A 54,896-nucleotide genomic window follows, 5' to 3' on the forward strand; every position below is an offset into this window, starting at 1 on the left:
CCGACCGGTTACCGACCAAGGCTGTACACGTGGTGGCCGCCATAATTTTTGTGGTTCTGGGGGGCTTTGCACTCAGAACGGCGCTGTATCCCGAGGCACATCCGCTGTTCTAAGCGGCCGGAGCGCATGTCCTGACGAGGACTGCACATTCGCTGTTGAGTGACCGCTTCCGAAGGACATTTTGTCGTTCGAGCGGCACATCATTGGATAGGATGGATGTCCGAATCTGGCCGCAGGACTAAACCGCTCGCGCGGTAGGGGCTCCGGTCCGACGCTGGAGGGCAGGGAGAGGCCGGTTACGCGGTTTTATGTTGGCGAATGAGGCAATCCGCCTCGTTCCTCAACAGGAGCCGAATCATGACCTCCTTACCGGCAAACGCCAGTCCATTGCGCCAGCGCATGATCGACGACATGCGCATGCGCCAGCTTGCCCCCAAGACGCAGGCCATCTATCTGCACATCGTGCGTGAGTTCACCCGGTTTCTCGGCCGCTCACCTGACACGGCCACCGTCGAGGACCTGCGCCGCTACCAGCTCTATCTGGTCGACCACGGCACATCGGCCGTCTCGCTGAACCACGCGATCACCGGCCTGAAGTTCTTCTTCACCGTCACGCTCGACCGGCCCGAACTGATGGTCAGGATGCAACCGGTACGCGTGCCCCGCATACTGCCCGTCGTGCTCAGTCCCGATGAAGTGCGGCGCCTCATCGAGGCGGCCGGCAACCTGAAGCACCAGACGGCGCTGTCGGTCGCGTACGGCGCGGGGCTACGCGCCAGCGAAGTGGTCGCGCTGAAGGTCACCGACGTCGACAGCGAACGCATGACACTGCGCATTGAACAGGGCAAGGGCCGCCGTGACCGCTATGCGATGCTCTCGCCGGTGCTGCTTGAGCGTCTGCGTGCGTGGTGGCGCGTGGCGCGTGCGCAGGGCAAGATGCTCGATGGCGGGTGGCTGTTTCCCGGGCTCGATCCGCTCGATCAGTTGAGCACGCGACAGCTGAACCGCGCCATCCATGCCGCCGCCGAGGCCGCGCACATCGACAAGCGCGTGTCCATGCACACGCTGCGGCATAGCTTCGCGACACACCTCCTTGAACAGAAGGTGGACATCCGCGTGATCCAGGTGCTGCTTGGCCATGCGAAGCCCGAGAACACCGCGCTCTATGTCCAGGTCGCCACCGACCTGCTGCACGAGGTCACCAGTCCGCTGGACCGCCTGCCCTCCGAGTAGGCCTGCACGCTGTAGCGCCTCATGCTGGAGGTTGCGGACATCTTCCGCAGCCACGGGCCAGCGTGGCGGGCCACAACGCACCTGAGCCTGGGGCAGCTGAAGGTCATGTCAGCCATCGAACGGTGCCGCACGGCGGCGCTGGGCGGGCATGTGCTGCGCTGTTCAGGCTGCGCAAGGACAGAGGTGTCCTTCAACTCTTGCCGGGACCGGCATTGCCCGAAGTGCCAGGCCAGCGCCGCACACCGCTGGCTGGAGGCACGCCAGGCCGATCTGCTACCCGTCGAATACTTCCACGTCGTCTTCACGCTCCCCGCGCCCGTCAGTGCGATCGCCTGGTACAACAAACGGATCGTCTACGGCCTGCTGCTCGACATCGCCGCTGACACGCTGCGCACGATCGCCGCCGATCCCAGGCATCTCGGCGCGCAGATCGGGGCCACGCTCGTACTGCACACGTGGGGCTCGGCGCTCACGCATCATCCACACGTGCACGGCATCGTACCCGGCGGCGGACTCTCGCCCGATGGCGAGCGCTGGATCGCGTGCCGGCCCGGCTTCTTCCTGCCGGTGCGCGTCCTGTCGCGTCTGTTCCGACGTCGCTTCCTCGACGCGCTCGAAGTGGCCCACCGGCATGGCCAGCTGCAGTTCTTCGGCGAGTACACCGGGCTCGCGGATCCCGCCGCCTTTGCCCGGTGGCTGGTGCCGCTGCGTGCCTGCGAATGGGTGGTCTACGCCAAGCGCCCGTTCGCCGGGCCGAAGGCGGTGCTCGAGTACCTCTCACGCTACACGCACCGCGTTGCCATCTCCAACCAGCGCCTCGTCGCCTTCGATGAGCGCGGTGTGACATTCCGCTGGAAGGACTACCGCGCAAAGGGACGCACCCGCTACAAGACCATGACACTGGAGGCCGGCGAATTCATGCGCCGCTTCCTGCTCCATGTGCTGCCCAGTGGTTTCCATCGCATCCGTCACTACGGACTGCTCGCCAACCCGGTGCGCCGAGCCAGGCTCGCGAGGGTGCGCGATCTGCTAGGAGTTGTGCCTGAGGCCGGCGCCCGGCCCGACGATCCCGCGGCGGCTGTCCCTGCGGTCTTCTTCTGCCGGCACTGCGGTGCCCCGATGCTCGTCATCGGGATCCTGGAGCGCACTGCACCCATTCGGGCACCACCCCTGCGGCGAGCTCGGACATGAGCACAACGCTTCCTGGACGTTCAACCCGACCGTCGGCTTTGCGGCAACGCGGCCCACGAGCGGACGTTTGCGCCTTGCGCTTCCCGCAACCACTGGCACGTCCGCTTCCGCTTCACGACTGCGCAACCGCGCCGCCTCATCAGTGCTCCCGGCCCCATCCACAATCCCTTCCGAGCGCGCATCCTCCCGCACTGCCGAGCATCGCCGCCCACCAATCGCCATAGCCGTGAAACCTCCAGACGCATTGGAGCACTCCGCGGTTTCCTCCATCGGGCTTATTCGACGCCTGCCGACATGTGCACAGGCATGCACGTTCCTGCGGCCCATGGCAGGCATCGAATAAACCTAAACGAACTCTGTCGGATGCGGGGCCGCAGTCGACCCACAGCAGCCGGTCGTGCAGTCGCGGCCCAAGGGCAGCTTGCGGAGCGGTCCGGTCATCCAGACCACCGTTTAGAGACAGCAGTTCTGCCGGGCCTTCCGACGCTCGCCGCCGTATGTTGACGGCTATTCAACGTTCTGGACCGGCTGCCCACCAGGCGATCGAGCTGAGCGGCAGTTACCAGTTTGATCAATGAAGCGCTTTCGACGCCGAGGCCCGATCACTGCGCGCGAGGCGATGCTGCAAAAGATCCTAGCGTCTGCTCGCACAGTTTCGAACACTCGCCTCCGGCACGAACGAAGGCGCCGCAATCCAACGCACAATTGGCTCCTAGCCCTCAACTCATGTCAGTTGCCATGGCCTCGACGCCCTTTGGCATTTAAGGATTCCGATAACCCGTCAGGCGCGCCCAGGCAGGAGAACTAGGTCGGTCGCTTCCTCAGCATCTTTGAGGAGCATCTTGCGCGGCGCGCCCATCTGCGCACGCATGGTTAGCCCACGCGCTAAATCCGTGACTTGGGTTGCGCGCGCGGCGACGGGAAAGTCAGGTGGGATTTCTCCGGCACTGATCCCGTCCCGAAAACGACGTTCCACCAGCGCCGCGCCGCCCGCGACCGCACTCTGCAGGAATTGCTGAACCTCAGCGTCGTTTACGAGCGGGGCGACGCATATCATAAGGCAGCCTCGGGCAGACCCTTTCTCGGTCGCACTTTCGACGGCGTACCTCAGAAAGCCCAAGATCGATTCGCGAAGACCCTGTGGTGAGAGGAGTGCCTTGGCGGCCGATGCGCCCTTCCGTTCTGCGTACGCCTTGAGGACGCGCAAGAATATCGCCCGCTTGTCCCCAAAGACGGCATACAGGCTCGGCCGTCCCACACCCATCCCGGTGACGAGATCGTCAATCGTCACTCCGTCGTAGCCTTTCGACCAGAACACCTGAATCGCCTTTTCCAGCGCCCCCGTTTCGTCGAAGCTGCGCGGTCGACCTACTGGCCTAGCGGTATTTTGAATCATTTAGTTCAAAACTCCTTGACAGTTCCCTTCACGCCAATTTATAACCGAATAGTTCTAAATTATCAAACTGATGTTGGCGTTGCTGGGCCTTATGACTCGACCATCACCCTTTAACACGGAGACGCCCGTGGAACATTCAATCGCGCTCGTCACCGGCACCACCTCAGGGGTCGGTTATGAGGCAGCCCGCTTGCTCGCCACCAACGGCTACCGCCAAGTCTTCATCACCGGGCGCAGCTTGGCCCGGGTTCAAGAAACCGCCGCTCAGCTCGCGGCTCAGACCAAGAAACAGGTATTTTCGCCGCTGGAGCTGGAGCTGGACGAGCCGACCAGCGTTCAATCCGCCCTCGCCGAGCTCGAAAAGCGAGGTCAGCCGATTGATTTTCTGCTGCTCAATGCCGGAATGGTCCCAGGTAAGCAGCGGGTGATCACTGCGGCGGGCGTCGAGGCTTCTCAGGCTCCGCTCATCGGCCATCACCAATTAACTGTCGGGTTGCTCCGCGCCAATCTGCTGAGCCCCGACGCGCGGATCGTTATCGCCGGCGCGGAACCCGCGCGAGGGGGCGTACCCATGTTCAAGTACACCGACGTGGACGCACTCGCTGCCAAATACCACGGAGGCGACCTGACCGCTGCTATGGAAGCCCTGCTGCACAACGGGCCTAACGTGAAGTATGTGCCCAACAATGCGTATGCCGACGCGAAGCTCATCGTTGCCTGGTGGGCTGCTGCGCTCGCGCGTCGGCTGCCCTCCGGCATGGCCGTGTTCGCTGTCTCGCCCGGTGCGGCGACCGCCACCAATGTGGGGCGAAACGCTGGCTGGGCGGTGAAATATCTGATGATCCCAATCGTGAACCTCATTCCCGGCATGAATCAGACGCCGGAGACTGCGGCCCGTCGGTACCTTCAGACGTCGGAGTTTGGAACCGACGTCTCAGGGCAATTCTTCGCGTCGGCTAAAGGGAAATTCACAGGCCCAATCGAGGCGCAGCGCCAGCCGCACCTCCTCGATGGCGCTAATCAAGAAGCCGCGTGGCAGGCGGTTGCCAATGTCTCTGGCGTCAACTGGTCGTACGCGGAATCCTTACGCGCGGTGTCCTGAAGGCGCGCCGGTCGCGGCGAAATGTCGTCATCGACCACGTTGTATACGCCGGCTTCGGCCGTCAGTGACGCTACTGTTGCCGCCACTGCATCGTCGAGGTGGACGAACGACCAGACCGCGTTGCCCTCGCCGATGATCGCCATCCCGCCTTTTCGCGCCTGCTCCGCAATGGCGCCGTCGAGCCTGTACCAGGTACCGGGACCGTAGAAGAAGCCGTAGCGCAGGACCACGCCTTCCAGCGCGATCGAGCCCGTGACGCGATTTTCGTAGGCACCAATGACCCGCGCACTATCACCAATCTCGCCGGGCGCGTCGTAGCGGAGCGCGGCTGTCTCGTCGGCCAGCGAGCCCTGCGGGGCTTCGAGGTAGAAGCCACGTGATTGCAAGACATAGCGTTTGACGCCCAGCGCCTTGGCAGCGGACAGTAGATTGGCGCCGCCTTCGCGATGGCATCCTTCACGGACTCCGCATGAAAGGCGTCCGCCAGGGTCACGCGGGCGCCAAGCTCGCGAAGCCTGTCGGCACCCGCGCCGGCGCGAGTCATCCCCGTTACCTCATGACCCTGCGCGCAGAGCACGCGCACCAGCGGCTGTCCAACGGCGCCGGTGGCGCCTGCAACGAAAATCTTCACGATTCCTCCTAAGACTGCGTGGCGACGCAGTGCAGCGGTGACTTAACGATATGGCTCAGCGCAACGTGACGCCCCAGCCGGTGAACGGCATCGTGTCCGTTCACTGGTCGTTAAAAAAGTACGAAAAACCGGAAGAAATGGTGTGCCAGCTGGCCCACGACCTGCCGGCGCTTTCGCATCAGCTCAGCTTGCGGATCAGCTGATGCAAGCGATCGCAGGCCGCTGGAATCTGTTGTTCGATCGCCGGCGCAACGCCAAGCAGCAGCCCCGAGCGCTGCGTGGACTCGGAGCAGTACCAGATCGATAGCGGCGCGGGCGCGATCCCGTAGGCATAGGACTCCCGTGCGATCCGCTTGTCGTCGGCGCCATCGGCGAGCCGAACCACCACTGCCAGACCAGCCGGATAGGCGTCAAATCCCCTGGACTCGAGCGCGGTCATCAGTGCCTGGCCGCGGCCCGCGTAGATGCGTTTCATGCGACGCAAGTGCCGCATGTAATGCCCGTCACGCATGAACTCGGCCATTGCCATCTGTACTGCCGGCCCCGGTGCGGAAGACAGGCACGCTGCCGCTTCATCGAAGCGGGGTACCAGGGCGGGGGGCACCACCACAAATCCCAGTCGCAGCTTCGGGCTGATGGTCTTGCTGAACGTCCCGATGTGAATGACACGCCCCGCTCGATCCTGCGACGCCAGCGCTGGCGCCGCGCGGCGTTTCAGCTGCAGCTCGCCCAGATAGTCGTCTTCGATAATCCATGCCTGCGCCCGGGCCGCCCACTCCAGTAGTTGCCGCCGGCGCGCGAGCGACAAGGTCGGACCCAACGGCGCCTGTTGCCCCGCGGTGACCAGCGCCAACGCGGCATCCGGTGCATGCGTTTCGCCGAAGCCGACGTCAATGCCTTCTTCGTCGACGGGAATCGGAACCGTCGTGATCTGGCCAATTTCCAGGGCCTTGCGACTCAGCAAATATCCGGGATTCTCGACCCATGCCTTGCGGCCTTGGGCCTGAAGCACGAGTAGCGCGATACCGAGCCCCCCCGAGAATCCTGCCGTGATGTAGATCTGCGAGGGCTGGCACTCAATGCCGCGTGACAAGGCCAGATGCGCGGCGATTTCCCGGCGGAATTCATGTTCGCCGCGCGGGTCCGGGTAGGATGCGGGCGCTTCAACTTCATCGCGTGCCGCCCGGGCGCGCAGACGTGCAAACAACGTGTTTGGAAAACAGTCCGATGCCGGCACGCCCATCTGGAACACTGCAGGGCCGGGCAGGAAGTGCTGGTATAGCGCCGACTGCAAATCCGTCTCTATCGATCGCGCCCGCTCCGCGATGGGGCTCACGGTGGGTATGTGCTCGGAGACCCTGGTCCCGCCCGCGCGCGACGAGACAATCAACTGCGCATCGGTCAGCCGCTCATAGGCGGTCTTGACGGTGCCGCGCGCCACACCAAGCTGCGCGGCAAGATCCACCCACGACGGCAGCCTGGCGCCCGGGGCCAGTACACCACTCTCGATGACGCCAGTAATCGCCAGGCGTATCTGTTCCGCAAGTGCTGTCTTGGAACCGCGGTCGAGCTTCAGATTCAGAATATTTGTCATGGTGGGTGGTGCATCAAGTTTTCGCGTTCTTGGTTCTTTTTCGTGGACCATAGCCGATGCATGATTCTAGCCACCAAGGAGCTGATCACGATAATTTCACGAACCTTACTTTCTGTTGTTGCCGCTGGCAGCCTGGCCATGTCCGGGGTTGCCGCGGCGCACGGCGCCGCTGACCATGGCGCTGGCGATATCGTCAAGCCGAACTTCTCGCACGCAATTCCAAACATTCCGGGCAAATCGGTGATCGCCGTGGAAGTCACTTACCCGCCCGGGGGCGCTTCGTTGCCTCACACCCACGCGAAGTCGGCGTTCATCTATGCGTACGTGGTCTCAGGCAGCGTCGCCAGCAAGGTGAACGATGAGCCGGAACGCGTCTACAAGGCCGGGGAGGCGTTCTTCGAGGAGCCCGGCTCGCGCCATCCGGTCAGCCGCAATGCGAGCAAGACCACGCCGGCAAAACTGCTGGCCGTGTTTGTCGTCGATTCGAACGACACAGCACTGACAACCAACGACCAGTAAGGAGCTTGAAAATGAGATTGGACTACGCCAAGGCATCGCCGGGCGGCGTGAAGGCATTTGGGGGGGTATATGGCTATGTCAGGCAGTCGGGCCTGGAAGACGTCCTCGTCGAACTGGTCTATCTGCGCGTCAGCCAGATCAACGGGTGCGCCTTTTGCCTCGACATGCATACCCGCGACCTGATCAAGAAGGGCGTCACGCCCGCGAAGCTGGCGCTTGTGCAAGCCTGGCATGAAGCGGGTGCGTTGTTCAGCGATCGCGAGCGCGCCGCTCTGGCGTGGGCGGAGTCGGTCACCCGCGTGGCCGACACCCATGTACCCGACGAGGACTTCCAGCTTGCCGCGACAACGTTCAGCGAGAAGGAGCTAGCGGACCTTACGATGGCCATCAGCCTGATGAATGCCTACAACCGGCTTGCCATCAGCTTCCGCCGGCCCCCCGACTCCGCCGTGGCTGCGGAACGCTGAAGCGGTCGCCTCGTGGAATCGAGCGGAAGCGGTCAAAAGAACGCGCCTGTCCGGCGCGCTTTTCCTAAACTCGTTGCTGCGGCCGGCCTTAGCGTGCCATTAGCAGCAGCGCCGCATGGGTCAGCATGCCCACCGTCCCATCGTCGACGTCCCAGCTCTTCATCATTTCCGAGATTGACTTGGGTACTTGGTCGCGATCGCGGTGCATGGCCGTGCTGACGCGAATTGCCGACGACTCCCCATCTGAGCGAAAACCTCGTGAAGAAGCCGTACAACCGGGTCCTGAGGCTCCGGGATTGGTTAAGGTCTGGATTCGCGCTCGGCGAGCATATCGGTCGGTCTGTCGCCTCGTGCAAAACGATAGACCGTAGCAACTCAAGGTGTCCGCGGTTCGTGGGTAAGATCAGTTAGCCTGAAATACGTTCGAGAAGGGCCACCCACGGTGGCATGGCGACGGCGATCTTGCCGGAAAAGCGCCTCCCCGTTGCTAACAGTTAGCAGCCATATAGCTGCGCTTTTCGACGAAACTGCACTTATGCTAATCAGGCAACGCCGGGTGACCCATTTGGTCAGCAGTACCCTTCAATGATCTCGAACAATCGTTGGCACGATTTGGCAAGGTGTTGTTCGGGCGCGGTCGCAACCCCGAGCAAAAGGCCTGGCACCGTCCACGATGGATTTGCGAACCACGCGGACAAGGGTGATGGCGCGATGCCCGCAGTCATTGCCTCGCGAACGATTCGCACATCGGGGGCGCCCTCTGGGAGGCGAAGAAGCACGGCGAGGCCCGCATTTACCCATTGCGCGTCTCGGCTACACAACTCCGCTGTCAGAGCATCGCGCTGCGAGGAATAAAGACGCTTGAGCCGGCGCACACGTCGGATGTAGTGGCCCTCCCGCATAAACTCCGCAGTGGCGACTTGAATGACCGGTGACGGCGCGGGAGCGAGTGTCGCGGCCACCTCCGCGAATGCATTGACGAGGTCGGACGGGACAACAATGAAGCCAAGCCGCAGAGCAGGGCTAACAGTCTTGCTGAAGGAGCCGATGTGGATGACGTGCTTGCCTTCGCCAAGAGATGCCATGGCGGGCGCCGGCCTGCCTTCCAACTGTAGTTCTCCAAGGTAGTCATCTTCAATGACCCACGCATCGTTTGAAGCCGCCCAGTCAAGCAGTTGAAGGCGCCGTCTCAACGACAACGTCGAGCCTAGAGGCGCTTGCTGACCAGGAGTTAAGACCGCTAACGCGGCGTCCGGCGCTGTCTTGATGCCGTAGTCGACGTTGATACCGTCTGCGTCTACCGGGATCGGCACGATATTCAAGCGAGCCAGTTCCAGCCCCTTACGGGCGAGCATGAACCCGGGCTCCTCCATCCAGACCTTCTGGCCTTCCAAACCTAGCACCCGAAGTGTCAAGCCTAAGCCAGCGCTGTATCCGGACGTCACGAAAACCTGCTCCGGATGACAGTGGAAGTTTCGCGCGATGGAGAGATTGCCTGCGATCTCTCTGCGAAGGTCGAATTCGCCTCTCGGATCAGGATAGAGCAGCGACGACAGGCCCGCTGTTTTTAGCAGATTGGAGGAGCGAGCCCGCGAAAAAAGCTTTTCCGGCAGTCCTTCAAACGCGGGAATACCGAGTTGGAAAATCGCTGGCCCGGCCTTCATCTCCTCATATGATTTCATAAACGAACTGAGCCGCGCCGCCTTTCGTTGAGCAGTGGCGACGCGAAGCCGCGGAGCGACCCGCGTTCCCCCAGCTCCAAACGTTTCTATCATCTGTGAATCATTCAAAAGCTCATAGGCAGCCTTAACGGTCCCGCGCGCGACCCCGAGCTGCGACGCAAGGTCTTTCCATGATGGCAGCCGTGTACCGGATTCGAGCAGCCCAGACTCTATTGCTCTGCTGATGCTCTCAAAAATCTGCTCTGTGAGGGGCCGTTTTGCTGTCCGGTCGAGCTGTATCTGCAAGTCTGAAGCCATAGTCTTGGTACACACGAAAATCACAATCTTGGTACTGTTTTATGCACCGTGAATAGTACAGAATCTGCCCTACCAACAGTGCTACAAACGCGAAGTCAATACGGAATGTGGCTCTTGCAGCATGCACCCGATTTTCTCTCCGTATTCGGTCGAAGCTGCGAGCGAGCTGCAAATGCGGGGCATTTTCATGCCGTGCTGGAGCCGCAAGGGCGCAGAGTGTTGCACAGATGGAAACAGCCTGCACAAAGCCTTCGTTAACCAGGCATTTAAGACGCACTTCGATCTCGGTGCCCGATGTTTCACGCGCCCGATTTCGTCTGCTGGTCAAGCAACCGCGCGACCAAAGCTGCTGCAAAATCTGCTGGAGAAAATTGTATGAATATTCTGCACATCGACTGCAGCCCTAGACTGGGATCGCATAGCCGAAAACTCTCGGCGGGAATCGTCGAAAAGATTCAAACGCTCTTGCCGGGCGTGGAGGTTCGCCGCCGGGACCTTGGGCTGGAGCCGATACCTCATCTCGGAGCCGCCTACGCCGACATACTCTCGACGCCTGCGACGTTGGCTGCCGCAGGAAGGACCGCTGGCGCTGTACTTTTCGCGGAGGAACTCATTCAGGAGGTCGAGGATTCCGATGTGATCGTCATCGGTACTCCGATGAATAACCTGACGGTTCCGTCCGTCCTGAAAGCGTGGATCGATCAGCTTATCCGCGTCGGACGCACGATGCAGTCGACGCCCGCTGGCAAGGTTGGAATGCTTCGGGACCGTCCGGTATTCGTCGGCATTGCCTCCGGCGGCGTGTTTACTGGCGAACGCGCCAACCAGCCGGATTTCCTTACGCCTTATCTTTCTGCCGTACTGGCTTGCATTGGCTTCACCACCATCCACTATTTGCCGCTGCAGGCAACTGCATTTCTCGATGAGGATCAATCCGCGCAACTTCGGGCTTCTCTGATAGCCACGATTGAGCCGCTTTTGACCACTCTCGCGTGCAGCCACGTTTGAGCGTGCGGATATCTCATGCCAAATCTGCCGACGCCTTCGCAAGTCTCCGTTGTGGAGAAACTGTCGTCGACGACGATTAGTGTCCGCTGGAGTGATCCCTGCATGGGACGTTACGAGAGCCAGATCTGGACTATTGGATCGGCACCAGCGGAAGCGGTCTGTGCGCTGTCCGGTAAGGCCATACACCGTGGCGACCCGATATTTCGCCCTCGTGTGAGTCGAACGCATAAACCAGTCAACCGCCATACGGTGATTCTGGCTTCCGCAGTAGGTTGTTTTTCTGAAGAACCATCATGTTAGGGGGCACTGGATCATGAGCGCATTGCGAAAGGTCGTGGTGGTAACCGGAGCATCGCAGGGAATTGGCGCCGCCATCGTTCAGGCGTTCCGCAAGCTCGATTACGCGGTCGTCGCGACGTCCCGCTCGATACAACCCTCTGTCGACAAAGACGTTCTGACGATAGCTGGCGACATTGGTGATCCTGCTGTGGCGCAGCAAGTCATCGCCGAAGGGGTCGCGCGATTTGGACGGATCGACACGCTTGTGAACAACGCCGGCATATATATCGGCAAGCCTTTCACAGAACATAGCGCGGCGGACTACGCAGCGGTGATGAATGTGAACATGGCGGGATTCTTTCACATCACGCAACTGGCGATTGCGGAGATGCAGAAGCATTCTCGCGGCCACGTAGTGAGCGTCACTGCGAGCGTCGCCGACATCGCGTACAGCGGAGTTTCTTCGTCACTAGCGGCATTGACAAAGGGCGGTCTCAACGCCGCAACGAAGTCGCTCGCCATTGAGTATGCAAGCAAGGGAATTCGGGTGAACGCGGTGGCTCCGGGTTTGATCAGGTCGACTATGCACAAGCCAGAAGCCCATGACGATCTCGCCGCGTTGGTTCCACTCGGATTCATGGGCGAGGTGGGCGATATCGCGGACGCGATTGTCTTTCTTGATTCAGCGTCGTTCGTCACGGGCGAGGTACTGCATGTCGACGGCGGGATGAGCGCTGGCCGATAGATTCGGTCCTGCAGTTGGCGAGGAATGAGCATCCCTTCTCGTCGAGATTTTCGGGCGCTGAAATTGTGAGTTTTGCCGTCACCTGATTTCCCCATGCCGAGGCCTTACGGAATTCTATGTCTCACGTCGACTGGTTAAGTCACCTGCTGCAATTGATCACCGTCACTGGCCGGCCTGAAGTCCGCTGCGCCTATGGAGCACCGTGGCGGGTCGAGTGGGATCAAGCGGCAACCCACGAAATCCCGTACCACGTCGTGCTCAGGGGCAAGGCAGTCATCGAGGATCCCGAGACGGGGATGGCAAAGGAACTGGTCGCTGGAGATATTGTCTTGTTACCCCACGGCTCGGCGCACATCCTGCACGACGGGAGTGGAATTCAGCCCGGACCTACTCGCGAGCGTCAGGGTCTCGCTGGGTGGACCTTTAGCGAGAATGACGGCGTTGGCGAGCATCTCGATATGTTATGCGGTCGTTTTTTTATTGAACCGCCGCATGACCGACTGATTCGCAATTACCTTCCGACAAATCTGGTGGTGCGGACTACTAGTACCGACGATGAGTCGGGTGTCGAGTCCCTCTCGAACCCTCTCGCCAATTTTGTGAGGCTCATGCGTGATGAGTCTACGGGAGAAAAAGTGGGCGGCTACGCCGTCCTTAATTCGCTCAGTTCGGCGCTGTTCACCATCGTGCTGCGCGAGGCAAGTAAATCCGAGCAGGCCCCAACAGGCTTGTTGGCGCTGGCTGGCCACCCACGGTTGGCCCCCGCGATTTCGGCGATGTTCTCCGATCCCGCTCGCGGCTGGAACCTGCCCGAGCTGGCCGCCTTGTGCAATATGTCCCGCGCCACGTTCATGCGGCATTTCCAGGAAACGCTCGGATGCTCAGCGGTTGATTTGCTAACCGACATCCGCATGAGCCACGCTGCGAACGAGTTGAAGAAGCCGACGATGACCACAGAGGCCGTAGCCGAATCAGTTGGCTACCAATCTGTATCTTCGTTCCGGCGTTTGTTCACAGAGAGGATGGGCATGACACCTGGTGAATGGCGTCGTCTCGCACGTCAGGGGCGATAGACCCCGAAATTTGTCGCTCCCGGTTCTAACCAGCATCGGACACGATCCGGCGAGGTCGACGCGGAGCGGCCGCTCTTCGTCCGTACGTCCTTCGATGCAATCTGGACAAGGGACTTCAATCGCGACGGCGCGATGAACGCTGCGGCGTCGCAAGATCGAGCGAACCGATGAGCCCTTGTGGAGTTTGATCCTTTTGGACACTTTATTGAGCATTTTCGCTCTCGAAATAGCCCTCGTGGGGCCTTAAAGTTGAAACACCTCACCACTTGACGGCAAACACGCAGTAGAGACTGCGACGTCACGGTGAAAGCGGCGACGGTGATCCGCAATCTGCACACGAAAGTGATTTTTTGCCGCGCGATCTCGTAAGAGGCGCTTCTGTACCCAGCAGGTCCCTCCACCCAAAGGAATCATCATGAACAGCGAAACCACCCTGAACAGCGGGACGACCATGACCAACGCAGTCATCGACTGTATCGTCAGCCGTAGCGCCACGAAGTATTACGACCCGTCGGCGAAGTTGAGCGACGACCAGATCCGCGAGCTGGTGCGGATCTCCACCAGCGCACCGACGTCCTTTCATCTGCAGAACTGGCGCTTCATTGCGGTGCGCACGCCCGCAGCGAAGGCCAAGCTCTTTCCGCTTGCCTGGAGCCAGCCGGCTGTCGCTGACGCGGCAGTCACCTTCATCATCTGCGGACAGCTGGTCGACACCAGCGTGATTCCGGATCGCCTGGCTCCGCTGGTCGAAGCAGGCGTGATGCCGGCGACGATGGTGTCGGAGTGGGAGGCCCCGGCCCGCGAACTGTACATGGAATATCCGCAGCGTCGTCGCGACGAAGCCGTACGCACGGCAACATTCGGCGCGTCGGCAATGATCTACGCTGCCCGCTCGCTGGGTATGGGGTCCACGCCGATGATCGGGTTCGACGCTGAGGCGGTTCATCGCGAATTCGGCTTGGCCGATGACGAAGTGCCCGCGCTTCTGCTCGCTGTCGGTGCCGAGCGTCAAGGCAACTGGGCGCAAAAGCCGCGCCGTCCCGTGCACGAAGTTCTCGACCTCGTCTAAGCGGGTTGCTGGAGTATTCACTACGTACAAGGACCAGCCAGCCGCGAAAAGGGTAGTCGTAGGCAAGATGACGCTCAACTGAAGTCCTGAACGGCTTCGACCCGCGCCCGGGCACGAAGCAATCCGAGAGAAGGGTTCAAAAATGAACCGTTCTTAATAAGTAGTACGAATTAATCAGAGATCCTATCATGACCCGTACCACCATTCTTACGCCGGAACAAGTACCCGCCGAATCGAAGGCAACGCTCGATGGCTTCGCCAAGAACATCGGCTTCACGCCGAACATGATGGCTGCGTTCGCGCAAAGCCCGATCGCGTTCAACGCCTGGGCCTACCTGCTCGGCTCCCTGAGCAAGGCGCTCGATGTGAAGACGCGCGACAGCATCGGCCTGGCAGTCTCCGAAGTGAACGGTTGCAACTACTGCCTGACGGTCCACAGTTTCACCGCTGAGCATCTGGCGAAACTGCCGGCGGAAGAAATCATCCTCGCGCGCAAAGGCCACGCCGCCGATCCGAAGCGCGATGCGGCTGTCCAGTTCGCGCGCAAGGTCATCGAAACCCGTGGGAAGGTGGGCGACGCCGACCTGAACGCAGTTCGCGAAGCGGGCTACACGGATGCAAACGTGATGGAAATCGTCGCACTGGTGGCCATGTATTCCCTGACGAATTTCTTCAATAACGTGTTCGATCCGGACATGGATTTCCCCGCTGTCACGCCGGCCGGTTCGATCTGAGCTCGAGACTGCGACGCCCATGACGTTGGTAACCCCGAGAGCGAGTTCTTGGGGGCACCATTCGCGGGGACGGTCAGCCAGTTTCGTTAAATGGCTGGCCGTCCCCGATCAAGGAAAAAGATGACCCTTCAGCATCCAGTCTTCACGCGCTGGCCAGCGCAACACCCCGACCGGCTCCAGCTCTTTTCACTGCCGACTCCCAACGGCGTGAAGGTCAGCATCATGCTGGAGGAGACGGGCCTGGCGTATGAGGCCCATCGTATCGACATCCTGGCGAACGAAAACCAGGAACCTGCTTTCGTTTCTCTCAACCCGAACGGCAAGATTCCGGCGATCTTCGATCCAGACGGTCCCGGGAACCGCCCGATCGCATTGTTCGAATCAGGTGCGATCCTGCTCTATCTTGCCGACAAGACGGGGCAGCTCTTGTCCACGGACCCAGCGCTTCGCTTTGAGACGATCCAGTGGCTGATGTGGCAGATGGGTGGTGTCGGTCCCATGTTTGGACAGGTCGGCTTTTTCAACAAATTCGCCGGGAAAGCCTACGAAGACAAGCGCCCGCGCGACCGCTATGCGTCGGAAGCCGCGCGTTTGCTCGGCGTGCTCGACACTCGGCTTGCCGGACGCAACTGGGTGATGGGCGATGACTTCAGTATTGCCGACATTTCTCTGCTCGGGTGGGTTCGTAACTTGATTGGCTTTTACGAGGCGCGCGACCTTGTCGGCTTCGATCGCTTCACTCATGTCCAGCGTTGGTTCGATCGCGGTCTCGCACGCCCTGCTGTGCAGCGCGGCCTCGAGATGCCATCAGCCTGAATCAGGCCGGGCAGTTAGCCGCATAGCCTCGCTGACACGCAGAAGGAAAAGACCATGAAGATACGGAACATCATCATTGCCAGCTTCGTTGCGCTAGCTGCGATGGCCGCCGACTCCGCGGAAGCTCACGACGGTGACGGACAAACCGTCACGAAGAATTTCGACGCAGCGATTCCCAACGTCCCCGGCAAATCGCTGATTGTACTGGAAGTTACGTACGCGCCCGGCGCGGCATCTGTTCCTCACACCCACGCGAAATCCGCATTCATTTACGCGTACGTGATCGAGGGCGCTGTCGAGTCCAAGGTGAATGACGGCCCAACCCGCATCTATCGAGCGGGTGAGAGCTGGTCAGAACCGCCCGGCGCTATCCATTCGATCAGCCGAAACGCGAGCAAAACGCAGCCCGCGAAATTGCTTGCCGTGTTTGTCGTCGACACGGACGACAAAGCGCTGACCACGCCGCTCAGATAGCGGGAATTTTTCCGACAAACACGAATCCTGCGAGGCACTGGAGAGTTTTTCTTAATGCGCAGGAAGTCCTTTCAGACGAGTGAATCCATGATTGAAATCACCGCAGACGCCGAAGCGATCATAAAAGGGGCAATACTGTCGTTCGTCGCGACGGTCAATGAGGATGGGACGCCGAATCTTTCGCCAAAGGCCTCCTTAACGGTCAGGAATGGCAAGCTCTACTTCGCCGATATCGCGTCGCCCGGGACGTTGAGGAATTTGAATGCCAACGCCGCCGTCGAGATCAACGTAGTCGACGTGTTCCTGAGGCGTGGTTACCGGTTCAGAGGAAAGGCGTTCATTGTGCCGCCTGACGGTGACGAATACTCAATGATCGCGGACTGGGTTCGTATAAGCAACGGGCCTGAATATCCAGTCGAACACGTCATCAGGATTGATGTTACTTCGATGTCTTCATTGCTCTCCCCTGCGCACATCTTTGCCGAGCCTCCTCGCAGTCAAGATGAGATACAGAGTACGTACCGTCGGAAGTACGGTATGCGCTTAACCGGGGAATAGACTTTAAATGTCAACCTGCGGTTCGATCGAATCACGCCTTCGCGACCGGAGGAAAGAAATTGCCCGTGAGACTGAAGTTAATTGTGGTTGATCGCATTGCTTGATGCTGTGGTTTTGTCACAGTTGCGCTTCATCGCTTTACTGCCATAGGACTTCGGGAGAACTCTATGCAATCAGTTGAGATCAAAGCCATCGAAAATAGCGATTTCGATATGTGGCTGCCACTTTGGGAAGGCTATCAGCAGTTTTACAAGGTTGATATCCCGCATGCTGTGACGCGCAACACCTGGGAGCGCTTCCTCGACCCCAACGAACCGATGTACGCGGTGCTCGCCATGACATGCGGTCACCCTTGCGGCTTCGCGCACACGGTCTACCAAAGGTCGACCTGGACATCTGCCGACTACTGCTATCTGCAGGACCTGTTTGTTGGACCTGACGCACGTGGGCGTGGCATTGGTCGCGCACTGATCGAACATGTGTACGCGGCGGCGAAACGTCGAAAAGCTCCTCGGGTGCACTGGCTGACTCACGAAACGAACTACCCAGGCAGGCTCCTCTACGACGCCGTGGGAGAGCGCTCTGGCTTTATACAGTACCGGAAGGTGTTCAAGTGAAACTCACTTGTCCAACCTTTGCCTGCAGACTAGCGAGGCGTCGCGAGCTGGATGGAAATAAGGGGTGGCGTCGGGTCGGATCTCCATTGTGTCTAACGTTTCCTGGACTATTTCGGTCGAAGTTAGTCCCGGAGCCGCTATCGGAAAAGTAAAGCTGTGAATCGGTAAAAAACCCTTCAACATACTGAATCGGGAAATCAAAATGAGCATTCGTACAAGTCAGTTTCGCTTTCAAATCGCAGAACGGAGCGTTGGGTCTCGAACTGGTCTTTTGTTGCTGAGGTGGGCGCTTGTCGTAATCTTTCTGTGGTTCGGAGCAATGAAATTCACCCACTATGAAGCGACTGGAATATCGCCGTTTATCGTGAATAGTCCTATCATGGGCTGGTTGAATTCTGCGTTCGGTGTTCAAGGGGCAAGTGATGTGATTGGTTTGCTAGAGCTGTCGACCGCAGTCGCTCTAATTATCGGATCGATTCAGCCCTTTTTCTCTGCGTTGGGCGCTGCGATGTCGGCCGCTACCTATCTGATCACGCTTACCTTCATGTTGAGCACCCCTGGCGTCGCCGAAGCGACTGCAGGTGGCTTTCCTGCGATTTCGGCGTTGCCCGGCCAGTTCCTGCTTAAAGACCTCGTCCTGCTGGCTGCATCGTTGACGCTCTTGCTGGGGTCGCTCCGGACTTCGCACGGCGACGCACGGCGGTGAGTTGATGGAAAGTTAAATATCTGGATAAGCTGAGGAGATGAAGAATGGAAAGCAAAACCGCACGAAGCGCTGAGATAGGCGACAGAATTTCTGACAAATCCTCGCATCCGGATGAGCGTACTCTCCGCGACTGGTTGGGTCCGGAGGCGTTCGAACATTGGGGCGAGCTGCGAAGCTGGATCGACGAGTTTTACCCCAATGTTTTCACGCCGGATTGGATATATGGCGGCAAGAAGCGTGGTTGGGCACTGCGCTACAAGGAGAACAGGGCGTTTTGCAGTCTGTTTCCGGCATACAGGCTGTTGTCCGTATTGGTCGTCTTGGGCCGGGCCGAACGAGAGAAGTTTGAAGAAAGGCGTTACTTCTGGAGTCAGCCGCTGGTCAAACAGTACGACGAATCCCGGACTTATCATGACGGGAAATGGATGACAATTCCAATCCTGTCGGTGGATGACCGAGTTGAGGTGACAGATCTCATGAGGATGAAACGCCCCACGCTTACACCTTTTCGCGGGTGGTAGCCCGGTATCACATGGGCGGTGGCTGCATTGTTGCGCACCGCCTGTTTGCGCTTTCGCTCCGCACCTCATATAAATTTCGGCGGGCCATCCGTGGCTGACCGGCACGCAAAGGTCACGCGGATACCTGCGTAAAAATCACCAAGGTGCACGTAAATCTGGGCTCCGGCTGAGCTGGGCCAAACCGTCGCGAGCGTTTTCTCCCGTCGTCGATTATGAAAGGCGATACGCCAGAACTTGAGATACCTACAATGCCCCAGAAGCTTGTTTCCAACCCCGGAGCCAACAGCCAAACTCGCATATGCAGCTTCCCATGCGGAGAGGTTCTCGTCGATATTCGCTATGGGGATGGTGTCACCAGACTGAGTGACCTTGACGACATCCAGACGCGTGGTGAAATCAGAATCGTGGTTCTTGATTCCATTGAGCGCGTCGACGAGCGACTGCGCGCACAAATTGGAAAGCTCAATGATGGAGATGCACTTATCGTATTCGTGGCCAACGAAGAGATGAGTTCGGCAGCTGCCAATACGCTAAAAATCAGTGCTCGTGGGTCAGTGATGGGGCGCCTTAGGCTTTGATAGCCGGCTTGAGTTGCAAAGACTCGGATGTAGCGGCGCTGTGGAACGGGGTGTCAGCACTCTGATGTTTTCCACAGCGACTCCGTACCATGCGAGCGCTATTTGCCGCGAGCGGCGCGGGGGGCGCACGAAAATAAAGGCGCTGAGCCACTGCGGCAAGCGCAGGCCGGAGGAGGCGCAGCTGGTGTGCGCCTTTGGCCAGCAGGTGAGAATGTGAACAGGCGCTAGTGTCTCGCCGCCCGCATCCGCGTCGTCGTCGCGTCGACCGCGAGTATCGAATCACTCACGAGGGCCACGGAAACATCGACGGGACACGCGTGGGTAGATTCTCCTTCAGCGAGCGATGCCTTGGCGATCCGGTTCGCGTAGTACCGCAGGTCGCCGGGCAGCCCTAGTTCGGCGAGTGTCGTAGGAAGCGCGACCTGTTCGCAGAACCGGATCATCTCCTCGATTTCCTGGATCGGGCGATTTTCTAGCATGAGCAGGCATAGCGTCCCGAACGCGACGTTCTCGCCGTGCAGCATGCCGTGTGTTTCGCTTAGGGCAGTCAGTCCACCATGCATGCCGTGTGCTGCGGAGCATCCGCAGTTCTCGAAGCCGATACTGCTGAGCAGCGTATTAGCTTCGATGACGTTTTCGACTGCCGTGGTAAAGAGACGGCTTCGACCGCCTGCTTTGCCTTCAGACCGTCTCGCATCAGCACATCGTGGCAGGCTCGCGCAATGGCAATACCAGTAGCTGTCGGAGGGAACCCTCCCGCGACGTAGTTGTTCGTTCGCGACTCCAGGTTCGAACGTGCCTCGAACCAAGTCGATAGCGCATCGCCGATTCCTGCGACGAGAAAGCGTACTGGCGCACTCGCCACAATGCTGGTGTCCACTACGACCAGATCGCGATTAGAGGCAGCCGCGCGGACCCCTCGTATACGCCCTCAGACGTATAGCGGGCGGCGACAGCGCTACACGGTGCGTCCGTTGACGCAATCGTCGGAACGATGACTGTCCGCGCGTTGGCTTCGAATGCCGCAATCTTGACCGTGTCTGCTGTCTTTCCCCCGCCGCCGCCCACGAGAATGTGGCTCTCCTCGCCTCTGGCGATTGCGGCCACGTGCGCGATTTCAGCCAGCGTACATTCGCCGCCGAACTTCTCCAGATGTACCGACAGCTTGGCATCTTCGAGATCACGCTGTAGTGAACTGCTGAAGCGTTCGAACAGAAACGGATCGATCAGAACGAGCACGTTGCGGCCCAACGGTGCAACGTGCTGTGAAAGGCGCGAGATCTCACCCGCGCGCTGGATATATTTTCCGGCCCCGGCATAAGCGCTGGACATGCTGGGTGTCTCCTTTGTATTTGATATGGCAGCGTCAAAAAGAATCGGCTAACCTTGAACCGAATATCCACCGTCTACCGGAATGACCGCGCCAGTCATGAAGTCGCATTCGCTTGAACAGAGCGCCACTGCAATGCCGGCAAGGTCCTCGGGCTTGCCCCAGCGCCCCTGAGGCGTGCGGCTCAAGATGCCCGCTTCGAGGTCAGGGAAAAGCCGTTTCGCCTCGGCGGTCAGATCGCTTTCGATCCAGCCAGGCAGCAACGTGTTGACCTGAATGTTATGAGGTGCCCATTCAACAGCCCACGCTTTGCCGAGCTGCACGATTCCGCCCTTGCTGGCCGCATAGGCCGAACCGTAGGTCGTGCCGAACAGGGAGAGCATCGAGCCGATATTGATAATCTTGCCGCCACCTGCGCGCGTGAACGCACCATGAATAGCCTGGGCGCAGAAATGCGCGCCGCTCAGGTTCGTATCGACAATCTGGTGCCATTCCTCGGAGCCTAGCTCGTGCCCTTGCTTGCGGATATTCATGCCAGCGTTGTTTACAAGGATATTTAGACAACCGAAATGCTGCTCGGCCTGCTCGATTGCCTCAGTGCACTCACCTTGATTCGTGATGTCGGCTTGAATGAAATGGCCGTTTGCACTACCGCCTGACAGCGATTCAATTGCAGCACGGCCCTTCCATCGATCGCGACCAATCAGCACAACACGCGCACCAGCCGCAACCATGCCGCGAGCGATGCCGAGCCCAATGCCGCTCGCTCCACCCGTAATGACCGCCACCTTTCCTGAAAGATCGAACATTGTTGTCTCCTTTTTAAGTTTGAGATACGAACCGGGAATGAGGATAGCCGAGCAGGACTCGGTACGGTGCAGAGAGCTTGCACGACATTTTTCGTGGGCGAGCATTCATAAAACGCATGCTTGGCGACGTGCAAATTTGCGATTGAATCGCCTCGGGAGTTCCGGGGTGTTAACGGGCGCGCAGAATTGACCCACCGGGTCAAATTTAGGCGCTCGCCAACAGACACAACGATGCAACGACTGCTTACCGGGCGACAACGTCGCCTGAATCTCCGATTGTTGTTTTAGGCGAACGACGCTGCCTGGCCGACAAGCGTCCGCTCGCCGGCCAGTTTGCCTTCATACTTCAGTTTGCTCCGCCATCTCAAGGGCGTCGTCCACTTCAATGCCGAGGTAGCGGACCGTGCTCTCAAGCTTGGTGTGGCCGAGCAACAACTGCACCGCCCGAAGGTTCTTCGTCCGCCGGTAAATCAATGATGCCTTCGTGCGACGCATGGTGTGCGTGCCGTACGCCGTATCGTCGAGTCCGATCGAGCCGATCCAGCGGTGGACCAAGCGAGCATATTGCCGCGTCGAGATATGCGGCGACGCGTGCAGCCGACTTGGAAACAGATAGTCGGCGGGTTGCAGTCTCCGTGCCCTTATCCAGGCTTCGATGCTCTGGCGGGTCTGTTCCGTGATCTCGAACTGAACCGGTCGTTGCGTCTTCTGCTGCATGACCATGGCTCGTGATCCGACGTGGCTACCCTGGCAGATCTCTTGCACGAGCAGCCGCGTCAGGTCGCACGCCCGAAGCTTGCTATCAATCGCAAGATTGAACATTGCCAGTTCGCGGATGTTCGAAGACATCTGCAGTCTTGTGCGAATAGCCCAGATTTCCGGAAGCTTCAAAGGCGGTTTCTGTCCGGTAAGCTTGCCCTTGTTCCACGGCACTCTGATGCCAGCGGCGCGTTTCTCGGTCTCCATGGCGACCTCCTTCCAACGTTGAAGGGAGACCCAGTGTGCGCGCCGGCCGCTGGACGCTCAACGACCCTTCGGAGACGTTCACGGCACGTTCAGGTGCGACCGCTTCCGAACCGCCTGCGGACGATCAAACCATGCGGTTGACTTCCTGTCGATAGCGATGCACGTCCCGCGTGACGAAGCCGATTTCGCGGCTCGGGATATCGAACCACTCGGGGTGGCCGAACGAGCGGCGAATATCCTCGAGACCGCTCGCCCAATGCTCGCGCATCGTATCCTTGCTGAATTCATAGTCCTTGTAGTGCCCCTCGAACGATTTATTCTTGTAGATCAGGTGCACGACATTCACCGCACTGCCATCCGCCGTGTTCTGTGCCTCCCGCAACAAGGGGTGCGCAAGCCGCACCTTTTCGGGAATGTGTTCGAGCAGCGCCTTGATCATCTGGGCGTGCTTCTGGTTCTGCGACATGAACGCGGTGATCGCTCGCGTCCGGCTCGAATATTGAATGTCTTTGGTGCGCTCGCTGACGTCGAGGAAGTCACCTGGTAGCTTGCCTCGCGAGCTCCACAGATCGATCTGGAAAACGAGCGTGTCCTTATGCTGGCTTTCCCTGATGATCTCGGTGAGCGGTGTGTTGGAAACCAGTCCGCCGTCCCAGTAGAACTCTCCATCGATCTCGACGGCTGGAAAGCCCGGCGGCAGCGCGCCGGATGCGATGAAATGCTCCGGTGCCAGACGCATTGTCGAATTGTCGAAGTACACGAGATTACCCGTTCGCACATTGACCGCCCCAACGGATACGCGAATCTTCCCGTCATTGATCCGATCGAAGTTTGCGTATCGCAAAAGCGTTTCACGCAACGCGGACGTGTCGTAATAGCTGACCTTGTCAGGACGTTTCCGGCCGAGCCCTGCGAGAGGCGTAGGCGTGCGCGGGGAGAAGAACCCGGCCTGACCCTCCATCAGCGTGCGCGTCGCCGCCCATGCGCTCGACCACCGGCGCCCCATATCTTCAAGCCCCGGCCACGTTGGAATGCGCGCACCGACATGCGAGAAGAAATCCGCGGGCTGACTGATCGTGTTCCAGAAGCCGCGCAGCGCCTCCATCCGGTCCGCAGGCGCATTGCCGGCGATGATCGCCGTATTCAGCGCGCCGATGGATACCCCGGATATTCGCGTTGGTTCCACGCCGACTTCGGCCATACCTTCATATACGCCGGCCTGATATGAGCCCAGTGCGCCGCCACCCTGCAGCACGAGTCCGATTTCGTCATATGCCGGGAGCTTGATGGGATGGGGCTGATGCAGCTTGTTACGCTGGCTCGGATACATGGTTGCCTCCTTACTGCATGAACCAGCCGTGGCTGACCACAATCGATTGTCCGGTGAGAGCGCTAGACTCGAAGCCGGCGAGGAATGCAACCGTGTTCGCGACATCTTCCAGCGACGTGAATTCGCCGTCGACTGTCTCCTTCAACATTACGTCCTTCACAACCTGCTGCTCAGAGATTCCCAAGGCTTTGGCCTGCTCGGGGATCTGCTTGTCGACCAGCGGGGTTCTCACGAAGCCCGGACACACGACATTGGCGCGCACGCCACGTGGTCCACCTTCTTTCGCGACAACCCGGGCGAGACCGAGCAGCCCGTGTTTCGCAGTCACATAGGCCGACTTGAGCTGCGACGCCTCGTGCGAGTGCACCGAGCCCATGTAGATCACCGCGCCACCATTGTTCGACGCGTACATATGCTTGATGACGGCCTTGGTCGTCAGGAATGCGCCGTCGAGGTGAATCGCCAGCATCCTCTTCCAGTCGGAAAATGGGTAGTCCTCGATCCGGTTGACGATCTGGATGCCTGCATTCGACACGAGCACGTCGATGCCGCCGAGCCGGCTTACCGTTTCGGCCACACCCGCATTGACCGCTTCTTCGCTGGTCACGTCCATCGCAACGGCGAACGCTTTCCCGCCATTGGCGGCGATTTCTTTAGCGACATTTTGAGCGTTCGCGAGATTCAGATCCGCGATCACGACCGTCGCGCCGTCTGACGCAAGCTTGCGTGCACACTGTTCGCCGATACCGCTTGCTGCGCCCGTAACGAGCGCGACCTTATCATTCAATGCCATACGTCCTCCGGGGGTTTACTGGTTGACCGCGAGTTTCAACGACTCGGCAGGGGCGAGATAGTCATAGACCACGTCGCCGACATCGAGCGTCAGATTTGCAATGACGTGACGTGCGCCGATCACCTTGCGAACTGGCAGATCAGCAACCGATGCGAGTGCGTGCGGATGTAGCTCGAGCGCTGCAGGTCCCTCCCACGCGCCGATCACGTCGACGTCACGCAGGAAGAAGCGCACCAGTTCGCAAATGCGTACCGAACCATCTACGTGGGGAATGACCTTGAGCAGGTAGTTGGGCGTGTCGGCGAGCTTGCGGCACTCGGCCGCTGTGTCGAGCGCGCGATACTTGTAGCCCATCGTCCCGGTGGCGATGCGCTGCGTTCCGTAGTCGAGCGTGCCGAGGAGCGTGTCCTTGCCATCGACACAGAGCTTTGGCGAAGCCAGCTTCTTGGGAAACCCCCAGATTTCGCGTCCACCGGCGATCGGGCCTTCGTCGTCCAGATACATCGCGTGCGTGAAGTTGGCGCGATTGCCGTCCTCATCCCGCACCGAAATCACCTGACCGCTTTCCGTGTAGTCGCCGAATCCCGACGAATCGGGCATGCGGATAAATTCGTAGTGGACGATAGCGTTGTCGACCGTCAGCGGTTCCGGAACGACGGCCCTTAGCGCATCCATGTCCGTTTCATACGAGATGATGAAATACTCCCGATTGATGAAGCGGAAGGGCGGACGGGGATACGCCGGATTGTGTACGGGCATCGCAAAGGCGTTGTTGCGGATATCTTCTTCTGTCACGGGTCGTTCCTCGCATGGTGAGGGGTTGCGCAACGCGCATCGCAACAGCTTTTGCTGCCGCGACCAATGACGTGCACGCGCAAGGCAGTGAAGACTTGCTGTGCGCGTTTGCACGTTTCTTTTGCAGTGTTGTGTTTCACGGCTTGCATCAGGCATCGTGCGCCATCGCCGTCAGGACAAAGCGTAAGCGTGGTCGTCTTGCGGCAGTAGCCCTGCAAAGGAACTCCCCGTGTTGTCTATGCGACAACAATCAACGGCAGGAGGGTAGATGCACAGCGTGTCGCACCTGGTGGTATTTCTGGTGGTATGTTTTTCCGCGTAGAATCGCAGATGCCTGTTGGTGAAGGATGACGCGGCAATTTTCGAGTCTGGTCCACGGCCCGCACTGCAACTTGAGCGGCCACTGGTTGATTTGGCTCGGCGGCGTAGCGAAATCGCCCCAGCGAAGTGTCAGGACGGTCTGAATGCGAGCACCGGTCAGGAGCGCGACGTAGTGCATTAGCTCGTCTCGCGATTGCCCAGATGCTTCAGCGGGTTGACCAGTGCTTTCTGCTCATGCCGGGTCAGTGGCAGCAGATTGCCCCCGTCGTTAATTCGGCGATCCCACACGTATTCCCGCTTGGGAACCCTGATTGACACGTCGGCCGTCGCCACCGCCTTGGTTTGCTTAAAGCCCTTACCATCGATGTATTCAAGACCGACGGTTCGATCAATCCATGGGGCGTTCTGACCACTGCTGCATGAAGTGAATCTGCAACATCGTCTCAACCGGAAACGGCGGCCTTCCAGTCTTACCCTTCGGATAGTGCGGTTCGATCAACGCAATCAACCTCGACCATGGCACAAGGCGCCTCATCTCATCGAGAATTCCCGCTTGCGTGTGCGTTTCGTTGAAAGATCCAGGCCAAGACCGAGCTGTGTCATCGAGGAACTCCTTTAATTCGCGTTCTTCCAGGAGAGGACAACCAGACTTCAACGCCAGGACTTTTGCAGACCTTGCCTAGGGCTCAGTTCCGGCACGTCCGTGATTGTCACTGCCAATGCGCACTTGCCTTTGAGAACCAAGCGCTCGCCGCCTTGCATGGTCGTCATGCTGCAACCGTTGGAGAATCCGCCTGCGTTGAGCGTTAGACATTTCGGTAGCCAGCCAGATGGTCGAGGAGAAAGTCGACGAAGGCCTTGACCCTCGGAGGCGTTCGCGGACTGTTGCGGTAACAGATGAAATATCCACCGCCCCGGGGCGCAAGTCCCGCCAATACGGGGACCAACTCGCCTCTTTCAATGTGTTTTCCCGCTTGCTTGCTGTCGAGCTGAGCCAGCCCGCACCCGGAAAGCGCCGCCTGTTGTATGAGATCCAGATCGTTGGCGACAATGTAGCCATCGAAGCGACGCTTGACCGCCTCGCCGTTCTGGTAAAACAACCACTCAACCGGCCGACCAGAATCCGCGCGCCGATGCAGGATGAGCCTGTGCTGGCGAAGATCATCTATCGTTAGCGGGGTTCCGTGTTCGATGAGATATGACGGTGACGCGCATACCACCAGTCCAGAGTCGCAGAGGCGCCGCGCAACGAAATCTCCCTTGCTCACCTCGCCGTATCGGATCCCAACGTCAATACCGTTTCGCCCCGGATCGAGACTGAGATCATTGAGATCGAGGTCAATCTGAATGCCCGGAAACGTTGCGCAGAACGACGGAAGCATGCCAATGACATACAGCCGGCCGAAACTTGGTGAGCAGGCGACACGAAGGTGTCCGGCAGGTATAGCAGTAGTTTCAGTTAAATCTCCCGCAACACGAATGATGTGATTCACAGCCGGAAAACACTCTTCAAAGAATATTGTGCCTTCGGCGGTCAGCGCTATTTTTCGATTGGAGCGCTCCAAAAGTCGCACATTCAGCTGGGACTCAAGCCGAGCAATGCTCTTGCTTAGCGAGGGCGACGACACACCAAGGCGACGTGACGCCTCGGTGAGGCTGCCGCTGAGTGCGACATTGATGAAACCGATAACACCGGAGAAATTTCGCGAGATCCCGGGTCGCCGTAGCGACGCGGACCCTCGAGCCTCGAGTCCCAGGTAGGTTCGAGGGTGTGCGGCCGTACCGGTCATTTTCTTTGTCATTCGAAACTACCCTGTTACGTATGCCGAGGGGAGCTGGAAGCCGCCGTTACGGACCACGGCCCCATGGAGCATCGTGTCGTCTCTGAACCTTTGGGTCCGCCGCAAGGTGTTCGCGGGCTTACCACGCACTGCAGTCGGACACTAAGACTAACGGCGGGGGCTCCAAAGCGTGGAGCGGACCCTTCAACGCATAATCAGCTGTGTGTCGCGGACAAGATAGCTGTCGAGTAGGGCGGCTGTGGACACAACGTGGTCATTGGCACATGTTGTGTACCCGCCTACTTCGCGACTTGCAGACTGCGAGGAAATTTCGGACCAGCTTCGACGATTGCTGAACGCCGTTGATACGTCGCACCATGAGTTGCGCTTCGCGGTGTCGGATAAGCCCCAAGCCTTGCGGATGCCGTTAGTGCAGCTCGCCGCAACGCGTCATCGTAGGAGGGAGTAGCATGTGGTGGTAGACATGGGAACGGGCTCATAGTGTTGCCCGCATCGCACCAGTTGGCGATATGAGCAACATGTGTGCGTCGGGGCAAACGAGCTTCAGCCGTTGGCGCATGGCGCCACTATGTACACGGGCTGGTCTGGGTTGCACCGCATAGCGATTTGAAAAAAGCATTCGCAGACCGTTTCGAACATCTGCGACGAACCGGGCTCGCCTTCAATAAGCGCAGCAACGATCGCGATTACTGACTACGGCAGAACATGGCGCGTTCGCAGCTGCGCGCGATGCGAAACGAGACGATTCCATACCTTGATGGGAAACGCGTCGTGTGCTGGCAACATGGACTGCAGCTGGAGCGGCTCGCTGTTCAAGGTGATAGAAGGGGCAAGTTGGCGCGCCGCGTAGCCGGCCTGTTCGATTGTGCGTGTGCATGAACTCGCGGGCACGATTTCGCTGGTTAACGCGCACGCAGTCGGAAACTCCGTAACCCTTCGCACCGGATGGTGGCGAGGCGCATGCATCTTAACGACCCACTCAATCCGGAATGGCAGGCACATATCGAGTCTAGTGCGTTTGGGCTCACATGCGTTCAGGGGCGGGGGAGCGATCACTGTTCGGCGATTACCCCCAACGGCAAGGAAGCAGTTTGCTTTAACCTGCGTTACAGGCGCGTTAGACGGCCGGCCTCAGAGCACTGCCACGGGCGCGGAATCGCAATTCCTGCTGCCAGGCTCGCTTCACATTCGGCGAAGACGTCAGGCGTAAGGACTTGCGATTTCTCGCCGCGTATTGCTCAATCAGAGATTGAAGAGTGCCTGATCCACGTTTTGCTGCGTCTTAATGGTCTGCGCGTTCGCCTGGTAATTGCGTTGCGCGGTGATGAGATCGACGAGCTGGTTCGTGAGTTCGACGTTCGATTCCTCCACCGCACCGCCTTGAAGTGTGCCGTGCGTCGTCGAACCAGGCGTCGAAATCTGAGCCGCACCCGATTCATTGGTTTGCGCGTAGGCGTTTCCGCCAAGGTCGACGAGGCCGTTTGGGTTGTTGAACGTTGCGAGTACGATCTGTCCAAGATTGCGTGTCTGGGTACTCGTATACCTATCGCTCGAATAGGTGCCAGTCAACACGCCGTCCGACCCGACCGTGAATCCGGTGAGCTGACAGGCGGGGTTGCCGTCTAGGGCGAGATTGGTGACGCCGTCCTTGGCGCCGTACTGTGTCGTTCCTGTCAAATCGAGCGTGAGATTCTGAGTCGTCGCGCCATTGTCCGCAGCGTTGGGGATGCTGATTGCAAATGTTGCGGGACTCGGCGAGGTAATCTGCCCGGAACTATTGAACGTGACCGTTCCCAGGAGGCCATTCGCGCCTGGCCCAACCGGGGTACCAGTTGCACCGTAGGTGCCGTAGACATTCCACGAACCCGTTGCTGTCTTCGCGAAATAAAAAGTGACCGGCTGCTGGTCGTCGCCAAGCGAGTCGTAGGGGTTGACCTGCTGGCTGGTCGTGTAACTGGACGGATCGCTCGGACTGAACGTAGCGTTCGTGACGTTGCTGTCTCCGGAGTTCAGATTATACGACGCATGAATGGTCGTAGTTGCAGTGGGCGGGAGGTCCGCGTTAGAGATGACGATGGGGCCGATAGCCCCCCTGACGATGTTCCCGTTGGCATCGACTCCATAACCCATTAACTTCTGACCTTGGGCATTTTCAATCGCGCCACTCGGGTCCAGATGAAATACTCCATTTCTAGAATACGTCGTCGCGCCGTTGTTCGAAAGCAGGAAGAAGCCGTTGCCGTTGATTGCTACGTCCAATGGCAATCCCGTCGAGGTGATATTGCCATTGCTGAAGTTCTGCTGAACCTCGGAAAGCTGCGTTCCAATGCCGACCTGATTGTTGACGGATGTCGCAAACGCATTGGCATACATATCCGCGAATTGCGCAGTCGATTGCTTGAAGCCGACGGTGTTGGCGTTGGCAATATTGTTCCCGATGACACCCAGGTCGTCGGACGCCGCCGCGAGACCACTCAGCGCTTGTTGGTATCCCATATGGTCCTTGCTTGGTCGTGTTGGAAAGAGCCGCTTATCGTGAGAGCGACCGCTACACTCGTGATGGAGGGAGGGGTAGGGATGGTCGGCGCACCACCGCCGTCCACCGAAAATCGAACAGACATACGCGTTGAAACCGGGAGCCGATGCGCCGCGAGATTGAAGCGATGGGTGCGCCGCATGTTTTCGCCGAAGTAACGTAAATCGATGACCCCAATGAATGCGCTTTCCTTGCTGTACAAATAACCCGTTGTTCTGATCGGGTAGTTGCTCAGATCGTCACACGTAACGGACAATGTCAGGTCGCGAAGATATGCGCCCCTGACCTCGTCCGGGATAGCAAATAGCGGGCCTTCGAAGTCGAAGTTCCAGTTGTTGATGCACAGACGAAGCGAGTCGAAACCTTCCCAGGACGGCCCGCCTTCCTCATCGCGCGGTTGGCGTAGCAAATAGTGTGGACGTCGTCCAGGATTTGGCGTTGACTTGTTCGCCGCCGACCTAAAGAACTGCGTCGGTACGCTGGCAATCAACGTCGAACCAGAATCATCAATCACAGGAGTCCCCGCGTAGCGAACTACGGCAAAACTTGCTGGCGAAGCGAATTTCATAAAATACGCATTAGCGCTAATTCTCACCGGAGACTTGCTTGCACACGTGATCGTCCGGCCGTGGCAAGTATGCGTGCGCCTCTAAACCGTTGGAATACACCAAGTGGCTAACTCGATGTTAGCCATTGGCTAATTGAACTGAGTAGGCCTAACGCGTACTCTTCGAGTTGGCCCATCAAGGGAGCATGCGCGAGAGCGGAAACTGAAAAGGCCGCTCAAAGCGCCCTGATTTCCCGCGTTGGCAAGCTGCGTCGGTGCTTCTGAAATGCAAAGTTGGAAAAGGCGAAAGCCCGCGTGCACGGCATTCATCATCTGTGGCGAGATCGGACCTGAAGCGCGAGCCATTGCTGGAAGTCTGGAGTAGCTTGACTCGAGGGGGGAGTACGTCGAGGTCAATTTGGGCGACGATCAACTGCCGCGAATGACATCGCCGCGATACAGCGATGTCGCCCGCGCCAGCCGCGTTCGTGGTCAATCAGGCGCGGAATCGGCGCATGCGCAAACTTCGACAAATGCGCTGCTGGCTGGTCGATCAGATCCGATGCGCGGTCGTCAACGGAGATCTTGTCGAAGGGCGTGCGAGATACCAGCCGCCATGGAACCTGATGCCAAGCGAGGCTGCCGTGCTCATGGCGGAGCTGTTCGGCTGCGTCACGTACACAGAATCGCACCTTAGACCAGGATTTCATGGGAATCTGAAGCGAAGGTGAGTTGACACATTCGTTCCTACATATGCTAATTGACGACTTTATTTCACTTGAACCGGAAATAGAGTCGTCAACTCACAGCCAGAATCTAGGTACGAGAAGGATTGTGAAATGATTGCCTTATTTCTATTCTCTTCTGAGAATTGCCATCGGTTGTTAGTCGATGATCAGTAGTCCCACAGCACTGGCACAAAACGAAAGCCGTCGCCGTTTTTTGCAATGTGACCGATGGACGGAAACGCGATATGTGCTGCTGCCAGCAGAGCGCCGGTCTCAGCCGCTTCGTTGAGCAACGCGATGCGCACGTCCATAGCTACTTCAGGTTCGTGCTCAAAGCCATTTTGCCATTCGGGATTCTCGAAGCCGACTTCGAAAATCGCGTCACCTGCGAACGTCAGTTTCTCGCCGTTCGATGCGACGTCTACGACGCAATGCCCCGGCGTGTGCCCACCCGTTACGCGCGCCGACACGCCCGTTGCGACTTCGACGGTCTGATCGAACTGCATGATGTTTTCGCTGTAGAGTTCCGTGAACTTCGCAGCCGCTTTGCGGAGCGCGAGAGGAACGGCTTCCGGCATCACCGTCTTGCTGAAGTCCGGATTTTTCCAGAATTCCACTTCGGCCGCAGATACGTGAATGCGCACGTCCGGGCGCAGCTTGGACTTAACGCCATCAACGTTCAGTCCGCCGACGTGATCCATGTGCATATGCGTAATCACGATATCGGTGATCGCAGCCAGGTCGATGCCAGCCGATTCCAGGCGCATCACCGACCGACCTGCACGCGTGAAGTATTCGAAACCGTCGCCCACACCCGAGTCGATCAGGATCAGGCGTTCGCCGCTGCGCACGAGCGCAATATTCAGCGCCCAGTCGAACATGTCGCGTTGCAGGAAGCGACCGTCGAACCATTCGTTGCGGTCCGCTTCGCTCACGTTGGTGGACATGGTTGAGGTCGGAAGCGGCAGAATTCCATCGCTGATCAGCACGACGTCGACGTCACCCACGCGCACGGCGTAGCGGGAAGGCACGAGCTCGCCTGAACCTTCCTTGCCGAGCTTGGAGATAACCGGTTGCAAATTGCGAGTTGTTTCGCTCATCTTCGATACTCCTGTTCATTAAGTGGGGCACTCCGCACCGGCGCGGTACACGAGCACGGCGGCGAGTTCCGCGCGCTTCGTTTTGCTCGCGTTTCGAGCCGTGTGAAAGATTGTAGGCAGAGAGGCGAGCACCGGTAGCATCGCGAATGCATCCATCATGTTGTCCGAACGGCAACAATCGACGACGAACAGAGATCGACCGAAACTGTCGGCTATAGCCGGTGGTCCCGATGTGCCGGTCTTCCGACATCAGGCGCGCGTCCGGTACATCCTCGTTCGCACACGAAAGATGCAGCTAGACCCTGGGTATTGCTTCAGTGGTATGTTCATCCTTGACGCGCTGAAACCCTTCGGGAAATGCATGCCTCGCGTCGGCCGTAGCCAGTTGAAGCGCATTCAGAACCAACTGGGCCAATGAAACAACCTCCTCACGTGTCAAGACCACGGTGTCTTCCGCGATTGTCTGGCGCATCACCCTATGGACGTCAGACAATTGGTCCGGGGCGAACCCGAACGCCGCACGGTAATAAATTACATAGGCTTCGAACTGTAGGTCTGGACGATCAGATAGAATTCTCCACGCCGTATCGAAACGCTCCTTATTGATTCCATCTTGATACGCCGCGGCACGAAGATAAAATTCGTAAGAATGCTGCAAGCTTAGAGAGAAGTAAGAAACCGCCGACCGGAAATCTTCGTCCTGCAAATTGTAAAGTCCAGCGTTGAAAGACAGCTCGAAAGCCCACTGGTGCCGGGTGGAATGCTGTTGCTCACGATGGATGCAATTCGGCCAATAGCGTTGGTCGATTTCTAGTCCCATCGAGGAGACGACGGAAGTCCCGACAAGCATCTCGTCGCCGTAGGCGCGGCACACCTGACATTCAATTGACACTGCTGTTCTTTGCATTGCAATATCTCCTTTCGAGATGACCGGCCCTTCACTGGATGCTAGCTACATCTAGTCAGTAGCCGCTACCGTTGGCACACCAAATTAGGTCGCTTGGCGTGGTTGGTTCAACTGTACTCGTCAAACCAAAAACATGAGCCGCCACGCACGGCGGGTCAGGAAGAATACTGACCTTGCTGTCACAAACTTGACCTCCACACCGTCTTATATACCGCTGCATATCCTGACTCTGCCGCACCTAGATGCCACGGATATGCTTTAGCTGGCAGGAAAATGGCGATATAGAAGAATAGGTCATCGACCAGCCATTAGGCGGGTTGATATACGTTTCGACCGGTTCTCTACCGGCTACGGAATGCGGGTCTTGCTACCAAAATTCATCGACAATGGCAAACGGCACTGTTGTCGAGAGGACAACACTATGATTCCCTCCAACTACCTGTCGGTATCTTGGCGTTGAAACGACGATGACATTCACACAGCACGTCTACGTTACCTATTCGTCGGGTGCACGTAGTTCCGACCTTTCGGTGAGGCTTCGCCTCGGTGATTTGCTGCCGCATCGCGCGGGACGTCGTCGATTTGGAGCGAATCACCGCTCATATCGACGATGCGCAAGCTCTATGGGACTCTCTCTTGTCCAGAGGAAAATGTCCCTACGAGCCGCCGCCGGCCAAGGCTCACTCGCCTGCAGTTTCACTAGCAGCTATCCTCGCATAATTGAATACCTTGCCGTCGTGAAGGAAGGTAGGTTCTCGAAGGCCAGTGACGGACTTCGAGTCGACCCGCCTCGGCGAGTCGAAAATTGCGGGAGCTGGGGGCGCGGCCGAATGCTAGGCTATTTTCGAGGTCGACACGAAGTATTTCATTGGCGCGCGATGGCGAACTCATCTACGAGAGAACTGCCGTCAGGAAATCGACCGGATTGCCCCAGGAAAATGAAGTGATGCGTGTACTTCACCGCGGTCCGCATTGTGGACGTTTGCGAATTTGCTCTACGACGGGGTTTGGCCGCCGAATTGTTGGGCCGCTGCTAACTAGTTTCCGTGCTAAGTATCCGGATATAGCGATCGACTTTTGGCTCCAAGATATCGCCCCGGATCTTACCGCAAATCGAATCGACATCGCGTTTTGTGATGATCGAATGGATGACGCTCGAATTGTGGCGAGGCAACTCATACCCATGCAGCTACATGTTTGTGCATCGCTTGCCTACGCTCGCGAGCTCGGCTTGCCACGCACTGTGGATGAGCTTAGCGGCCATCGCTGCATTAATGTCCGAACGGCATCCGGTCGCGTTGCCGAGTGGGAATTCAAGACGGGCGGGGTGAGCCAAAAGACGGTCCCGAGGGCCTTGCTTACATTCAATGACCCGGATCTCGTCTTGCAATCGGTGTTGGACGGGGAGGGCATTGCTCAGTTGCCCGCCTATCAGGCAAGTGTGCTACTGCGTGAAAGGCGTCTCCTTGCGTGTCTAGCTCAATACGCACCGGACGACAGAGGTCACTACGCATGCTATCGGATGTGCAAGCAATTGCCGCCCCACGTAAGTGTTCTCCTCGACTACATGACTGTGCGAATTAGAGCGCTCGACTTGAGTAGTTCAATTTAGTGCTCCCCCGCTGGTCTCCGGTTGATTGTTGTGGTCTGGACAACACGTTGGTTCGGTCTGCTGGTCTATTGCGTAGCCAACCGTAAGCCTACGATGCGCTACATGGGTCGTCGGCGAATAGAAGCAGTGGGCGCGCTGCGAGTAGTCCAGCCATTCGGTCGAGTGCAATTCACTTACCGGATTCTCCGATGCAGATCTAACCTCGGAGCGCGATCATGAAGCTTTGTAATGATTGACGGCAGCGGGCTCATCGGAACAACGGTGGTCCACCGTTTTTCGGACGAGGGCACGAGGTTCTTCCGGTATCTCGTTCAGAAGGCATAGGTGCCGTGAAAGGCATAGGCTCGACGAATGCACCGGTCGAAGATAGGATCCCTCTGAGATTCTTCGAAATGTCCCGCGGAATTCTATTTTCCGGAGAGGCAGCGAAGGGGAGGTATCACGGGTCGCGCAGATTGCTGTCGAAATCGACAATTTGTTCGAGCGCGTATTTCCGCGAGAGGATTGCAGAGGAGAAACGCGTTCGTGCGCCGAGCATTCCCTGCATGTTGGGAAGTTGTTCGACCTATTTTCCGCGTTGCTGAGTGATGGCGCCCATACGGGAAATTACGCAGATACGGTATTTTCCCGCAAAGCCAAAAGGATCAATTGAACCGGGATCTGTTGGCCTTCTTGAGAGGCTGAATTCGAAAGCCTGAGCTGCCACACTTGTCTCATAAGCGGCAGAATCTATGTACGGGGGAGGGCAGACGTTACTCCCCCTACGCACCTCGACGCAGTTGTCCGACGCCGTTGCCAAATCCGGACCGTCACTACTTATGGAGTCCATCATGCCCCAATCCCGTGAAGGTCAACGCATTCCGAACGTGACGTTCCGCATGCGTGTTGAAGACGCATGGAAGAACGTGACCACGGCGGAACTATTCAACGCCAAAACGATTGCTGTGTTCTCGCTACCAGGCGCATTCACTCCTACGTGTTCCTCGACCCACCTTCCGCGCTTCAATGAGCTGGCTCCCGCGTTCCGTGCTGCAGGCGTGGATGCTGTCCTTTGCGTGTCTGTCAATGACGCCTTCGTGATGAACGAATGGGCTAGGGACCAGGAATGCGGGAACATTGTGATGATTCCAGATGGCAATGGCGAGTTCACTGACGGCATGGGCATGCTTGTGGACAAAACTGACCTGGGTTTCGGCAAGCGCAGCAGGCGCTATTCGATGCTGGTAAGGGACTGCATAGTGGATAAGATGTTCATCGAGCCTGACGAACCGGGTGACCCTTTCAAGGTGTCGGATGCCGACACACTGCTCAACTATGCGGCGCCGAACGCGCTGCGTCCAGACCAGATCGTGGTGTTTTCGAAGGTTGGCTGCCCCTATTGCGCTAAGGCGAAACAGTTGCTGTCGGATCGCAAGATGGACTACGTCGATGTACCGCTCGATCACAAAATCCGTGGGAAGGTGCTCGGTGCAGTATCCGGCAGCACCACCGCGCCGCAGGTATTCATCAACGGCCGGCACATTGGCGGATCCGAAGCGCTCAAGCTGTATCTGCAGGGCTGAGTCAGCACACCGCGAAATCCAACATGATTCAACTTTTCCGGCCCTTCAATCTCGACGGGATACCACCCATGAAGTGCTGGCGGAGGCATTAAGAAAGCCAGGCTCGTGGCATGCATTTCGTCGCCGTTCTGGTTGAGGTAGGTCGACTGCTATTCGTGAGTCGTGTTCGACAAGAGACTTTCTGGATCTTATATGGCTACCCTATTACTCGATCCATGGTTACGGACGATCAGCTTGTTGGCAAGGGAGTACGCCGGTCCAACTACACCGGAGTGCGTCGCAGCAAACAGTGTGAATCGTCGAACCTCAAAGGGTCGCGCTCGACCTTCGGCGGGCGCGTCCGCGCGTTTGATAGAGCGTCCAACTCTAACGACCGTAACGGTGGCTTGGAGTGACTCGACGCTGGGCTGCTTCGGTAATCAAACTTGGCGGCTTGGCGTAGCGCGTCATGCAGGCGTTTGCGCAATTAGCGGACGAATCATCGGCCGCGGTGATGAGGTATTTAAGCCATTTTCGCGACCAACTCCCGCAAACGCGAGGGCGATGATACTGGCAGTAATGATTTGCGGAAACGTTGACAACTGAGGTCGTTTCGTTGGTCGATGGATACAAGTAATTTTCATCAATAGATCGCCTGCGCATTGTCGTTCAATTAACTGAGTTAAGCCGGCATCTTGTGTATATCGTTCTTTATCTAAGAAACACTTCTCTGAGTAGAGGGGATGATGCTCGGGCAATGCCCGTTAGTTAGAAACGGCTTGACTCATCCTGAGGAGAGTGCGTAGGCAATCCAAGGAGCGCAGTATGTTGACACATGAACTAATTTCCCGATACGGCGCACTGATAGTCTTTTTGAACGTTCTTGGCTCGTCACTTGGTTTGCCGTTGCCCGCCATCCCGACTTTAATCACCATCGGTGCGAGCATTGCCATCTCAACGCACGCGATTTCTTCGACTTTGGCGAATTTCTCAATCATGCTGGCAGCAGCTGTCGTGGGAGGTTCGATCGGTGACTTTGTCTGGTTTCAAGGCGGCAAGCGGTACGGTGAGCGCACGCTTCAAACTATATGTAAGCTGTCGATGTCCCGCGAGACCTGTGTTCGAAAGACAGAGCGATTCTTCGGGCGTTGGGGAGTCCGCGTCATGATCGTCGCCCGGTTTCTACCAGGATTGTCCCTCGTTTCTGTGCCGTTGTGTGGCGCCATGGCAGTTAGGCTACGTTTGTTCATATCCTACGACTGTATCGGAATCTGCCTTTGGGCATTTGTTGGGCTGACTATTGGTGCGCTATTTTCTGCACAAATTGACTTGATATTTCGGATATTTTCCCAGCTTGGATGGCAGGCGTTAGTTGTGGTTGCTGTGGGACTGGTGTCCTATATTATTTATCGCTATTTGCGACGGATACTGCTCGCAAGAGCTCTTGAAACTGCTCGGATTACGGCGGGCGAGTTGCATGTTCTCCAGTCATGTGACCCGCGACCTGTGGTCTTCGACATCAGATCGCCTGAGCGACGCATCCTCGATCCCTTTGTCATTCCTGGCTCAATCTTTGTCGATGAACGCAGAGCGTATGAGATCGTCAACGAATTTGGCACTCGTCGAACGATGGTGATCTATTGCTCATGTCCCGGAGAAGTATCAGCGGCGTGGATGGCGAAGCGCTTACGAGGCGCTGGCGTCCAGATTGCGTTGCCGTTAACAGGTGGGATCGATGCGTGGCGCACGGCGGGATTTAGTGTTGACCCAATAGAAGCGATATACAGCACGTATATTGCAGCGGAAACGCGAGGCATGGCGGGATAACGTGACATGCGTCAATCGCTTGCTAGCGAAGTGGCAGGCAGCCGCCGCCGACTCGCTTGCCGCCAGAATTCGTTTGTCCAACGTTCGAGCGACGGCTATCGGGGGCTGAATCCCATACGGCTTGCGGCTGAGAGGCTGCCCGGCTTCAGCAATCTCCACCGTCAATGTTAGGTGCTACGTCTGGACGGCCCGGCAAAGCCTTGGAAGTGCTCGTGATCATTTTGCATAACAGTGAATTCACGCTCGTCTTTGAAAAGGAATGACCTCGATGTTCTCGCCAACTTGGACCATTAAGGACCAAACGTGCGATTGTTAGCATAGCGATTTAGAGAGCGTCAAGCAGCACGGCCGGTCAGCGACAACTATTTTGGCCGGTCGGCCAACATAATTGTGGCCCCCAGCGTTTGTGGTGCGCTTGTTGCGCGCCAAGCAACAAAGTGGTTTCGTGGATCCCACTTCCGAGTAGTTCTCGCTGGCGTTACCGTGCGATAGAAATGTCGTCGGACCTTTCACCAATCCACAGGAGTTTGCTATGCGATTTCTTCTCATAACACAAAAAGCGGTCTGTGTTTTTACACTGCTCGCAACACTGCCCGCGGTCGCGCTCGCCGAAACACTTGCTGTGAAAGTCAGCGATCTGGATCAGGGCCGCTTCACAAAAGAGCAGGTGTACAGCGGTTTCGGCTGCCGCGGCGAAAACGTATCGCCGCGGATTTCATGGAAGCACATACCGCCCGGAGCCCGCAGCCTCGCTGTGATGATGTATGACCCCGACGCGCCAACCGGCGGCCTCGGCTGGACCCACTGGGCCGTTGCTAACATACCCCCATCGCAAGCCTCTCTGGAGAAAGGTGCCTCTGGCAACACTCAACTATTGCCGGCTGGCGCCGTCGAAACGTTGACCGACTTCGGAGAGTCGAAGTACGGCGGACCGTGTCCGCCGCAAGGCAAGCCGCATCGCTACGTGATTACGGTCTACGCACTCGATGTGCCCCATATCGATGTGGATCCGAAGTCGAGTCCGGCGCTCGTTGCGTTTCAGATGCATGGGAAGGTCATCGCGAAAGCGCGCTATGTCGCAACGTACCAGAGCCCGGCAAACTGAGCAGTCTTGCTCATGAGATCACGTGAGCGACATGCCGCCATCGACTCTCAGATTGACGCCGTTGATGAAGCTGCTCTCGTCACTCATGAGAAAGAGCGCCGCGCGCGCGAGCTCTCCCGGACGTCCGAGGCGCCCGAGCGGAATGCGGCCCGCTACGGCGGCCTCGAACGCTGGCCGCTCGGCATCCGCCACGCCAAGCTTCGAAAGTATTGGCGTGTCGACTGGTCCCGGACTCATGACATTCACTCGAATGCCGCGCGCCTTGAACTCGAGCGCCCAGCTCCGCGCAAACGCCTCGATTGCGGCCTTTGTGCCTGCGTAGACGGCGTGCCCATCAAACACTTTGTAACTTGCAATCGAACTGGTCAGCAAGACGGCACCGCGATCGCGCATCAACGGCGCAATTTTTTGTACGCCGAAGAAGATTGCCTTTGTGTTGGTCGCAAAGTGCAGGTCGTAGGAATCAGCGCTAACTTCGCTCGACGACTCGAGTGTGTTGATTCCCGCATTTGCGAAGTAAAAGTCGAGCCCACCGAAACGATGAGACACGAGTGATGCTACATCGTCATGCGTTTTCGGATCTGCGAGATTTCCCGTCACTCCCAGTGCTTTGTCGCCAAGCTCGGACACAGCCGCATGGACGGCATCTGCTCGGCGCCCCACAACGATGACGTTCGCACCTGCGGCGACTAGTAGTTTGGCAGTGGCCAGTCCGATTCCACTATTTCCGCCGGTGATGACAGCAACTTTATTTGCGAGCCGATTCATGTTTTCTCCACGATGTTCCGCCGATCTGGCGTACCGCTGAAATTTAGCAACGGCCGCCACGCTGATGTAGTCGCACATCGGCTATTTCACTTGTTCCGCTTTGTCATCATGTCTGCCGAAAAATTTAATGGCCTTCCGGCTTTCGTTCGTTCCGTCGAAACGGGGTCGTTTACGATGGCAGCCCAATCGTTATGCACCACACCGTCAGCCGTGTCAAAGAGCGTCGCGAGGCTCGAAAAGCGACTGGGTGTTCGGTTGTTTCAACGCTCGACGCGCGCTTTCGTCCTGACCATGGAGGGTCAGGCGTACTATGAGCGCGTAGCACCACTGATGCGCGGACTGGAAGGTGCGGACGAAGTGCTGCGCTCGCCTGCGGCCGCCACTGGACGACTACGTGTGAGCTTGCCTGCGGAGCTGAGCTGCCTTTTGCTCGACCCCGTCACGCGGAAACTCATGGCGAGTCACCCGGAACTCGCGCTAGACGTGAGTGTTAGCGATCGCCATGCGGACCTGATACGCGATCGCTTCGACATCGTCATAAGAGTGGGCTGGCTAGAAGACAGCAGCTTGCATGCGCTGCGGGTCGCCAGTCTTCAACTGGCTCTGGTGGCCGCGCCCGCTTACCTGCGCGAGCGAGGTACGCCGCGTGTGGTCGCGGATCTTGGCGAGCATCAGCATGTGCGTTATCGGCTCAACGGACGTGCGTACCCCCTAGTCTTCGGAGACGGGATGTCGATGGCGATCGAAGGGAGGTTTGACGCGGACAACGGCGATGCAATGCGAGTTGCAGCGTTGAATGGACTAGGTATCGCGCAGATTCTGGAGATCGCCGTGGGAGAAGACATTGCAGCGGGGCGGTTGCATGTGGTTCTGCCCGATAGCGCGTTAGCATCGGTGCCCGTTCACGCAGTTCACGCGTTCGGAAGAAATATGCCAATGCGTGTGCGGGTATTTATCGACTTCGTCGCTGCGCAACTGGCCGCGTGGAACGTCGTATCCTCGTTTGAACCGCTACGAGCGGGCGCTGGGTTGGAAGAGGAGTGCGAGAGGACGACCTGATATTGCTCGACGCTGTCAGCCCAGCGTCCACCTACCGCTGGAAGCCGTGTCCTTTTCATTTCGACTTATAGCGGACGCCGCAAACGGCGTCCACCCCACATCGCTCGAGTTTTAAATGTTTCGACTTGGTAACTGGATAGCGCCAACTCGTCTGGCGCGGACTGCCGAGGTGCGGGTGTTATCCAGTTTCATGTTTGCCTCCTCTTGGGAGTTGCAAGTCATCTGGTTCATCTCTGGGGGCTCCTAAGCGCGATGTTTGGCAGATCGCGCTTTCTGCGTGGAAAACGCGTTCGATCCTCGCGAGGTGTTCAGAGATCGGTCACACGCTCTGGATCGGCCGACGCGAGTGCGGCGGCGCGCTCGGCCTTCGGTGGATATATCCAGACGGTGTTGATCTCCTGTTTCGTCTTTTTTGCGACATCGCCGACCATCTCTACCTTGCGCTCCCAACCGCGCGTGAACAGTGCGCCGGCTTCGCCGAGGTCGAGGCAAGTGACGTAGGCCTTCTGCTGGTAGGGCTTGGTCGGAACGCCAAGCAATTCCGCTGCGGCGTTGTTGCCGGCAAATGCGCCCATACGCGTCGCGTGCTGGCATGACATCAGTGCATAGTTGCCGTCGTCATCGCAGGCGGCACGGGCGGCATCGCCGGTGGCGAAGACACCCTGAACGCCCGGTACGCGCAGATCGCGATCGACCAGAAGTCGGCCAGAATTATCGCGTTCGGCCGGAATCTGCGCGGTCAGCGGGGCGGCACGCATGCCTGCTGCCCAGATCACGGTCTCCGTCTCGATGTGTTCGCCGGTGGATAATGTCACGCCCGATTCGTCGAGAGAGGCGACGCCGGCGTCGAGGCGGGTTTCCACACCGAGCTTGCGCAGCGCGTCGTCAATGAGGGGGCGGGGACCTTCGCCCATGTCGGGTGCGATCACACTGTTGCGGTCGATGATGATGACACGGGTCTTGGTATCTTTACCGAGAATCTCGGGCAGACGGCCCGCCATTTCAGTTGCCGCCTCGATCCCAGTGAATCCGCCGCCAGCCACGACGACCGTGTCGCGCCCGTTCAACCGCGGGCGGTTGGCGAGGCTGTGCAGGTGCTTGTCGAGGGCAACCGCATCGTCGAGCGAGTCGACGCTGAAGCCGTGCTCGGCGAGTCCGGGAATGTTGGGACGGAATAGTCGACTGCCGGTGGCCACCACCAGGCGGTCGTAAGAGAGCGACTTGCTCAGGTCTTTTCCGTATGCGATCTGCACCATGCGGGATTGGGTGTCAACCGTCTCGACGCTACCTTGCACATACACCACGTCGATGGCGTTGAGCACATTCAGCAATGGTGCCGTGAGGGTCTCAGGATTCCGTTCGTAGAGCCGCGGGCGAACCACCAGCTTCGGCTCCGGAGCTACCAGCGCGATTTCGAGTTCTTCGGGAGTCACTCCCTGGATGTCGCGCAGACGAGCTGCGGAAAGCGCGGCGTACATGCCGGCGAAGCCGGCACCTATAATGACGAGTCGCATGAATGCTTACTCCCTTGATTGGATAAATATAGGAATGCAGAAGATTATTGCGTGATTACGAAAGCGAGTATTTTCTGGCCTGATGCGGTCATACACTTGCTACTAAAGATTTGTCAGCCGATCGTTTTGTCTCAGTCAGTTCTTGTCTGCCACAGCTATAGTCTCGCCAACCGCATTCGCGGTTCTCCCAAGCGCTTGACGCAATCGCAGGAGCGAATGCTGCTAACCGAGCGTTGCCACCACTTAACCGGTGGCTGTCGCATTGGCGCGGCGGCGAGGCGCTCGGTAGAGGCAACTCCCTCGATTTCGCCAGGCACAACTTTCCGGATGGAATGCCATGTTTTCCTAGGGGTCAGGAACGTTCGACCTGGGGCAACGTAGGCGTCTGGTTTATTTCGCCGGCACAAGAACCGGCGCGCCTTTATCTTTCAGCAGCATCACGATGAATTTTGCGGGCTCCGTTTGGCTCGCGTTGCGCCCGATCGTATGGACATCGTTCAGGCCTTCATAGAACGTTTGCCCTGGCGAAAGTATGACCTGCTTTTTGCCCCTTACCTGCATGATGATCGTGCCTTCCAGCACGTAGATGAAGCCGTATGCATTGTGCCGATGCACCGGATCCGCGGCGCCCGGCGGATATTCGACGCTGATCATCAACGCTTCCTTGCCCGGATAGTCCTCAAGCGGGACCGTCATGAGAGGCGTGACGCGAGCTTCTGGCGGCGCGGCCTGAACGCTGCTCATCAACGCCTGTGCAGTGATGAGCGCCGTGACTACGGTATGTTTGAAACCAGCCATGATTGGCTTCCAGTAGAGCAGCCCGCATACGCGGGCTCGCGACGAGAGCAAAGTATGAGCAGTCAGGCCAGGTTGGCCTTGTCGAGGCCGAAGGCCTTGTCGGCCGATCCTGGCACGGTCCTGAATGCGAGATTCGCACGATTCCAGCCGTTGATGGCCATCACATCGAAGGTCAGATCCGAGAGTTCCTTCTCCGAGAATTGCGTACGCACGCGCTCGTAAATATCGTCTGCAAGGCCGTGCGCGCCTAGCTGTGTCAGTGCTTCGGTCCATGCGAGGGCGGCGCGCTCGCGTGGTGCGAATAGCGTGGATTCACGCCAGATCGCCAGATGATGGATACGCAGCTCGCGCTCACCGTGCATGCGAGCTTCCTTTACGTGCATGTCGACGCAGAAGCCACAACCGTTGATCTGGGAAGCGCGTATCGAGATGAGGTCGCGAATCGACTCTTCGATCGCGCTCTCCTTCAACTGATTGCTGAATTCCATGTACTTCTTGAATAGTTCCGGTGACTGCTGGATGTAGTTGATACGCTGCGTCATGCGTTTCCCCTTGAGTAGGTGAGTTTCGACTCCGCGACTGGTTGATGCCTCAACCGAGGATCAGCGCGTAAGTAAATCGTAGGTCGGTGTGCTGTCTCGCGCTAGCCGCATGTAAGGATCCATAGTGTTGTCTTTCTTACACCAATTGGGTTACGCATCCAGCCACATACTCTGCGCACCAACGGGCAATTTCGTGTTCGATGTCACAAAATGAGGGTGTGGAACGTCTTGAGAGTGCGGGAAGCACACGCATCGCGCATCCGTCGAGCGGACCATCCATGCGCCCACTCATTCACCGTGTAACGAGGCGATCACGATATGCACCTCGGCAAGTCTTATAAGTTATCCGAATTTCTTTACTGGACCCGGAGACAAATCTACGCGCTCGCGATCTGGGGCACGTTGCCTGTCATTCTGTTCAGGTTTTGCAACATAGAGTGGCTATCGGTGCCGCTTACCATCGTCGTGCTGCTTGGCACCGCGACGTCGTTCATCGTCGGCTTCAAGAACGTTCAAACCTACAATAGGGCAATGGACGCGCAGGACATCTGGACCGGCATTGTGAGCGCGAGCCGGCGCTGGGGGCAGCTCGCCCGCGATTTTCCAGACGACGAAAGCGTCAGCCGCAAGCTGATCGAGCGTCATCTAGCCTGGCTCACTACATTGCGTTATTCGTTGCGCAGCCCGCGAGTGTGGGAGAGCATGAACAAGGGATTTAATGCCGAATACCGTCGTCACTACAGGGTGCCGGAATGGGAATTGAGCCTCAAGGAGACGCTGCATAGATATTTACCAGCGTCGGATACCGCGCTCGCGCTAAGCGCCCCAAACGCCGCGACAGCCTTGCTGAACACCCAGGGCGCATGCCTGCAGAAGCTTCATACCGCGGGAGAGCTGAATTTGTCGTTCTATCTGGAACTTCAACGCGCCTTGGGCGATTTCGTTGCGTTGCAGGCAAAGGCAGAACGGTTGAAGGATTTTCCATATCCGCGTCAATACGCGACCGTGAGCACGTTATTCGTCCGCTTCTTTTGCCTGCTCTTTCCTTTTGGCTTGCTGCACGAATTCGACAAGCTCAACGATAGCGTGAGTGGCTTCATGCACGGAAACATGATATGGCTCGTCGTGCCGTGCAGCGTCGCAGTATCGTGGATGTACACCTCGCTAGAACAGGTCGGCGAGAGTACAGAAAATCCGTTTGAAGGAAGCGCGAACGACGTACCGATTTCGACGTTATGTGTGCAGATCGAGCGCGAACTGCGATCGCTGCTCGGCGAACACACGGAAGATATCGCAGCGGAGTCGATCGCGATGTAGTGCCGGGAATGTGCGGCGCGCAGTCTCAGTCCGTGTCGTCCGGAGCAGCGAGCGCGACGACGTTTTCGATTCCCTGCCGCGCCATCTTAGTGTAAGGCGTAAAACGCTCAGTTTCGCGAACGAGCTGTTCGGCGAGCTCACGCTCTAGACCCGGCAAGCGGACACGTGTGTACGCAGTTAGGACGAACAAGCCATCAACGGGATCGCGGCCGAATCGCACCGTGACGTCGACGGAGGTGTTGGCGAGCGCAATGCCGGCGCGCGCGGCAAGCAGACTCAGCGCACCATGAAAGCAGGCCGCATAGCCCGCGGCGAAAAGCTGCTCCGGGTTGGTGCCGCCACCGGGTCCGCCCAGTTCCTCGGGTAGGCGGAGCTCGACGGCCAACTGGCCGTCGTCGGAACTCGCGATGCCTGAGGCACGGCCGTGTCCCGCTGTGCCACCGGTAACGGTGACTGTCGTTGAATACAGCGTTTGCCCTTCTTTGCCGCGATACTTCTCGAGCAGGGTCAGAGGTGGGGGATGCAAAGGATTGCTCATGGGGTCCCAAATTCGATCACGGTAGTTTCTTGGTCGGGCGCTGCTGGAACCGCATGATCGTCCACGGTACGTCCGTTGCCGGCCGAGCGGCAATTGCCAAATAATCGCGCTCGCGCAATTTATATACTACTGTCTTGACCTCGGTAAGTTCTGTACCGCAATGCCGACGATCGTCTGACGATTCTCCGTGAGATTGTGGTTCGACAGGTCGCCTCCGCGCCCACTGCGCGGATTCGCATCGTGATGCATCGGTTTGCAGACGCCTCTCTGCTGTGGGAGGTGGTGACGGCCTAGTCGCGAACGATCATACATATGCTCGGTGTTGTCCGGTAGGCCTTTGCGAGGAATCACGGTGTTTCCTGCAGAACATCATTGGAGTCGTCATGCGGGCTGCTGGTCGGCTGCCTGCGCAATAGTGAGCGGCGTCGAACACTGGAGATCGAGCGCTCTCGTTTGCTCAGTCATGTAGTCAACGAACACCCGAATGCGGGCCGGAAGCTGCTTTCGACTGAGAAAGCAGAGGTAGTGGCCACCGTCGTCTGGCGCGTGTTGGGCGAGGCAGCTGACGAGCCGCCTGTCACGAAGTAGTTCACACACCTGGTAGGCAGGCAACTGCGCCAGGCCTAGTCCGTCGAGTACGGCCTGCAAGGCCAGATCCGGGTCGTTGAACGTATGGCGCGCGGTCGGCTGGTACCGCTGCGTGAGACCGTCCACCTTGAATTCCCACTCCTTGAGGCGCCCCGATGCCGTCCGCAGGTTGATGTGGCGATGCTCGAGCAGTTCATCGACGTGGCTAGGCAAGCCGTGAATTCGGGCGTACGCGGGCGATGCACAAACGATCATTTGCATGGGGATCAAGTGGCGCGCGACGATGCCGCTGTCTTCCATGCGTCCATCGCGAAACGACACGTCGACGCGATCCGAAGTGAAATCGGCGGGCCGTTCGTTCAGCAGCAGTTCCAGGGATATATCCGGATAGCGCGCGTGAAAGCCCCGCAACAGCGGCGCGACGACCCTGCGCCCGAAGGCCGCCGTCGAGGCGATGCTCAAATGGCCGCGAGGCGGTCCGTTGCGCAGCTCCCGCATGTCTTCGAGTGCCTGAGCGATGCGCGCGAGGCCAGCCTGGCAGTTCTCGTAAAAGAGCTCGCCTTCGCGCGTCAACGAGGTGCTGCGCGTCGTGCGCAGGAAGAGCCGCGCGTCGAGTTGAGCCTCAAGTTTCTGAACATTGCGGCTCACAGATGAGCGCCCAATGCCCAAGCGGTCGCCCGCTCGCGCAAAACTGCCCTCATTCGCGACTGCGATAAACGACACCACGCCAGCATAGCTGGTCGCGAAACTGCTGGCCAACGGATCGTCGGCGCCGTTCGAGCGGCACGAAAGATGGTCTGTCATGGAAGCAATAGTCGTAATGTTCCTGACAACTAGACGGGTGGGTGCGTTCGTTTGTGACGCAAATCCAGATTTATTTATCGACGAGCGGCGCGATAGCGGGGCCGGGGTACTTACTGCCTCTCAAGTGCGTGCGCAGCGCATGGTATCAGCCGTTGCCGTGCACAGCTGCGATACGTGCCAGCTTGTCGGGGTTGCGCTGCACATGAATGCAAACGATGCGATTGCCGTTGATTTCGAACGACTGTGCGGATTCGAGCTGGCGTTCGAAATAGCGTAGCAGCGCCCATTGGCCGTTGAGTTGCACCAGCTTGAGCCGCATTTCGCTGCCAAATCGTAAATGAGACGCATAGAAGAGCTGCGCGATGCGCCTGCCGCCCATCATCGGCTTCGGGAAGCTCTGCACCTTGCCGCCGCCATCGCCAATCAGGATGGCGTCCTCGGAGAGCAACGCGTTGATTGCGTGGAAGTCACCGCGCTCGATCGCCTGCGCGAGCCCCTCCAGCAGGCGCCGATGCGTTTCGCGCGAGACTGTATAACGTGGACGCTCATCGCGCAGTTGGACCTTCGCACGACTCACGAGCTGACGGCATGCCGCTTCGCTCTTGCCGATGGCCAGTGCCACCTCCGCGTAGTCCGCGTCGAAGACCTCGCGCAGCAGGAACGCTGCGCGTGCCTCGGGCGTGAGGCGCTCGAGCAACAGTAGGAAAGCAACTGATACGTCATCGGCGCGTTCTTTGGCCTGTTCTGGCGTGGTCGGGGAATCTGTCAATTCCGGTTCCGGTAGCCAGATGCCCGTGTAGTGCTCGCGTCGGATTTTCGCGGCGCGCAGGTGGTCGATGGACATGCGTGTCGTGACCGCGACTAGCCAAGCTTCCGCGTTGTCGATGCTCTCGCGGTCGGCCGACTGCCAGCGCAGCCATAGGTCTTGCACAATGTCTTCCGCCTCGGCTACCGAGCCGAGCATTCGATACGCGATTTTCTGCAATCGTGGGCGCAGCTCGCTGAAGACACATGCTTTCTGGTCCATGAAAACGCTTCCTTGAAGGGGATTTCTCGGGGGGCGAGAAGGTTACTGAAAGGTGCATATTGCCATAGTAAAGACGAACTTGTGGCCCGTCTCATCCCCCTGCTGCAAGAGGTCAAGGACATGACCACCGGGATTGGAGTCGAGCAATGGCTGAGCGCGAAATATGGCGTTGAGAGCGAGTTGTACAAAGACCTGGCGCGACTGGTTAGTCTCGGCGTAAAGGAAGGCTGGGCGGCCGATGTCGAGGTCGCGGGCCCGCGTTATCGTCGGTCGCTAGTTGGTATGCCCAGCGTGGAGACGTTCTTCTTTAGCGCCACAGCGGTACTGCTGGACAGCACAGATAGCGTCCAGGACAACCCCGAGGGCAGCTTGCGCGCCGGCTATCACTTGCACCCGTACGGCGAGATCAACCTGGTGGTCCCGCTCAACGAAGGCGCGGCGCTCGCAGGTTGGAACGGCAGGTGTTATGGCGGCTGGACGGCACCCGAGCCTGGGAGGCCGTCATCTCGCTCACTTTTTTGCCGGCGGGGCGGATTGCGTTCGATGTTAAACCGCCGCCGCATTGAAGCGCTCAGACGGGCGCGTGTGAAGGCCTCGCCGATCCAACTCGCCTTCCGAATCAGCCGGCAGCGTTCCTCGCGCAATTGACACAAAGCTCGCGAAGTTGCGTGAGGAATTCCAGCCTCTGCGGATCGCGCGACAGAGCCGCAACAGTTGTGTGCGGCGCCGCAAATGCAACACGGTCGAATGCAGCAATCGCACCTTCCTAACTATTCTCAGGAGCAATCGTGGAACAACGTCTCGATTTCTACAAGGCCAACCCGAATGCGATCAAGGCCTTGCTCGCGCTCGAAGACCACATCGGCAAGTCAGCGCTTGAAAAGTCCCTCGTCGAACTGGTCCGCCTGCGCGCGTCGCAGATCAACGGATGCGCCTACTGCGTGGACATGCACGCGACCGATGCGCGGAAGGGCGGCGAAACCGATCGCCGACTGGCGGCCGTGGTCGTCTGGCGCGAAACGCCGTTCTTCACGGACCGCGAACGCGCCGCCTTGGAATGGACGGAAGCCGTCACACTCGTTTCGCAGGGCCGCGTGCCCGACGCGGTTTGGGAAGTCGTCAAGCCGCATTTCAGCGACGAAGAGATCGTCGATCTGACGTTGCTCGTTTCCGCGATCAACAGTTGGAATCGTTTTGCGATTTCCTTCCGCAAGATGCCGGCTTGAGGGCCCAGCAGTAAATCGTTCTCGTTCAAGCCGCTCGGGGCGCTCGACCTTGGTGCGTCAATCAAAGCCCGGCTCGGGTGGCGGCAATGGAGTCCGAAGCTGCCGCTCGTCCCACCGGGCTAAATGTCAGCAACTGGCCGAACCTGGAAATTCGAAGTCGGATGTCTGGTCCCTCCGACGCTTCGGTCTCGAACTTCCGTAGCCGTTAAGGGTTATTCGATGCCTGCCATCGGTCACAGGAATGTGACGGGCCTCCGCGCGTGTCGGCAGGCGTCGAATAAGCCTATATGAACGTCCCCCGGATTGCACCGGTTTTTCGCTCGTAGTGACTGACAGGAAGGTTGCAGCTCTATATCCGGCCTTTTCTACAGCCTGACTGGCTGCTGGCCCCTATGAAATCCGCTGACTCGCACCTCATTCTTAACGCGAGCTCGAAGCTCTTGGTTATTCCCAGGTTTGGCGAGTCCCGGTCCTACCTGTGTCGTCATCACTTACGATTGCCAGCGCAACTTTGAGAGTTCACTCCATAAAATCAGATTTCTGCTTACGTGAGCATCAGGCGGTCAGGTGTGGCTTGATGCTCACGTAAGCGCGTTCATACTCACGACCATGTACCAGGATTGCCCAGATTGTTCGCGCCATCTTGTTCGCCAGTGCGACGGCCACTATGTTTGACGGGCGCCTGAGGCTGATCTGTTTGAGCCATTCACTCGGCTCCTTCGTATGGTGCAACACACTGCGCGCCCCGTGAACCAATAGAGTGCGTAGATAGGTATCGCCCCTCTTACTTATCCCCAATAATTGAACCTTTCCTCCCGTGCCCGTTTGGGCGGGAACGAGGCCGAGCCATGCTGCGAACTCACGCCCTGACCTGAATGACTTTGCATCACCCATCGTCGCGACCGCTGCGGTCGCTGTCAGCAGGCCGACGCCTGGAATCTCTGCTATCGCCTTGCAGGCATTGCTCTCTTTCATCCAGTTCAGCAAACGGCGTTCGATGTCGGCGATCTGACGGTCCAGGTTTTCGAGATCGTTCCACTGCTCGCGCAGTGACTCGATCAACATGGCCGGCAGCCGGTCGGCCAGCCTGGCCAGCACATGCGGGATTGCTTTGTCCAGCGCAGCGCGGCTCTTGCCCATCACTTCTCCATATTCGGTCAGTAGACCACGCAGACTGTTGATCTGCATCGTGCGGAATTTGAGCTTCTGTTGGCGCATCCGATGGAGCGCCAGGACGGCCTGCTGCGCTTCACTCTTTACGGCGACGCTCTTGCTGGGCATCTGCGTGGCCATCCATATGGCACGCGCGTCAGCCGCATCATTCTTGTTCCCGATGTTGAACGCCTTGGCGAACTTGGCGGGAACCAGCTTCACCTGATGTCCCATTTCAATTAGCCGCCGCGCCCAGTGCTGTGAACCGCCGCAGGCCTCCATTCCAATCAAACAAGGCGCGCGATTCGCGAAGTGTTCGAGGAATGCTGCGCGCTTGATCGATCTGTTGAAGACTTCACCGGTCTCCGGTTCGACCCAGTGCATCTGCATCACATTCTTAGCGATGTCTACGCCGACGGTCATATAGCTCATCTCGCATCCTCCGGTTTGCCGCGGGAAACCTTCATCTTCATCTCTCAACTGGAAATTTCTGGGCCCGTCAGCGCGTGCGGATTCGCTCACTATGTCGCCACACCGTCGGGTGGGGGACGTTCATTCCATTCTTAATGATATCGGCAATTCGACGTTGGACTGTCGGTTGGGCGACCGAACGCGTAGCCGCGATAAACGCCCTTATCGCGGCTACGGCCGTAACCGAAGTGCTGCGAGCAAAGCGCCTTAGATCGCCGACGACGGAGGATAAGAAGACTTATCCTCATAGCCGCTTTGCACGGCGGTCTTCGCGGAAAACTTGAGCTCTGCTCAGGTGGTTGACTGTTCGCGAACAGACCCAACCCCTGCGCGCGCGACCTTATGCTGATTTCTGGCAGATGACGCCATACCAGCCCAACCCACGATATGTCTCGTAGCCGGGCGTCGCCGCGAATGACACGATCGCTCCGTCTGAAGCCCGATAGTAGCCTGTCTGCCTGCCGTCGACCTGCAGGCGCAAGCGTTCGGTCAGGATACCCTGACCGTCTGAGGCGGCTATCACTCGAAAGTTCGAATCAACGATCATGCAGCGCGAGCGAGTCCATTCCTCTTCGCTCAGACGGACGCCTCTTACAACAGCGCCGGCTTGCGGCGCCCAGTCGAAGAAAATCACGATTGCGCCCAGCGCGCGACCGTTCGCTAGCCCTCCCTCGCGGACCGCGGTCGAATAGGTTGCCACCTGAGCGTTGTGCATCAAGACGAGGGCCTCGACGTCGCATGCGACGTAGTCCGCACCTGACCTGGTTTTCATCGCGTTCCTGAACCAATCCGCACCTGCGACGTTCTCGCCGCGCGCGGCATACAAGGCTGGCCGCCCGTTCGCGACGACGACACCGTGTTCATCGACTATCCATATGTCACGGTAGACCGTGTAGCTATCAAGGATTACCGAAAGCCGCTCGCTGGCATGCTTCGCAGAAGACGTATCATGATTGGCGAGACAATCCACGACGGCCGAATCTGTGGCCCACCAGCGCACATCGCACGAGCGCTCATAGAGGTTGCGGTCGATGACATCAATCATGTTGAGCGCGAGATCTGCGCAACGTTGACCGTCGTGCGAACGCAGGCGCTCGATCATGCTATCGCCGAGTTGCGTAAGCGTGGACAGCGAGCCGGCGAGATCCTTGTTCAGATCTGTGGTGATTTCCGAGATGCGCCTGGAAACTTGCTTGACCTGGTTTGCGACAACCGCGAAGCCTTTGCCCGCGTTGCCCGCGCGCGCCGCCTCGATGAGCGCGTTCAGGGCGAGGAATGTGGTCTCGCGGTTGATGTCGTTGATATCGCTGATCTTGCTCGTGGCGAGGCGTTTGACTTCATGAGTGAGGTCGACGATTGCTTGTGGATTCGACATGTGTTGGTTCCAGGGGAGCGTGGTTCTTGTTCCCTGTTATGCAAGCTTCGGGCCTGTCGTCTTCAATGGCAGACGTCACGTGGTCAAACGTTGTCTTCGCGGCAACGGGGCGATCATCGGACGTCTGGCATTCGTTCGAGTGCATATACGCACCAGCACGGGGCAAAGGGGCGAGCGACGCAAAGCCTTCCCCGGTGCTTCAGCTAAGAAACTCGGCGTAACGCGCGCCGTGTATGACACGCCGAAACCCGATCGCCGGTACCCGAAACACTTGACGGTTCCAGTTTTCTCCCAAAGCAACACGCGCAAATTCTCGGTTGCGGAGTGTCAGCGGGAGATAGCGCTAGACGGCAGGCAGATATTGCCTTTCGATATCTGGGGAAAACTGGAACCGGTAAGCTCCACCGTACATGCATGGTCGCTGCGGAAGACTACTCTGAGGCAAGATGATCCCGGTTGGGTAACGTGGCACCCTCCAACTCCTGGCGCAGATGGAGTGGGGGCCCAGGAGAACGCCTTGCTGACTTTGTCGCCTTCAAGAGCGTTCACGGAGCGCCTTTTCGATTTCGATGATCTCGTCTCCGAGAAACCGCGGTGACGCGCCGGCTGGAAGTGAGGAGGAACCGGTTTCGATTAACTGTTTGAGCGATTCGAGCCAGTCGTAGGCGACCGAACAATCGTCGAACACGATCGGCTGGGTTGCGCAGACGTTCTGCGATTCGATTTGCCAGCAGATATTCAACAACCGGTACGTGAGCGCTTGCGCTGCGGCGGCTACGGATGCGATCTTCGTCGCACTGGATGTACTCCGTTCGAGCATTGCTGAATCCGCATTGAACAGATCCTGTAGCGCCATGGCGCGGTGTTGAAGATCTCGGCGCGCTTCGAGAGCCTCAGAAGTAACGACCATGCGATGCGACAGGCACCAAAGCACGCGTTGGGCTGCGACGATGGTGCGCACGAGTTCACTGCGGAACTGACGTGTCGAGTAACGCGGTGCGGCAATCGAGAAGACCGCGATGGCTATAGCGCAACCAATAGCAGTATCAAGCGCTCTCGCGGTGAAAAGCTCGGCAATGCCAAGGGGCATGTTTCCTCCCGCGGCGATTGTCATTGCGTTGGCCGTGATGAAGATCGCCGCGATTGCATACTGGAGCACCACCCAGATCTCCACGAGGAATTGCAAAAGTCCCACTGTGGCCGCAATCCATACTCCCTGCAGTTGACCCACAAAGATGCACCACGCCAACATAAGGCCGAGCAGCGTTCCAACTACCCGCGAAAGCGCTCGACGTAGCGTGCCCGGCCAGCCATACGGCTGGTTCAGCACAACAACGACGGCCGCCATACCCCAGTAAGCCCGGTCCAGGCCGAGCGCGACGCCAATTGCCCCAGCGATGAGTGTCGCTGCGCACACGCGTGCGGAGAGCAGCAGGGGGGTGGACCACGGGGCAAGGCCTTCCAGCAGCGCAGCAACGGCGCGAGGGCGGCCGAGAGGGAACGGTCTCGTTGGGGGAGAGATTGCGTCGAGGATTCCCAATTTCGCCTTCCGGCCAATCTCGCGAGCTTCCTCTGCAAGACTAGATTGCGCTGGTCTATTTTCGCCGGCCGCAGTGAGAGCGCAAGCAAAGATGGTATGAAGCTGTTGTGCAAACTGGCGCAACGTATCCAGCGCACACTCGTGTTTTTGCATGACAGGTTGGAGCGTCACGAGTGTGGTCCAGACCTCGTCGAGTGTGCGAGCCGCCTGATGCTGGGCGGTCCCGTTGTGCGGCGTACCGGTGGAATCGACGAAGTTCGCAACCGATTCCGCCGCCGCGATCACAGCAGACCGTTCGGGCCCGCGTCGGTCGAGCAGTGCGCCCGTCATGTGCGAGAGCCACGAAATGATGCCGCCGCACAGAACGTAGAGGCCGCTTCGGATCGGGTCGCTGGCGTCACCCGCCATCCCGGTTCCGCTTGCGCAGGCAAGCGCAAACATGTACGCGCCAGGTGGCCCGATGTGCAGCGCATTGCAGATGAACGTAGCAAGTGCCGCGATCATTGCCACGATGAATGCGGCAAACCAGGGATGGGGGGCCACGCTGATACCCAACGCGACGATAGCAGCTAGTGCAATCGCAATAGCGGCAAGGTGAACGGCGCGGTTGCGATAAGGCCGGCCGCTTCCATAGAGCGCCGTGAATGCCCCGATGGTTGCGAGTAGCCCGGCTTTGATATCGCCGGCAAACCAGCCGATCACTACAGGAATTCCGCTGCTTAAGCCGGCGCGCAGGGCGAACGGAAAACGCCGCTTCGCGGTGGAAGATGTTGCGAGAGCAAGCAGCTGACGCAGCGAAGCACTGACACCTGATGGCGTGAGATTCATTGGATCGTCG

57 protein-coding genes and 4 pseudogenes (1 of these 61 only partly in view) are annotated in these 54,896 nt (G+C 58.5%); 30 read left to right on the plus strand and 31 right to left on the minus strand.

Features of this window, described 5'->3' with window-relative positions; translation table 11 throughout:
• The 3 genes from AB4Y40_RS34420 to AB4Y40_RS34430 form a co-directional block, all read left to right on the plus strand.
• Positions 1–113, plus strand: partial view of a TMEM165/GDT1 family protein gene (locus tag AB4Y40_RS34420; RefSeq protein WP_368691641.1) — the 3' end only. 475 nt of this gene lie to the left of the window's left edge; only the last 113 of its 588 coding nucleotides appear in the window; its start codon lies beyond the left edge, outside the window; its stop codon occupies positions 111–113.
• Between the two features lie 244 nt (positions 114–357).
• On the plus strand, positions 358–1,233 hold the full coding sequence (locus AB4Y40_RS34425) for a tyrosine-type recombinase/integrase (protein ID WP_368691642.1): 876 nt from the start codon (positions 358–360) through the stop codon (positions 1,231–1,233).
• Positions 1,234–1,254: 21 nt separating this feature from the next.
• Complete coding sequence (locus AB4Y40_RS34430; protein WP_368691643.1) at positions 1,255–2,424, plus strand: IS91 family transposase; 1,170 nt, start codon at positions 1,255–1,257, stop codon at positions 2,422–2,424.
• A gap of 781 nt (positions 2,425–3,205) precedes the next feature.
• Here the strand turns inward: AB4Y40_RS34430 and AB4Y40_RS34435 are convergent.
• Positions 3,206–3,820, minus strand: coding sequence for a TetR/AcrR family transcriptional regulator (locus tag AB4Y40_RS34435; RefSeq protein ID WP_368691644.1), 615 nt, complete (start codon positions 3,818–3,820; stop codon positions 3,206–3,208).
• A 127-nt stretch (positions 3,821–3,947) separates the two neighbouring features.
• Between AB4Y40_RS34435 and AB4Y40_RS34440 the strand changes: the two genes are divergently transcribed.
• Positions 3,948–4,922 (plus strand): SDR family NAD(P)-dependent oxidoreductase, encoded by a 975-nt coding sequence (locus tag AB4Y40_RS34440; protein WP_368691645.1) that lies wholly within the window; start codon positions 3,948–3,950, stop codon positions 4,920–4,922.
• Here the strand turns inward: AB4Y40_RS34440 and AB4Y40_RS34445 are convergent.
• A pseudogene (locus AB4Y40_RS34445) lies at positions 4,841–5,553 on the minus strand (NAD-dependent epimerase/dehydratase family protein). The gene AB4Y40_RS34440 and the pseudogene AB4Y40_RS34445 sit on opposite strands and share 82 nt — an antisense overlap.
• 50 nt (positions 5,554–5,603) lie before the next feature.
• On the opposite strand from AB4Y40_RS34445, the gene AB4Y40_RS34450 reads away from it, so the two are divergent.
• Positions 5,604–5,756, plus strand: coding sequence for a hypothetical protein (locus AB4Y40_RS34450; RefSeq protein WP_368691646.1), 153 nt, complete (start codon positions 5,604–5,606; stop codon positions 5,754–5,756).
• Here the strand turns inward: AB4Y40_RS34450 and AB4Y40_RS34455 are convergent.
• A complete protein-coding gene (locus AB4Y40_RS34455) occupies positions 5,732–7,147 on the minus strand; it encodes a PLP-dependent aminotransferase family protein (RefSeq protein ID WP_368691647.1) in 1,416 nt (471 codons plus the stop codon). The two genes, AB4Y40_RS34450 and AB4Y40_RS34455, sit on opposite strands and share 25 nt — an antisense overlap.
• Before the next feature lie 60 nt (positions 7,148–7,207).
• Between AB4Y40_RS34455 and AB4Y40_RS34460 the strand changes: the two genes are divergently transcribed.
• Together AB4Y40_RS34460 and AB4Y40_RS34465 are read left to right on the plus strand one after the other, a co-directional pair.
• Positions 7,208–7,666: a cupin domain-containing protein gene (locus AB4Y40_RS34460; protein ID WP_368691648.1), complete on the plus strand. Its 459-nt coding sequence runs from the start codon at positions 7,208–7,210 to the stop codon at positions 7,664–7,666.
• Positions 7,667–7,671: 5 nt separating this feature from the next.
• On the plus strand, positions 7,672–8,133 hold the full coding sequence (locus tag AB4Y40_RS34465) for a carboxymuconolactone decarboxylase family protein (protein WP_218108684.1): 462 nt from the start codon (positions 7,672–7,674) through the stop codon (positions 8,131–8,133).
• A 569-nt stretch (positions 8,134–8,702) separates the two neighbouring features.
• Here AB4Y40_RS34465 and AB4Y40_RS34470 read toward each other — a convergent pair.
• Complete coding sequence (locus AB4Y40_RS34470; protein WP_368691649.1) at positions 8,703–10,100, minus strand: PLP-dependent aminotransferase family protein; 1,398 nt, start codon at positions 10,098–10,100, stop codon at positions 8,703–8,705.
• 133 nt (positions 10,101–10,233) lie between these two features.
• Here AB4Y40_RS34470 and AB4Y40_RS34475 point away from each other — a divergent pair, with 133 nt between their 5' ends.
• The 14 genes from AB4Y40_RS34475 to AB4Y40_RS34540 all read left to right on the plus strand — a co-directional run bounded on the left by AB4Y40_RS34475 (position 10,234) and on the right by AB4Y40_RS34540 (position 19,290).
• Positions 10,234–10,491 carry a hypothetical protein gene (locus tag AB4Y40_RS34475; RefSeq protein ID WP_342923967.1) on the plus strand — a complete coding sequence of 86 codons (258 nt, stop codon included), beginning with the start codon at positions 10,234–10,236 and terminating at the stop codon, positions 10,489–10,491.
• On the plus strand, positions 10,488–11,120 hold the full coding sequence (locus tag AB4Y40_RS34480; RefSeq protein WP_342923968.1) for an NAD(P)H-dependent oxidoreductase: 633 nt from the start codon (positions 10,488–10,490) through the stop codon (positions 11,118–11,120). The genes AB4Y40_RS34475 and AB4Y40_RS34480 overlap by 4 nt, the downstream gene beginning before the upstream one ends.
• 15 nt (positions 11,121–11,135) lie before the next feature.
• Positions 11,136–11,420 carry a DUF3331 domain-containing protein gene (locus AB4Y40_RS34485; protein ID WP_342923969.1) on the plus strand — a complete coding sequence of 95 codons (285 nt, stop codon included), beginning with the start codon at positions 11,136–11,138 and terminating at the stop codon, positions 11,418–11,420.
• Between the two features lie 13 nt (positions 11,421–11,433).
• The gene (locus tag AB4Y40_RS34490; protein ID WP_368691650.1) at positions 11,434–12,144 is read left to right on the plus strand and encodes an SDR family NAD(P)-dependent oxidoreductase; all 711 of its coding nucleotides are present in this window, start codon (positions 11,434–11,436) and stop codon (positions 12,142–12,144) included.
• A 116-nt stretch (positions 12,145–12,260) separates the two neighbouring features.
• Positions 12,261–13,217 (plus strand): AraC family transcriptional regulator, encoded by a 957-nt coding sequence (locus AB4Y40_RS34495; protein WP_368685922.1) that lies wholly within the window; start codon positions 12,261–12,263, stop codon positions 13,215–13,217.
• 451 nt (positions 13,218–13,668) lie between these two features.
• Positions 13,669–14,286 carry a nitroreductase family protein gene (locus AB4Y40_RS34500; protein WP_368691707.1) on the plus strand — a complete coding sequence of 206 codons (618 nt, stop codon included), beginning with the start codon at positions 13,669–13,671 and terminating at the stop codon, positions 14,284–14,286.
• Positions 14,287–14,474: 188 nt separating this feature from the next.
• Positions 14,475–15,020, plus strand: a complete 546-nt coding sequence (locus AB4Y40_RS34505) for a carboxymuconolactone decarboxylase family protein (protein ID WP_266233118.1) — start codon at positions 14,475–14,477, stop codon at positions 15,018–15,020.
• 120 nt (positions 15,021–15,140) lie between these two features.
• Positions 15,141–15,836 (plus strand): glutathione S-transferase C-terminal domain-containing protein, encoded by a 696-nt coding sequence (locus AB4Y40_RS34510; RefSeq protein WP_368691651.1) that lies wholly within the window; start codon positions 15,141–15,143, stop codon positions 15,834–15,836.
• Positions 15,837–15,890: 54 nt separating this feature from the next.
• Complete coding sequence (locus AB4Y40_RS34515) at positions 15,891–16,310, plus strand: cupin domain-containing protein (RefSeq protein WP_342923973.1); 420 nt, start codon at positions 15,891–15,893, stop codon at positions 16,308–16,310.
• A gap of 87 nt (positions 16,311–16,397) precedes the next feature.
• Positions 16,398–16,868, plus strand: coding sequence for a pyridoxamine 5'-phosphate oxidase family protein (locus AB4Y40_RS34520; RefSeq protein ID WP_368691652.1), 471 nt, complete (start codon positions 16,398–16,400; stop codon positions 16,866–16,868).
• Between the two features lie 167 nt (positions 16,869–17,035).
• Positions 17,036–17,485, plus strand: coding sequence for a GNAT family N-acetyltransferase (locus AB4Y40_RS34525; RefSeq protein ID WP_368691653.1), 450 nt, complete (start codon positions 17,036–17,038; stop codon positions 17,483–17,485).
• A gap of 202 nt (positions 17,486–17,687) precedes the next feature.
• Positions 17,688–18,191: a DUF417 family protein gene (locus tag AB4Y40_RS34530; RefSeq protein WP_342949714.1), complete on the plus strand. Its 504-nt coding sequence runs from the start codon at positions 17,688–17,690 to the stop codon at positions 18,189–18,191.
• Positions 18,192–18,235: 44 nt separating this feature from the next.
• Positions 18,236–18,712 (plus strand): DUF3788 domain-containing protein, encoded by a 477-nt coding sequence (locus AB4Y40_RS34535; RefSeq protein ID WP_368691654.1) that lies wholly within the window; start codon positions 18,236–18,238, stop codon positions 18,710–18,712.
• Positions 18,713–18,960: 248 nt separating this feature from the next.
• The gene (locus tag AB4Y40_RS34540; RefSeq protein WP_368691655.1) at positions 18,961–19,290 is read left to right on the plus strand and encodes a hypothetical protein; all 330 of its coding nucleotides are present in this window, start codon (positions 18,961–18,963) and stop codon (positions 19,288–19,290) included.
• Positions 19,291–19,514: 224 nt separating this feature from the next.
• Here the strand turns inward: AB4Y40_RS34540 and AB4Y40_RS34545 are convergent, their stop codons facing one another.
• The 17 genes and pseudogenes from AB4Y40_RS34545 to AB4Y40_RS34625 all read right to left on the minus strand — a co-directional run bounded on the left by AB4Y40_RS34545 (position 19,515) and on the right by AB4Y40_RS34625 (position 33,254).
• Positions 19,515–19,919 carry an iron-containing alcohol dehydrogenase gene (locus AB4Y40_RS34545; protein ID WP_368691708.1) on the minus strand — a complete coding sequence of 135 codons (405 nt, stop codon included), beginning with the start codon at positions 19,917–19,919 and terminating at the stop codon, positions 19,515–19,517.
• Positions 19,838–20,170 carry an iron-containing alcohol dehydrogenase gene (locus AB4Y40_RS34550; RefSeq protein ID WP_368691656.1) on the minus strand — a complete coding sequence of 111 codons (333 nt, stop codon included), beginning with the start codon at positions 20,168–20,170 and terminating at the stop codon, positions 19,838–19,840. Before AB4Y40_RS34550 ends, AB4Y40_RS34545 begins: the two co-directional genes overlap by 82 nt.
• Positions 20,170–20,622 (minus strand): iron-containing alcohol dehydrogenase, encoded by a 453-nt coding sequence (locus tag AB4Y40_RS34555; RefSeq protein ID WP_368691657.1) that lies wholly within the window; start codon positions 20,620–20,622, stop codon positions 20,170–20,172. Before AB4Y40_RS34555 ends, AB4Y40_RS34550 begins: the two co-directional genes overlap by 1 nt.
• Before the next feature lie 48 nt (positions 20,623–20,670).
• Positions 20,671–21,429: an SDR family NAD(P)-dependent oxidoreductase gene (locus AB4Y40_RS34560; protein ID WP_368691658.1), complete on the minus strand. Its 759-nt coding sequence runs from the start codon at positions 21,427–21,429 to the stop codon at positions 20,671–20,673.
• A 339-nt stretch (positions 21,430–21,768) separates the two neighbouring features.
• Positions 21,769–22,395 (minus strand): tyrosine-type recombinase/integrase, encoded by a 627-nt coding sequence (locus tag AB4Y40_RS34565; RefSeq protein WP_368691659.1) that lies wholly within the window; start codon positions 22,393–22,395, stop codon positions 21,769–21,771.
• 124 nt (positions 22,396–22,519) lie between these two features.
• Positions 22,520–23,725, minus strand: coding sequence for a DUF3734 domain-containing protein (locus AB4Y40_RS34570; RefSeq protein WP_368691660.1), 1,206 nt, complete (start codon positions 23,723–23,725; stop codon positions 22,520–22,522).
• Between the two features lie 10 nt (positions 23,726–23,735).
• The gene (locus AB4Y40_RS34575; protein WP_368691661.1) at positions 23,736–24,518 is read right to left on the minus strand and encodes a 3-hydroxybutyrate dehydrogenase; all 783 of its coding nucleotides are present in this window, start codon (positions 24,516–24,518) and stop codon (positions 23,736–23,738) included.
• A 15-nt stretch (positions 24,519–24,533) separates the two neighbouring features.
• Positions 24,534–25,313: an acetoacetate decarboxylase gene (locus AB4Y40_RS34580; protein ID WP_368691662.1), complete on the minus strand. Its 780-nt coding sequence runs from the start codon at positions 25,311–25,313 to the stop codon at positions 24,534–24,536.
• Positions 25,314–25,811: 498 nt separating this feature from the next.
• Positions 25,812–25,967 (minus strand): hypothetical protein, encoded by a 156-nt coding sequence (locus AB4Y40_RS34585; RefSeq protein WP_368691663.1) that lies wholly within the window; start codon positions 25,965–25,967, stop codon positions 25,812–25,814.
• 76 nt (positions 25,968–26,043) lie between these two features.
• A pseudogene (locus AB4Y40_RS34590) lies at positions 26,044–26,237 on the minus strand (IS5/IS1182 family transposase); the annotation flags it as partial.
• Positions 26,238–26,315: 78 nt separating this feature from the next.
• Positions 26,316–26,440 (minus strand): annotated as a pseudogene (locus AB4Y40_RS34595) (LysR family transcriptional regulator); the annotation flags it as partial.
• Positions 26,441–27,436 carry a LysR family transcriptional regulator gene (locus AB4Y40_RS34600; RefSeq protein ID WP_083245454.1) on the minus strand — a complete coding sequence of 332 codons (996 nt, stop codon included), beginning with the start codon at positions 27,434–27,436 and terminating at the stop codon, positions 26,441–26,443.
• A 1,242-nt stretch (positions 27,437–28,678) separates the two neighbouring features.
• On the minus strand, positions 28,679–29,932 hold the full coding sequence (gene flgE / locus AB4Y40_RS34605; RefSeq protein ID WP_368691664.1) for a flagellar hook protein FlgE: 1,254 nt from the start codon (positions 29,930–29,932) through the stop codon (positions 28,679–28,681).
• A complete protein-coding gene (locus AB4Y40_RS34610; protein ID WP_368691665.1) occupies positions 29,911–30,540 on the minus strand; it encodes a hypothetical protein in 630 nt (209 codons plus the stop codon). The genes flgE and AB4Y40_RS34610 overlap by 22 nt, the downstream gene beginning before the upstream one ends.
• Positions 30,541–30,932: 392 nt before the next feature.
• The gene (locus AB4Y40_RS34615; RefSeq protein ID WP_368691666.1) at positions 30,933–31,229 is read right to left on the minus strand and encodes a hypothetical protein; all 297 of its coding nucleotides are present in this window, start codon (positions 31,227–31,229) and stop codon (positions 30,933–30,935) included.
• Between the two features lie 185 nt (positions 31,230–31,414).
• A complete protein-coding gene (locus AB4Y40_RS34620; RefSeq protein WP_368691667.1) occupies positions 31,415–32,347 on the minus strand; it encodes an MBL fold metallo-hydrolase in 933 nt (310 codons plus the stop codon).
• Positions 32,348–32,642: 295 nt separating this feature from the next.
• On the minus strand, positions 32,643–33,254 hold the full coding sequence (locus AB4Y40_RS34625; protein WP_368691668.1) for a hypothetical protein: 612 nt from the start codon (positions 33,252–33,254) through the stop codon (positions 32,643–32,645).
• A 946-nt stretch (positions 33,255–34,200) separates the two neighbouring features.
• Between AB4Y40_RS34625 and AB4Y40_RS34630 the strand changes: the two genes are divergently transcribed.
• The 5 genes from AB4Y40_RS34630 (at position 34,201) to AB4Y40_RS34650 (ending at position 39,339) form a co-directional block, all read left to right on the plus strand.
• Positions 34,201–34,866: a substrate binding domain-containing protein gene (locus tag AB4Y40_RS34630; RefSeq protein ID WP_368691709.1), complete on the plus strand. Its 666-nt coding sequence runs from the start codon at positions 34,201–34,203 to the stop codon at positions 34,864–34,866.
• Positions 34,867–35,696: 830 nt separating this feature from the next.
• On the plus strand, positions 35,697–36,428 hold the full coding sequence (locus AB4Y40_RS34635; protein ID WP_368691669.1) for a glutathione peroxidase: 732 nt from the start codon (positions 35,697–35,699) through the stop codon (positions 36,426–36,428).
• A gap of 192 nt (positions 36,429–36,620) precedes the next feature.
• Complete coding sequence (locus tag AB4Y40_RS34640; RefSeq protein WP_368691670.1) at positions 36,621–37,013, plus strand: DUF3331 domain-containing protein; 393 nt, start codon at positions 36,621–36,623, stop codon at positions 37,011–37,013.
• Between the two features lie 219 nt (positions 37,014–37,232).
• On the plus strand, positions 37,233–38,234 hold the full coding sequence (locus AB4Y40_RS34645) for a VTT domain-containing protein (protein WP_368691671.1): 1,002 nt from the start codon (positions 37,233–37,235) through the stop codon (positions 38,232–38,234).
• Between the two features lie 532 nt (positions 38,235–38,766).
• Positions 38,767–39,339, plus strand: coding sequence for a YbhB/YbcL family Raf kinase inhibitor-like protein (locus AB4Y40_RS34650; RefSeq protein ID WP_368691672.1), 573 nt, complete (start codon positions 38,767–38,769; stop codon positions 39,337–39,339).
• 18 nt (positions 39,340–39,357) lie between these two features.
• On the opposite strand, the gene AB4Y40_RS34655 is transcribed toward AB4Y40_RS34650, so the two are convergent.
• Complete coding sequence (locus AB4Y40_RS34655; RefSeq protein WP_368691673.1) at positions 39,358–40,107, minus strand: SDR family NAD(P)-dependent oxidoreductase; 750 nt, start codon at positions 40,105–40,107, stop codon at positions 39,358–39,360.
• 108 nt (positions 40,108–40,215) lie between these two features.
• Here AB4Y40_RS34655 and AB4Y40_RS34660 point away from each other — a divergent pair, with 108 nt between their 5' ends.
• On the plus strand, positions 40,216–41,166 hold the full coding sequence (locus tag AB4Y40_RS34660) for a LysR family transcriptional regulator (RefSeq protein ID WP_368691710.1): 951 nt from the start codon (positions 40,216–40,218) through the stop codon (positions 41,164–41,166).
• A gap of 308 nt (positions 41,167–41,474) precedes the next feature.
• On the opposite strand, the gene AB4Y40_RS34665 is transcribed toward AB4Y40_RS34660, so the two are convergent.
• The 3 genes from AB4Y40_RS34665 to AB4Y40_RS34675 form a co-directional block, all read right to left on the minus strand.
• Positions 41,475–42,680: an NAD(P)/FAD-dependent oxidoreductase gene (locus AB4Y40_RS34665; protein ID WP_368691674.1), complete on the minus strand. Its 1,206-nt coding sequence runs from the start codon at positions 42,678–42,680 to the stop codon at positions 41,475–41,477.
• A gap of 390 nt (positions 42,681–43,070) precedes the next feature.
• Entirely contained in the window at positions 43,071–43,424 is a 354-nt protein-coding gene (locus tag AB4Y40_RS34670) for a cupin domain-containing protein (protein WP_368691711.1), read from the minus strand.
• A gap of 116 nt (positions 43,425–43,540) precedes the next feature.
• The gene (locus tag AB4Y40_RS34675) at positions 43,541–44,020 is read right to left on the minus strand and encodes a carboxymuconolactone decarboxylase family protein (RefSeq protein WP_069266927.1); all 480 of its coding nucleotides are present in this window, start codon (positions 44,018–44,020) and stop codon (positions 43,541–43,543) included.
• A 318-nt stretch (positions 44,021–44,338) separates the two neighbouring features.
• Between AB4Y40_RS34675 and AB4Y40_RS34680 the strand changes: the two genes are divergently transcribed.
• Positions 44,339–45,337: a bestrophin family protein gene (locus AB4Y40_RS34680; RefSeq protein WP_368691675.1), complete on the plus strand. Its 999-nt coding sequence runs from the start codon at positions 44,339–44,341 to the stop codon at positions 45,335–45,337.
• Between the two features lie 25 nt (positions 45,338–45,362).
• On the opposite strand, the gene AB4Y40_RS34685 is transcribed toward AB4Y40_RS34680, so the two are convergent.
• The 3 genes from AB4Y40_RS34685 to AB4Y40_RS34695 form a co-directional block, all read right to left on the minus strand.
• On the minus strand, positions 45,363–45,875 hold the full coding sequence (locus AB4Y40_RS34685; protein WP_069266925.1) for an Ohr family peroxiredoxin: 513 nt from the start codon (positions 45,873–45,875) through the stop codon (positions 45,363–45,365).
• 381 nt (positions 45,876–46,256) lie between these two features.
• The gene (locus AB4Y40_RS34690; RefSeq protein WP_368691676.1) at positions 46,257–47,267 is read right to left on the minus strand and encodes a LysR substrate-binding domain-containing protein; all 1,011 of its coding nucleotides are present in this window, start codon (positions 47,265–47,267) and stop codon (positions 46,257–46,259) included.
• Between the two features lie 145 nt (positions 47,268–47,412).
• The gene (locus AB4Y40_RS34695; RefSeq protein ID WP_368691677.1) at positions 47,413–48,294 is read right to left on the minus strand and encodes an RNA polymerase sigma-70 factor; all 882 of its coding nucleotides are present in this window, start codon (positions 48,292–48,294) and stop codon (positions 47,413–47,415) included.
• 120 nt (positions 48,295–48,414) lie between these two features.
• On the opposite strand from AB4Y40_RS34695, the pseudogene AB4Y40_RS34700 reads away from it, so the two are divergent.
• Together AB4Y40_RS34700 and AB4Y40_RS34705 are read left to right on the plus strand one after the other, a co-directional pair.
• A pseudogene (locus AB4Y40_RS34700) lies at positions 48,415–48,860 on the plus strand (DUF4863 family protein).
• A gap of 222 nt (positions 48,861–49,082) precedes the next feature.
• Positions 49,083–49,520 (plus strand): carboxymuconolactone decarboxylase family protein, encoded by a 438-nt coding sequence (locus tag AB4Y40_RS34705; protein WP_368691678.1) that lies wholly within the window; start codon positions 49,083–49,085, stop codon positions 49,518–49,520.
• 555 nt (positions 49,521–50,075) lie between these two features.
• On the opposite strand, the gene AB4Y40_RS34710 is transcribed toward AB4Y40_RS34705, so the two are convergent.
• The 3 genes from AB4Y40_RS34710 to AB4Y40_RS34720 form a co-directional block, all read right to left on the minus strand.
• Positions 50,076–51,104, minus strand: a complete 1,029-nt coding sequence (locus AB4Y40_RS34710) for an IS110 family transposase (RefSeq protein ID WP_368691679.1) — start codon at positions 51,102–51,104, stop codon at positions 50,076–50,078.
• Positions 51,105–51,483: 379 nt separating this feature from the next.
• Positions 51,484–52,518: a methyl-accepting chemotaxis protein gene (locus AB4Y40_RS34715; protein ID WP_368691680.1), complete on the minus strand. Its 1,035-nt coding sequence runs from the start codon at positions 52,516–52,518 to the stop codon at positions 51,484–51,486.
• 535 nt (positions 52,519–53,053) lie between these two features.
• On the minus strand, positions 53,054–54,886 hold the full coding sequence (locus AB4Y40_RS34720) for an FUSC family protein (RefSeq protein ID WP_368691681.1): 1,833 nt from the start codon (positions 54,884–54,886) through the stop codon (positions 53,054–53,056).
• Positions 54,887–54,896 lie beyond the last annotated feature (10 nt).

This window comes from Paraburkholderia sp. EG287B (genome assembly GCF_040965595.1).
GTDB lineage: Bacteria > Pseudomonadota > Gammaproteobacteria > Burkholderiales > Burkholderiaceae > Paraburkholderia.

Bases quoted from the DNA above. Each gene is read 5' to 3' on its own strand.
- AB4Y40_RS34425 (WP_368691642.1), top strand. From the start codon at position 358: ATGACCTCCTTACCGGCAAACGCCAGTCCATTGCGCCAGCGCATGATC.
- AB4Y40_RS34615 (WP_368691666.1), bottom strand. From the start codon at position 31,229: ATGAAATCCTGGTCTAAGGTGCGATTCTGTGTACGTGACGCAGCCGAA.
- AB4Y40_RS34515 (WP_342923973.1), top strand. From the start codon at position 15,891: ATGAAGATACGGAACATCATCATTGCCAGCTTCGTTGCGCTAGCTGCG.
- AB4Y40_RS34695 (WP_368691677.1), bottom strand. From the start codon at position 48,294: ATGGACCAGAAAGCATGTGTCTTCAGCGAGCTGCGCCCACGATTGCAG.
- AB4Y40_RS34685 (WP_069266925.1), bottom strand. From the start codon at position 45,875: ATGAGCAATCCTTTGCATCCCCCACCTCTGACCCTGCTCGAGAAGTAT.
- AB4Y40_RS34635 (WP_368691669.1), top strand. From the start codon at position 35,697: ATGCCCCAATCCCGTGAAGGTCAACGCATTCCGAACGTGACGTTCCGC.
- AB4Y40_RS34630 (WP_368691709.1), top strand. From the start codon at position 34,201: ATGCGTGTACTTCACCGCGGTCCGCATTGTGGACGTTTGCGAATTTGC.
- AB4Y40_RS34555 (WP_368691657.1), bottom strand. From the start codon at position 20,622: ATGTCCAGCGCTTATGCCGGGGCCGGAAAATATATCCAGCGCGCGGGT.
- AB4Y40_RS34430 (WP_368691643.1), top strand. From the start codon at position 1,255: ATGCTGGAGGTTGCGGACATCTTCCGCAGCCACGGGCCAGCGTGGCGG.
- AB4Y40_RS34720 (WP_368691681.1), bottom strand. From the start codon at position 54,886: ATGAATCTCACGCCATCAGGTGTCAGTGCTTCGCTGCGTCAGCTGCTT.
- AB4Y40_RS34655 (WP_368691673.1), bottom strand. From the start codon at position 40,107: ATGAATCGGCTCGCAAATAAAGTTGCTGTCATCACCGGCGGAAATAGT.
- AB4Y40_RS34500 (WP_368691707.1), top strand. From the start codon at position 13,669: ATGACCAACGCAGTCATCGACTGTATCGTCAGCCGTAGCGCCACGAAG.
- AB4Y40_RS34535 (WP_368691654.1), top strand. From the start codon at position 18,236: ATGGAAAGCAAAACCGCACGAAGCGCTGAGATAGGCGACAGAATTTCT.
- flgE (WP_368691664.1), bottom strand. From the start codon at position 29,932: ATGGGATACCAACAAGCGCTGAGTGGTCTCGCGGCGGCGTCCGACGAC.
- AB4Y40_RS34435 (WP_368691644.1), bottom strand. From the start codon at position 3,820: ATGATTCAAAATACCGCTAGGCCAGTAGGTCGACCGCGCAGCTTCGAC.
- AB4Y40_RS34505 (WP_266233118.1), top strand. From the start codon at position 14,475: ATGACCCGTACCACCATTCTTACGCCGGAACAAGTACCCGCCGAATCG.
- AB4Y40_RS34710 (WP_368691679.1), bottom strand. From the start codon at position 51,104: ATGAGCTATATGACCGTCGGCGTAGACATCGCTAAGAATGTGATGCAG.
- AB4Y40_RS34510 (WP_368691651.1), top strand. From the start codon at position 15,141: ATGACCCTTCAGCATCCAGTCTTCACGCGCTGGCCAGCGCAACACCCC.
- AB4Y40_RS34670 (WP_368691711.1), bottom strand. From the start codon at position 43,424: ATGAGCAGCGTTCAGGCCGCGCCGCCAGAAGCTCGCGTCACGCCTCTC.
- AB4Y40_RS34665 (WP_368691674.1), bottom strand. From the start codon at position 42,680: ATGCGACTCGTCATTATAGGTGCCGGCTTCGCCGGCATGTACGCCGCG.
- AB4Y40_RS34675 (WP_069266927.1), bottom strand. From the start codon at position 44,020: ATGACGCAGCGTATCAACTACATCCAGCAGTCACCGGAACTATTCAAG.
- AB4Y40_RS34450 (WP_368691646.1), top strand. From the start codon at position 5,604: ATGGCTCAGCGCAACGTGACGCCCCAGCCGGTGAACGGCATCGTGTCC.
- AB4Y40_RS34460 (WP_368691648.1), top strand. From the start codon at position 7,208: ATGATTCTAGCCACCAAGGAGCTGATCACGATAATTTCACGAACCTTA.
- AB4Y40_RS34565 (WP_368691659.1), bottom strand. From the start codon at position 22,395: ATGGAGACCGAGAAACGCGCCGCTGGCATCAGAGTGCCGTGGAACAAG.
- AB4Y40_RS34520 (WP_368691652.1), top strand. From the start codon at position 16,398: ATGATTGAAATCACCGCAGACGCCGAAGCGATCATAAAAGGGGCAATA.
- AB4Y40_RS34540 (WP_368691655.1), top strand. From the start codon at position 18,961: ATGCCCCAGAAGCTTGTTTCCAACCCCGGAGCCAACAGCCAAACTCGC.
- AB4Y40_RS34475 (WP_342923967.1), top strand. From the start codon at position 10,234: ATGCACCCGATTTTCTCTCCGTATTCGGTCGAAGCTGCGAGCGAGCTG.
- AB4Y40_RS34680 (WP_368691675.1), top strand. From the start codon at position 44,339: ATGCACCTCGGCAAGTCTTATAAGTTATCCGAATTTCTTTACTGGACC.
- AB4Y40_RS34455 (WP_368691647.1), bottom strand. From the start codon at position 7,147: ATGACAAATATTCTGAATCTGAAGCTCGACCGCGGTTCCAAGACAGCA.
- AB4Y40_RS34600 (WP_083245454.1), bottom strand. From the start codon at position 27,436: ATGACAAAGAAAATGACCGGTACGGCCGCACACCCTCGAACCTACCTG.
- AB4Y40_RS34660 (WP_368691710.1), top strand. From the start codon at position 40,216: ATGTCTGCCGAAAAATTTAATGGCCTTCCGGCTTTCGTTCGTTCCGTC.
- AB4Y40_RS34620 (WP_368691667.1), bottom strand. From the start codon at position 32,347: ATGAGCGAAACAACTCGCAATTTGCAACCGGTTATCTCCAAGCTCGGC.
- AB4Y40_RS34645 (WP_368691671.1), top strand. From the start codon at position 37,233: ATGTTGACACATGAACTAATTTCCCGATACGGCGCACTGATAGTCTTT.
- AB4Y40_RS34625 (WP_368691668.1), bottom strand. From the start codon at position 33,254: ATGCAAAGAACAGCAGTGTCAATTGAATGTCAGGTGTGCCGCGCCTAC.
- AB4Y40_RS34715 (WP_368691680.1), bottom strand. From the start codon at position 52,518: ATGTCGAATCCACAAGCAATCGTCGACCTCACTCATGAAGTCAAACGC.
- AB4Y40_RS34530 (WP_342949714.1), top strand. From the start codon at position 17,688: ATGAGCATTCGTACAAGTCAGTTTCGCTTTCAAATCGCAGAACGGAGC.
- AB4Y40_RS34570 (WP_368691660.1), bottom strand. From the start codon at position 23,725: ATGTATCCGAGCCAGCGTAACAAGCTGCATCAGCCCCATCCCATCAAG.
- AB4Y40_RS34525 (WP_368691653.1), top strand. From the start codon at position 17,036: ATGCAATCAGTTGAGATCAAAGCCATCGAAAATAGCGATTTCGATATG.
- AB4Y40_RS34650 (WP_368691672.1), top strand. From the start codon at position 38,767: ATGCGATTTCTTCTCATAACACAAAAAGCGGTCTGTGTTTTTACACTG.
- AB4Y40_RS34480 (WP_342923968.1), top strand. From the start codon at position 10,488: ATGAATATTCTGCACATCGACTGCAGCCCTAGACTGGGATCGCATAGC.
- AB4Y40_RS34640 (WP_368691670.1), top strand. From the start codon at position 36,621: ATGGCTACCCTATTACTCGATCCATGGTTACGGACGATCAGCTTGTTG.
- AB4Y40_RS34490 (WP_368691650.1), top strand. From the start codon at position 11,434: ATGAGCGCATTGCGAAAGGTCGTGGTGGTAACCGGAGCATCGCAGGGA.
- AB4Y40_RS34495 (WP_368685922.1), top strand. From the start codon at position 12,261: ATGTCTCACGTCGACTGGTTAAGTCACCTGCTGCAATTGATCACCGTC.
- AB4Y40_RS34560 (WP_368691658.1), bottom strand. From the start codon at position 21,429: ATGTTCGATCTTTCAGGAAAGGTGGCGGTCATTACGGGTGGAGCGAGC.
- AB4Y40_RS34610 (WP_368691665.1), bottom strand. From the start codon at position 30,540: ATGAAATTCGCTTCGCCAGCAAGTTTTGCCGTAGTTCGCTACGCGGGG.
- AB4Y40_RS34485 (WP_342923969.1), top strand. From the start codon at position 11,136: ATGCCAAATCTGCCGACGCCTTCGCAAGTCTCCGTTGTGGAGAAACTG.
- AB4Y40_RS34575 (WP_368691661.1), bottom strand. From the start codon at position 24,518: ATGGCATTGAATGATAAGGTCGCGCTCGTTACGGGCGCAGCAAGCGGT.
- AB4Y40_RS34690 (WP_368691676.1), bottom strand. From the start codon at position 47,267: ATGACAGACCATCTTTCGTGCCGCTCGAACGGCGCCGACGATCCGTTG.